Origin of the sequence: uncultured Porticoccus sp., assembly GCF_963975625.1 — a bacterium.
In the GTDB taxonomy this organism is placed as follows: Bacteria; Pseudomonadota; Gammaproteobacteria; order Pseudomonadales; family Porticoccaceae; genus Porticoccus.
On record NZ_CAXBHS010000007.1, the window covers coordinates 115,344 to 170,288 of the forward strand.

The window sequence follows — 54,945 nt, forward strand, 5'->3', positions numbered from 1 at the left end:
GGTGATCGGGGAAGGCTGGCATGAGCGGGCCGGTGAGTCCCATGCGGAAATTCATGCTCTGAGTCAGGCGGGTGCCGCAGCCAAAGGTGCCACGGCGTATGTCACACTTGAGCCGTGCAGCCATCACGGCCGCACCCCGCCCTGTGTGGACGCGCTGATTTTGGCGGGTATATCTCGGGTAGTGTATGCGATGGTGGATCCCAATCCCGAGGTTGCCGGTGCCGGGCTGGAAAAGCTTCGGCGTGCTGGTATAACCGTAGAAGGACCGGTGCTCGGGGACGAAGCGCTGGAACTTAACCGAGGCTTTATCAAACGACACCAGCACGGCATGCCGTGGGTTACGATTAAGCTGGCGATGAGTCTGGATGCGCGCACTGCAATGGACAGTGGTGAGAGCCAGTGGATTACCGGCGCTGCAGCGCGCAGTGATGTCCAGCGCTTAAGGGCACAAAGCTGCGTCATTATTACCGGTAGCGGTACGCTGTTGCATGATAATCCATCCCTCACCGTCCGGGCCGCCGAGCTTGGCCTTGATAATGCAGCCGAGATTGCCATGAGGCAACCGCTCAGGGTCGTGGTGTGTGGAAAAAGCTCCTTGCCCCCTGAGGCAACCCTGCTAACCGACGGTGGCAGGACGCTGTTGGTGATGGCGGTAGAGAAAAAAATTCCCGGTGTGGCATCTCTCGTCCTCGACAGGGGTGATGGCAGTGTGGATCTGGCAGCCCTGCTGCGACATCTCGCAGGACTGGAGTGCAATCGTGTGCTGGTGGAAGCCGGAGCGACACTCGCCGGTGCATTTGTCAGTCAGGGGCTGGTGGATGAGCTGATCGTTTACATGGCGCCGACATTACTCGGCAGTCTGGCGAGACCTATGCTGGTGTTGCCTTTTGATAATATGGATCAGCAGCTGCCGTTGAAGATCCAGGATGTTCGCATGGTGGGTGACGATTTGCGGATCACGTCGGAACCTCCGGCAACGTCCCGGCAAAAGACGAAAGATTGAGCTCAATCGACTGGTAATCGCGTGCTGGTGGGCGCAGGTATTATGTTTACAGGCATTATTGAAGCAGTTGGCGAGATCGTGGCCTGTGAGCCCCGCGGTGGAGATCTGCGGTTGCGGGTTAAAACCTTTGGTCTGGATCTGGCCGGTATTAGTCTGGGTGACAGTATCGCCACCAACGGCGTTTGTCTGACCGTAATAGAATTGCCCGGTGACGGTTATGTCGCCGATGTGTCTTCGGAGACTCTGGCGAACACCACTATTGGTGACTGGCAAACGGGTACACCGGTCAATCTTGAGCGTGCGTTGACGCCTTCGAGCCGCCTGGGCGGGCATCTGGTTTCCGGTCATGTGGACGCGGTGGGTGACGTGTTGAGCCGCCACCCCGATGCGCGGTCCGAACGTTTTCGTCTGCGGGCCCCCGATTCGCTGGCAAAATACATTGCCCACAAGGGCTCCATCACCGTGGATGGCACCAGCCTAACGGTAAATCGTGTGGAAGGCGCAGAGTTCGAGCTGAATATTGTTCCCCATACACTGGAGAATACAGTGATGGGTACCTACGTACCCGGCAGCCGGATCAACCTCGAAGTTGATTTGGTGGCTCGCTACCTGGAGCGGCTATTGTTGGGTGACAAGGCGGCAGAGGCCTAACCGAAGTACGACTGCGACAAACGGATAGTTAGAGAAGATCGAATTATGGCATTGAATACTATCGAAGAACTGGTTACCGATATCCGCCAGGGGAAAATGGTCATTCTCATGGACGACGAGGATCGTGAAAATGAAGGCGATCTGGTTATGGCTGCGACCATGGTTCGCCCGGAAGATATTAATTTTATGGCCACCCACGGCCGCGGGCTGATCTGCCTGACCCTCTCCGAGGATCGCTGCCGACAGTTGAACTTGCCCTTGATGGTGGATGCCAACAAGGCGAGCCATGGCACCAATTTTACCGTATCCATTGAAGCGGCCGAGGGTGTTACCACCGGGATCTCTGCGGCTGACCGCGCCCGGACGGTACAGGTGGCGGTGTCCAGTAATGCCAGGCCCCAGGATATTGTGCAACCGGGGCATATCTTTCCCCTCAAGGCCCAGCCGGGTGGCGTATTGAGTCGTGCGGGACATACGGAGGCCGGTTGCGACCTGGCCCGCATGAGCGGCTTTGAACCGGCGGCCGTGATTGTCGAAATCATGAATGACGATGGCACCATGGCCCGGAGAGCTGATCTGGAAGCCTTTGCGGTCAAGCACCAGTTGAAAATCGGCACTATCGCCGATCTGATCCATTATCGGCTGGTGACCGAGAAAACCGTCAGCTGCATCAATGATCGCCCTATTGATACCCAGTACGGTCGGTTTGATCTGAAAACCTATCTCGACGTGGCTCGCAATGAAAAACATTTTGCATTGGTGATGGGTGATGTGACGTCGGGTGAGCCGCCGCTGGTGCGGGTGCATATCAATAAATCATCCCGCGACCTGTTTGCCATGGAGCCCGGTGATGGTTACCGGAGCTGGAGTCTGTCGCGTGCCATGGAGAAAGTCGCCGAGGAGGGTCGTGGCGTTGTCGTGTTCCTCTATTATCCGGAGACGGCGGATGATATTGATGCCAATGTTGATGAAATGCTCAGCCGTGAACCCTCCAGGCCCCAGCAGGCCAGTGAGGTGGTGTATCAGCAGGTTGGCACCGGCTCACAGATACTGATGGATCTCGGCATTCATAAAATGCGCCTGATGAGCGCGCCCTTCCGTTTCACCGGCATTTCCGGATTTGATCTGGAAGTCGTCGAATATATCAATTGTGATTGATTCCCGCGGATCATTCAGCGGGGGCCTGGAGGCTGTTTTAACAGGCTGTAAACCTACTGGAAAAAGAACATGAGTGAATATCGCCCCGATGAGGGTAGTTTTAACGTGGAGGGTGCACGCATCGCTATTGTGGTGGCGCGCTGGAACAGCCAGATTACCGACAGCTTGTTGGCGGGCGCGCAGCGAGCCTTGTTGCGTCATGGTATTGATGAGCAGGCTATTGATCTGTTCCGGGTCCCCGGCGCCTTTGAGTTGCCGCTGACCTGCAGTCAAGTGGCAAAGACCCGCCGTTATGATGCCGTGGTTGCCCTGGGGTCTGTGATCCGTGGGGGTACACCCCATTTTGACTATGTGTGCAGCGAAACGACTCGTGGCATCGGGGAGGTCGCTCTGCAGGAGGGACTGCCCGTCGCTTTCGGTGTTTTGACAACCGATGATCTGGCGCAGGCGCAACAGCGCGCTGGTGATAATCAGGAAAATAAGGGAGAAGAAGCGGCACTGACCGCACTGGAAATGATCTCCCTTTTTCGTCAGCTTTAGGAGATTGTCTTGTCATTGCCCTCAACACGAAGAAAGGCCCGCCAGTTATTGGTTCAGGCACTGTATCAGTGGCAGCTCTCGGGTTCGGATTTACACAGTATCGAAGCGGAGTTTTTTGTCGATAATGATATGCGCAAGGTGGATACCGAGTTTTTTCGGGAACTGCTGCACGGTATTCCGCGTCATCTGGACGAACTGGATGCTGTTTACGGCAGTCACCTCGATCGCAAGAATACCGATCTGGATCCGGTATCCAGGGCGCTGCTGCGCATGGGTAGTTACGAACTGTGTTATCGCATCGATGTTCCCTACAAGGTGGCCATCAATGAGGCGGTCAATCTGGCCAAGACCTTTGGTCCAACCGATGCGTACAAATATATCAACGGCATCCTTGATAAAGTAGCTTTTGAACGCAGGGCGGTGGAAGTAAAAGCAGCCAGGGCGCGCTGATTCTCTTTCCATCATTCGGGGCAAGGTGAACATGCCACTCAATGAATTTTCGCTGATCGAGTACTACTTTTCCGCCATCGGTCAGGCTGATGGGGTGATGCTAGGGGTCGGAGACGACGGCGCGCTACTGGATATTCCAGCAGGTCAGCACCTGGTTGTTTCGGTGGATACATTGGTCGCCGGCGTGCATTTCCCCCCGGATGCCGCCCCCGATGATATTGCCCGTCGCGCCTTGCGGGTTAACCTCAGCGATCTGGCGGCAATGGGGGCAACCCCCCGCTGGTTTACATTGGCACTGACACTGCCCGGCGCTGATATGGATTGGCTGAAGGCATTTTCCCGGGCATTGGCGGTGGATGCAGAGCAGTTTGGCTGTGCTCTGGTCGGTGGTGATACCACTGCCGGGCCGCTGACTATTTCAATCCAGGTCATGGGTTTGGTGCCAAGGGGGCGGGCGCTGACCCGCGTTGGGGCCCGGGCAGGCGATTATGTTTTTGTCACGGGGACACTGGGTGAGGGAGCGGCAGCACTGCAACTGTTTGACCCCTCGGTTGAACTCGCTGGATCAGTCAGAGAGCGACTGAAAGAACGCTTTTATCAACCCATGCCCCGACTGCGGGAGGGGCTGGCATTGCGCGGCCTTGCATCGGCGGCACTGGATGTATCAGATGGTTTGTTGGCAGATCTCGGGCATATCGCTGAACAAAGCGCTCTCGGTGCCGATTTGGAATTATCTGCGTTGCCGGTGGCACCCTGGTTGAAGAAGCTCGCCGATGCCGGGACAGTGCAGGACTGGGTGCTGTCCGGTGGTGACGACTATGAGCTCTGTTTTACGGTGCCGGCAGAAAATCTGGCCGCGATTGACGGTATGATAGTCGGGGGTGAATTGATCGCGACCTGTATTGGCCGGATGACCCCCAACACGGGAATCCGCTGTATCAATGGCAACGGCATGTCGGTGCAGGTTGAGCAGACGGGGTACCGGCACTTTTAGTCTTTTTTGGCCGCTCGTTTGATTGATGTTGGCCACTGGTTTTCAGGTGTAGTGAATGGATCGTCGACTGAACCCCTCTTTTGCACAGTTACTGAAAAACCCTGTGCATTTTCTGGCATTTGGCTTCGGCAGTGGGCTGGCTCCCAAGGGTCCGGGTACTGCCGGCACGCTGGTGGCCGTGCTAATCTGGCCGGCCCTGGCCACTCTGCCATTAACGCTCTATTTGTTGATCGTGGCACTGGCCGCGCTGCTGGGTTTTTATCTTTGTGGCAGGACGGCGCACGATCTTGGTGTCAAGGATCATCAGGGGATTGTCTGGGATGAGATGGTGGGTTACTGGCTGACCATGGCAGCACTCCCGGTGACCTGGACCTGGGCGCTGGCCGGGTTCGTCCTGTTTCGTCTTTTTGATATCTGGAAGCCCTGGCCTATCTGTTGGCTTGATCGCCATATTGATGGGGGTGCCGGTATCATGCTGGATGATTTGCTGGCCGGTGTGTTTGCCTGGCTCATTCTGTTTGCTGTAGGGCAAATCTGGTTTTAGGTATCGAGCGGGTGTGTTATAGCCGATACTGTTCATGATTTTCGGATAAGCGTGGGCAGGGATGAAACAAAAGTTCGCTGTAATCTTGCTGGTCGTGATGGGGGTGACAGGTTCGCTCCCGGGCTGGTCGATGCCGGAGATCCAGGTGAATGGGTTGTTCGGTGGCAGTGCGGTGCTGGTTATCAATGGCAAACAGCATCTGCTTAAGCAGGGCCAGACCAGTCCGGAGGGCGTTACATTGCTGGAAAGCAATAGTCAGCAGGCGGTATTGCTGGTAGATGGCAAGCGGTTGTCCCTCGGACTTTCAGATCGTATCTCTGCCAGTTTTCACGCGGCGGAAAAGGCTGAGGTCAGAATCCCCCGGGCTGAAAATGGCCACTATTATGTCAGCGGCTATATCAATGGCCGCCCGGTCGATTTTATGGTGGACACCGGGGCCAGTGCGGTAGCCATGAATATGCACGATGCCCAGCGGCTGGGAGTGAACTTTCGTCGCGGTATTAAAGGTAATGCCAGCACGGCAGGTGGTATTGTGAATACCTATCACGTCGACCTCGATAAACTGACTATCGGCAATATCACGGTCCATCAAGTGCGATCTACTGTTGTGATCGGTAACTTCCCGGCACAGGTGTTGCTGGGTAACAGTTTTTTGAGTCAGATTGAAATGAGTGAAGAAGCCGGCGTTCTGGTGATGAGAAAAAAATATTAACTTTTCACGCTTCACTAAAAAGCTGGCCGGTGAGCTTTACTCGGCGTCTATCCCGGCTAAAATACCCACCCGCCAAATTTCAGGAGTCATTGGTGACCCTACGTTTTGTTGAAAGCTCCAAATTGCCTACTCGCTGGGGGGTGTTTGATATTCACGGCTTCGAAGACGTGAAAAGCGATAAAGAGCATGTGGCCATCACCATGGGTGATGTCGCTGGTGACCAGCCTGTTATGTTGCGCATTCACTCAGAATGTCTTACGGGTGATGCACTTTTCAGTATCCGCTGTGACTGTGGCGCGCAGCTGGAAGAGGCGATGCGGCGTATTGCCGCTGAAGGTCGCGGGGCCATTCTTTATCTTCGTCAGGAAGGACGGGGTATCGGGCTGCTCAACAAAATCAGGGCATACCACCTTCAGGATGCCGGAGCTGACACCGTGGAAGCCAATGAGCAGCTCGGTTTTGGCGCTGATCTGCGCGATTACAGTATCTGTCAATCGATGCTCAGGCACTTGCATATACCCCGGGTTAAACTGCTGACCAATAATCCCCGTAAGGTGGAAGCACTTGAGAGTCTCGGGATAGAAGTGGTGGAGCGGATTGCGTTGCAGTCGGGCCGCAATCCCCACAATTTTCGTTATCTCGCGACAAAAGCCGGCAAGATGGGGCACCTGTTCGATGAACAGAATGAAAATGAGGATGATCATTGATGCTGGCCAAGCGAATTATTCCCTGTCTCGACGTGGATAAGGGGCGAGTAGTTAAAGGCGTCAAATTTCTCGATATACGCGATGCGGGAGACCCGGTTGAAGTGGCTAAACGCTACAACGAGGAAGGTGCCGACGAAATCACTTTTCTGGATATCACTGCGAGTCATGAAGAGCGGGACACGATGATTCAGACGGTGGAGCGGATGGCCAGTGAAGTGTTTATCCCCCTGACAGTTGGTGGCGGTGTTCGCAGCCTTGAGGATATCCGTTCACTGCTGAATGCCGGGGCGGATAAAGTCAGCATCAATTCCACTGCCGTCAAAACGCCCGAATTCGTCCGGCAGGCGGCGGAGCGTTTTGGATCGCAGTGCATTGTGGTCGCCATTGATGCTAAACAGGTGAGCGCCGACAATGAGCCGCTGCGCTGGGAGGTGTTTACCCATGGCGGCCGTATTGCTACCGGTATTGATGCGGTTGCTTGGGCAGAGCAGATGGCTTCCTTTGGTGCGGGAGAGATTCTTCTTACCAGCATGGATAGGGATGGCACTAAAAGCGGGTTTAATCTTCCCCTCACCAGGGCCATCAGTGATGCTGTCGATGTTCCAGTCATCGCCTCGGGTGGTGTAGGCAATTTGCAGGATCTGGTCGATGGTGTCATTGAAGGAAAAGCCGACGCTGTATTGGCGGCAAGCATATTTCACTTTGGGGAGTACACCGTCAGGGAGGCCAAGGTGTATATGGCAGAACGGGGTATCGAAGTGCGTCTTTGACCTTTGGAGTCTCGGGGGTAGGCGTTCTAGATGGCGTAACGCGTCCCGATTTTAAAAAACTGTAGTGTTTCCTCGTCCGCTTTCTTGGCAAACTCAATGTAGTCTGCCACGGCCTGAACAGCACCTTCCTTGGAGTCAAACGGGCCAACTGCGGCACCTTCGCGAGTGGCAAAAAACCAGAAGTTGTGAAGTTTAAAAAAACGGTCACTTCTTATCAGCGGTTTTTGACTGCCATCTTCTGCTTTTCTTGGCATTACCATGTGGTCTCCCGTGTACTGCAACTACTGGTTTTGTTTTTAGTCAAGGTCTCCACACAATCCGATTAACTTCCTATTGTTTCGAAAGGGTAAACACCCCCAATTCAGCACAATTTTTCTTAAAAAGTCAATCTGTTGATCTGCTTTATTGACCTGTATCACCCAGGGTGGTGTTACGTGAGAAAATGTTTAGTCCCCGCAGTAGATTGATGGCCTCATATAACTGGTTGTCTGCCTGTAGTAGATCTTCCTTGTCAGCTATTTGTGGGTCACTATCACTGCTTAAATGGCCGGCAAGATTGGCTTCCTTGATTTGTTTCTGCGTTTCAAGAAAGTGGATCTCAGCCGGTCTGACGGTAATGTCAGGCCGAATGCCCTCTGCTTGTATAGAACGTTTGTTGGGGGTGTAGTAGCGGGCAGTGGTTAACTTGATAGCCCGCTTTGTCCCAAGAGGTATCACTGTCTGGACTGAACCCTTTCCAAAACTGCCAGTGCCCAACAGTACCGCCCGGCGATGATCCTGCAGCGCTCCGGCAACGATTTCCGCCGCTGAAGCGGAGCCTTCATTAATCAGCACAACCACTGGAATCCCGTTGAGTGCATCGCCAGCCGCGGCATAAAACTGCTCTTTTGAACTGGGGATTCGGCCCTCCGTATAAACCACCAGCCCACCGTCGAGCAATGCATCGGCGACATCTATTGATGAATTGAGTAACCCGCCCGGATTGTTGCGTAAATCCAGCACCAGCCCTTTCAGGTCGTCTTTCTGTTTCTGGAGGTCAGACAGAGCCTCCCGGAAGTCGGCACCGGTATTTTCCTGGAACTGTGCAATTCTGACATAACCAAAGCCGGGTTCCAGGGTTCTGTGCCGGACACTCATCACCTGAATAATGTCGCGGGTAATTTCCACCTCGAAAGGGCCGTCGGTATTTTGTCTAACAATCGTCAAGGTGACTTTAGAGCCTTTCGGTCCGCGCATCAGTTCAATCGCTTCTGTCAGAGGCATGCCCTGTACCAGCTGGTCGTCAAGTTTGATAATGAGGTCTCCGGCCTGAATGCCGGCGCGGTATGCCGGGGTGTCGTCGATTGGACTGATAACCTTGATAAAACTGCCCTCCATTCCAACCTCTATGCCGAGTCCGCCAAATTCTCCGCTGGTACTCTCCTGTAGCTCGGCAAAGGCAGTTTCGTCCATATAGAGTGAGTGGGGATCGAGCCCGTTCAGTAAACCGCTAATGGCCATTTCCAGTAGTGCCTGATCGTCAATTTCTTCGACATAGGCCTGGCGTATCTGGTCAAAAACCTGCGTGAAATAGCGTAACTCTTCCAGTGGCAAGCGGGCATTTTCAGAATCTTCATTTGCATACGAAATCACTGGCCATACCAGTAAAAGTAGCGTCGTCAGCAGCGATTTGGTCAGCAGTTTCATGAAATGTCCTGATTGGTTAACGGCCGTTTGGCCCTTGTCATTGGAAAATTCTTAACCCCCGGCTTTACTGGCCAGCCATGCCTTCGGATTGGCGGGTTTGCCATTATGTCGAATTTCAAAGTAAAGTGCATGATCTGCCTGGCCTCCAGTGTTGCCCACTCTGGCAATGCGCTCGCCGGGCTTCACCCAGTCACCGGTTTCCCTGAGCAAGACCTGATTGTGGGCGTAGAGGCTCATGTAGCCTTCGCCGTGATCAATGATCACTAGCAGTCCATAACCCCGCAGGTAGTCAGAAAAGATGACTCGGCCATGATGAATACTGTGTACGTCCAGCCCCTCCGCGGCTTGCATTAACCAGCCGCTCCAGGTGATATCTGTATTGCGTACTGCCCCAAAGTGTTGGGTTAATTTGCCGGATACCGGCCAGGGCAGTTTGCCTTTCTGTTTGCTGAAGGGCTGTTTGGATGCCGGGGCTGCCAGCTGCATGGTGCGCTGTTCCAGTGCTTTCAGTACAGTTTCCAGACGTTGCCGTTCATTTCTGAGCTGATTCAGTGTTTGCTGAGAGCTCTGTATCTGTTCGCCCAGCGAAGTGAGTAACTGTTCTCTCTGTTGGCGATTCTCTCTCAGGGTTTGCTGCTCGATGGCCAGTTGCTGGCGCGATTCTGCCAGGGATTGCTCGCGGGAGGCGATATCGCTTTTGGTCGTCTCAAGCTGTTGATGCGTCTGTCGGTAAGCAGCGAGTTTTTCAGCACGTGCGGCGAGAAAATAATCGTAGTACTTGAGGGCTCGGCTGAACTTTTCCGGATCTTCCTGGTTGAGAAGAAGCTTGATAGGTTCTTCGCTACCGAGCCGGTAAGCAGCGACGATCTCCTGGCTGATCAACTGTTGTTGGCTGTGTTTTAACGACTCGAGTTCTTCCTGTTGTTTCTCAAGTTGAATGAGTTCTCGGTTCAACGCTGCCCGCTGTTTTTCAATGGTGGAAATTTTATTGTTCAGGTCAGCGGATGCCAGCTCAATTTTTTTCAGCTCACCAGCCAGCTTGTCCTGTTGTCGGCTCTGACCTTTGATGGACTGCTCAAGCTTGCTGATATCCTTGCCGATTTTTTCCAGTTTGGCGCGGTCTTCCTTTTCCCCGGCACTGGCTGTGCTCAACAGGAGGAAGGCTATTGCTGTGAGCAGCGCCTTTTGTATCCCGACCATGATCATCAGCCATGTTGTTTCCGTCAATGGGCAAAACTGACCAGCGAATGTCCGGTCATCTCTGGTGGTGGGGGTAAATCCAGCAAGTCGAGCAGGGTCGCCGCCACATCTGCAAGTGAGCCGTTCTCCCCCAGTATCAACGGTCTTTGGCCCACGTAGATCAGTAGTACCGGCAAGGTTGTGTGCTGGGTGTGCACCTGGCCGGATTCTTTGTCAAACATTTGTTCAACATTGCCGTGATCCGCCGTGATCAAACATTCACCTCCGGTTTGCCGGAGTGCCTCCAGCACCCGATCCAGGCAGGTATCCACGACTTCCACCGCTTTTACCGCGGCGTCAAAGACACCGCTGTGGCCTACCTGATCGCAGTTCGCATAGTTACAGATGATGACATCGTATTGGCAGCCGGTGATGGCTTTAACCAGTTCATCCGTTAGCTCATAGGCGCTCATTTCGGGCTTCAGATCGTAGGTGGCGACCTTCGGGGAGGGAATCAGGATGCGATCTTCCCCCCGGAACAGGGTTTCCTGACCGCCGTTGAAAAAGAAGGTCACATGGGCATATTTTTCTGTTTCGGCAATGCGCAGTTGTGTCATGCCCCGATTGCTTAGGTATTCGCCCAATGTGTTATGCAGATCTTCGGGTGGGAATGCGCAGTCAGCCTGGATGTCCGCGGCATATTCTGTCGTCATCACGAAGGCGCCCAGCGCTGGATGGGCCGTGCGGGAGAAACCCGAAAAATCCTTGTCCACAAGAGCGCGGGTCATTTCCCTGGCACGATCCGGTCGGAAATTCATGAATAATACGGTATCGCCATCCCGGATGGTGACAGCCGGGTGTAAATCGTCGGCGATGAGGGTCGGTAGTACGAATTCGTCATTCTCGCCGCGTTGGTAAGCAGCGTGGAGTCCCTCGACCGGATCGGCTGCGCTGTGTTCGGCCTTGCCCAGCGTGAGCAGGTCATAGGCGGCCTGAACGCGATCCCAGCGGTTGTCTCGGTCCATCGCGTAAAAGCGGCCACATATAGAGGCGATTCTACCCACGCCGCGTTCGGCCAGCTTGGCGGCGGTGTGCTGCAGCGATTGTTCTGCGCTGCGCGGCGGTGTGTCACGGCCATCGAGGAAGGCGTGTACGTAAACTTCTTTTGCCCCCCGTTGTGCGGCCATGTCCACCATGGCATTGATGTGATCTTCGTGGCTGTGGACACCGCCCTGTGACAGGAGCCCGAGAATATGAACCCTGTTCTTGCCGCTGATCGCGTTGTCGATGGCGCGACTGTAGGCGGGGTTGGCAAAAAAGTCGCCGTCGGCAATGGCCTTGTTGATGCGGGTAAAACTTTGATAAATCACTCTGCCGGCGCCGAGGGTCATATGGCCCACTTCGCTGTTTCCCATCTGCCCTTCTGGCAGGCCCACAGCCAGTCCGGATGTGGCAATAAGTGTTGTGGGGCAATGGCTCCGGAGGTGGTCCATAATCGGAGTTTTGGCAGCCTGTATAGCATTGGATTCGTTGCTGTCGCTGTGGCCATAGCCGTCAAGCACCAGCAAAACCAGCGGTTTTTTTTGCTCGCTCATGATTTCAGTCAGGGGTTTTCCAGCAAGTTTGAATGGTAGGTGAATCTTACCTGTAAAGGTGTTTCAGTGCTAATGGTGGTTCCTAGAGAAGGGCGTGGTGTGTATACTTTCGCAGCTTCCCGGGGTCGGTTTGGTCCGGCCCGTAACTGTAGGTATCTTAATCGTGGAATTCTTTGTTTTTATCAGCGAGCAGTGGGTGCTGGTGAGTGTATTACTGATATTGATTTATCTGTTTGCAATCAATGAGCGCATCAAAAGCGGCAGACCCCTGTCAGTGCATGCTGTTACTCGCATGATTAATGCAGATGAAGCGTTGTTGCTCGATATTCGGGACAGCAAAGAGTTCAAAGCGGGACATATTGCCGGAGCGGTGAATATTCCCCAGGCAAAACTGTCAGACAAGCTCGGTGAGCTGGATGAGCACCGTGAAAAATTTATTATTATCGCTGACAAGGTAGGGCAGAATGCTGGAGCTGCAGGACGCCGGTTGCGGCAAAACGGCTTTAAGGTATTCCGGCTTACCGGCGGTATGATGGAGTGGCAGAGTCAGCAGCTGCCGGTTGTCAAAAGCTGACATGGTTGCGGTAAAAATCTATACCACTCGCAGTTGTGGTTACTGTGTCGCAGCAAAAAATCTTCTTGCGGCAAAAGAGTTGTCTTACCAGGAAATTTCTGTGGATAACGATCCGGCCATGAGGCGGGAGTTGGTGGTGTTGAGCGGTTACCACACCGTCCCCCAGATCTGGATTGGTGAGACCCATATTGGCGGTTATGATGAGTTGCGCCGCATGGAACAACAGGGCGAACTGGACACTATTATTGCTGGCCATAACAGCTGATATCCGCTGCCTGGAACCCTGATCCTGCCATGATTGGCTAGTCACAAATATTGAACGAATGAAGGCATGATTATGACGGAAGAAAACGTTACTGATGACACGGCGGAAGCTGGTGCTGAATCCCCACAGTTTGCCCTGCAGCGGGTTTACCTGAAAGACCTCTCGTTCGAAACTCCCATGGGTCCTGAGGCTTTTCATCGCGAGCTGAAACCGCAAATTGCCCAGGAACTGGCGACTAAAACCAACCGGCTGGATGAGACGCACTTTGAAGTGATTATCACCGTGACGATTACGGTTAAAGACGGCAACGACACGGTTTACCTTATTGAAGTACATCAGGCCGGTGTGTTTCTCGTCAAGGGGCTGGATAAGTCCCAAATGACACATGTTATCAATGTGCTTTGCCCAGCAACCCTGTTTCCCTATGCTAGGGAGGTGGTAGACAATATTGTGATCAAGGGTACTTTCCCGGCCTTGATGTTGCCACCAGTCAATTTTGAAGCGCTATTTGCCCAGGCTGTTACCGAGGCGAAAGAGAAGAAAGAGCAGGAAGCTGAGTCGGACAAAAACGATGTAACGCACTAAGTGCTGCTCAGGCCGGTTGGGTCTGCAATTGTTGCAGGTTCGACTGGCCTATGGGTTGCCTGGATTAATGATCTTCTTCATCATTCATGCCCAGCTCTTTCAGTTTTCGGGTGAGCGTATTTCTTCCCCATCCCAATAATTCTGCCGCATCTCGTTTCCGTCCACGGGTATGACTTAATGCCGTTTCGATCAGGGTGCGTTCAAAAATTGGCACAGCTGACGCCAGTATATCCTGCCGACCGGCATGCAACTCGGCGTCAGCCCAACTCCGCAATTGTTGTTGCCAGCTTCCCGATGTGACATTTTTTTCCACCGGGCTGTCGCGCAACTCCGGTGGCAGGTCTTCCATATGTACCTCCCGGCCGGATGCCATTACGGTCAGCCAGCGACAGGTATTTTCCAGCTGACGAACGTTGCCCGCCCAGGGGAGGAGGCTAAGGAACTGCTCAACCTCGCTGGACAGGGTCTTGGCCTCTGTCTCAAGCTCCTTGGCGGCCCTCTGTAGAAAATATTGCATCAACATGGGAATATCTTCCCGCCGATCTGCCAGTTTTGGTAGGTGAATGCGGATGACATTCAGGCGGTGAAACAGGTCTTCACGAAAACGATTTTCCACCACCAGTTGTTCAAGGTTCTGGTGAGTGGCGGCAATGATACGCACATCGACTTTTACCGGTGTGTGCCCGCCGACCAGATAAAATTCACCGTTAGCCAGTACCCGTAGCAGTCGTGTTTGTGCTTCGGGCGGCATATCTCCGATTTCATCGAGAAAAAGTGTCCCGCCATCGGCCTGTTGAAACCTGCCTTCGCGTCGCTGTGTGGCACCGGTAAACGCCCCTTTTTCATGACCAAACAGTTCAGATTCGATCAAATCGTGGGGGATCGCTGCCATGTTGAGAGCGACAAAACGTTTGTTATGGCGTGGGCTGTGATCATGTAATGCCTTTGCTACCAGCTCTTTGCCGGTGCCGGACTCACCATTGATCAGCACAGTAATGTTGGAGTGGGACAGTCGCCCTATGGCGCGGAACACCTCCTGCATGGCCGGTGCTTCGCCGATGATTTCACCGCTGATGTCAATGTCGCTCTCAACCGGCTTGCGATTCTGTTCTGTGACAAAATTAATGGCTCTATTGGTCACCGCAACGAGTTCATCGAGGTCGAAAGGTTTGGGCAGATATTCAAAGGCACCGCCCTGATAAGCCGCTACAGCACTGTCCAGGTCAGAGTGAGCCGTTGTGATAATTACCGGCAGTGCCGGGTTGCTGGTGTGAATCCGTTGCAGTAGTTGAAGACCGTCAATACCTGGCATGCGAATGTCACTGATGATGGTGTCGGGCTGCTGCTTGTCGAGTTTGGCGATCAGTTCGCTGGCATTTTCAAAGCTGGTGACATCGAGATTTGCACGACTCAGCGCCTTCTCCATTACCCAGCGGATTGAACGGTCGTCATCCACTATCCATACAGTTCGTTTGTCCATTTGTTATGCATCCAAAGGTAGGTAGATCGTGAAACGCGTTTCACCACGTTCGTTATCACACTCGATCAGGCCGTGATGAAGGTGGATAGCTGATTGGGCAATGGGTAGGCCCAGGCCGCTGCCCTCGGCGCGGCCGCTGATCATTGGAAAGAAAATACGGTCCATGAGTTTTTCGGGTATCCCCGGGCCGTTGTCCGTAATATCAATCCGACACACGACCTTGTGATGTGTTTTGCCGATGGTGAACTGACGTTGTATTCGCGTCCTGAGCTTGATAACAGGCCGCTTTTGGGGGCTATTGCGCAAGGCCTGCACGGCATTGCGGACGATATTGAGCATTGCCTGAATCAGCTGTCCCCGATCACCACTGATTTCGGGAATACTCGGATCATAATTGCGCTTGATCAGGATGCTGCCCCGGGTCTCCGCCTCAGCGAGCGCGGCGACATGTTCCAGGACTTCGTGAATGTTTACCGGTAGAAACTTTGGCATGGTGTTGGGGCCGAGCAATCGGTCAACGAGGTTGCAGAGCCGGTCTGTTTCAGCGGAGATAATATCTGTGTATTCCCTTAGCTCCGGTTGATCATGTAAATCTTCCGAGAGTAATTGTGCGGCGCCACGGATGCCGCCCAGCGGATTTTTTATTTCGTGGGCGAGCCCCCGCACCAGGTTCCGGGTCGTGTCGTGGGTGGTGATGAGTGCCTCTTCACGATTGATTTTCATCAGCCGATCCATGGGCTGCATTTCCAGCAGCAACATTTCAGCCGAGGTTGTTTGTATGGGTGTGGCGGTAAAATCCACTGTGATATGCGATTGATCAGGAAGCGTTAGCGGTGCCTGTCGCTGGGTAAAGGGGTGGTTGGTCGCCAGGGCCTCTTTTAACGAATCGTAAGTACCGTCCCCAGTATCAAAAAGAGCATTGACGGAGTTTCCGCAGAAGCGCATGGCGCTCACTGCCAAGAGGCTTTCTGCAGCAGGGTTCAAGTAGCATATATCCAGCTCGTCATTCAGCAACAGCACAGCCGTGCTGAGATTATCCAGTAGCAAGTGGTGGAGCTGGTGGTCAGTCATCTCTCTGCTTCATTGCGGCTTGTAGGCTGGGCAGTATTGCCTCTTTATGGTTCAGTACCAGTAAATATATAGCAATTACTGGGCCAGTTTTATTGTGGCTGTAAGATGCCTGAACCTCGGTGCATGTGGCTTGAGTGTAGTTGAAGAATGGTTATTTTGCACCAATATGGTGCGATGCTAGGGGCTGTGCAATATGGAGTGGCGTTTGACATGAATGGTAATGATGTCTGACTGGCCGAGCTGGTTGTCGGAGCCGTCAACCACCTGTGCCTGTAGAGTATGTTTGCCGCGTATCAGTGAATCTATCACGAATGATGTGGCCGGAACTGCTGGGCCGTGGGGCTGGCCATTGTGTAGTAATTGTACCCGGTGCCCTGATCTAAGTGCGGGTTCTAGGTATACCTGCACCACCACATCAAGCTGCCCGGGCGGGATAGTGGAGTCCTGAGCGGGTGATAGAATGGCGACTTCCTTATAACTGACTTCCTCTTTTTGGCTATTTCTGGCAGGTTTTTTCGGTGCCACGGCGGGCTGTGTGTTGATTGAGGGCAAAGTGAGCTCTTCAGCAGATGTGTCATTGGCAGGAGGCTGATCGGTGTATTTAACATTGCCCTTTTCATCCACAGTGCGATAGACCTGAGCAGCAACGGTCAGTGAAAGCATCAGTGCCAACAATGCGATAGCGGTTTTACTTTTCTGCAGTGACATGGCCTTCTCCCTACGAATAGTTTTCAAGACTAACTCTGCTTTGACAAAAGAAAAAGCCCGCCATTCGAAAATGACGGGCTTTTTTATTTACTCAGCTACAGCAGCTGAGAGCAGATCTTCTGCTTAAACCGAGTAATACATGTCGAATTCTATCGGGTGAGTGGTGTGCTCAACCCGGTAAACTTCCTGCATTTTCAGCTCAATGTAGGCATCAATCATGTCATCGGTAAAGACACCACCAGCGGTGAGGAAAGCCCGGTCTTCATCGAGGTTGCTCAGTGCTTCACGCAAGCTGCCACAAACTTGCGGGATCGCGGCGGCTTCTTCCGGGGGCAGGTCATAGAGATCCTTGTCTGCAGGGTCGCCGGGGTGAATCTTGTTCTGTACACCGTCGAGACCGGCCATCAACATGGCAGCAAAAGCCAGGTAGGGATTGGCAATCGGGTCGGGGAAGCGGGCCTCAACGCGTTTTCCTTTGGGCGATGCAACGTAGGGAATGCGGATTGAAGCAGAACGGTTCCGGGCCGAATAGGCGAGCATCACTGGTGCCTCAAAGCCCGGAATCAGACGTTTGTAGGAGTTGGTGCCGGGGTTGGTGAAGGCGTTAAGAGCTTTGGCGTGTTTGATGATACCGCCGATGTAATACAGGGCCGTTTCGGACAGGCCTGCGTAACCGTCACCGGCAAACTGGTTGACACCGTCTTTCCAGAAAGACTGGTGACAATGCATGCCGGAGCCATTATCGCCAACAATGGGTTTGGGCATGAATGTGGCTGTCTTGCCATAGGCATGGGCCACGTTGTGAACGCAGTATTTCAGTATTTGGGTTTCATCCGCTTTCTTGACCAGCGTGCTGAATTTCACCCCGATCTCACATTGACCAGCGGTGGCCACTTCGTGGTGGTGTACTTCCACATCCAGGCCCATTTGTTCCATAGCTGTACACATGGCAGCCCGGAGGTCGTGCAGAGAGTCAATCGGGGGTACCGGAAAATATCCGCCTTTCACCCGTGGGCGGTGACCCATATTGCCTTCAGCGTATTCATTCCCTGTGGACCAAGCGGCTTCCTCTGAACTGATTTTGACAAAGCACCCACTCATGTCGATGCCCCACTTGATGTCATCAAAAACAAAGAACTCGGGCTCGGGGCCAAAAAAAGCGGTGTCCCCAAGGCCGGTGGCGGCAAGGTATTGCTCGGCGCGCTTGGCTACAGAGCGAGGATCGCGCTCATAACCGGTCATGGTATTGGGTTCCAGGATGTCACAGCGAAGAATGACCGTGCTGTCGTCCGAGAATGGGTCGAGAATGGCTGTGCTGTCGTCGGGCATCAGGACCATGTCTGATTCGTTGATGCCTTTCCAGCCAGCAATGGATGAGCCATCAAACATTTGTCCGGTTTCAAAAAACTCCTCATCGACAGACTTTGAGGGAATGGTGACGTGTTGTTCTTTACCTTTGGTGTCGGTGAAACGCAGGTCTACCCAGCGAGATTCACTCTCTTTGATCAGGTTAAGAGTTTTATTGGACATTGGCTCCTCCAAGTATGGATATCCGGTTTTGTAGGGTTGCCGAAAGCGGCAACTCTGGGTTGAGTATATCGTTAGTTCAATGGTTTTGTTTTAATGGTTCGCAAGCAATGTGCCAATATGAAGCAAAAGCCATGCCATTGGTATCAGCCAAGTAAAACAACAGGTTATCAGTTTGGCAAGACGGTCTTTTGCACCATATTGGAATCTGTTTTATAAATTTTGCACTAAAATAGTGCGAATTGCTTGGGTCCGGTTGCAGTGTTTCATGATAAGCGGATTTGGCCACATTTGTAATATAATCTTGGGCCATTAAACACGAGCTACCGTCATTATCCCCATGCATTTTATCGTCAAGCTTTTCCCTGAGATTACCATCAAGAGTCCCCCAGTCCGCAAGCGTATGACCCGCCAGCTGAGGGAGAATCTTCGCAAATTACTATTGAACATCAATCCTGCCATCCATCTTCAACAGGACTGGGAGAAAATTCAGGTCGTCGGCCCTGTCGACGAGGAGCTGGCCCGCCAGGTTGTAGATCTGTTGGGCAGAACCCCAGGAATCGCCAAATTTGCCCGAATACAGCGCTATCCGCTGGGAGACTTTGATGATGTGGTTGAAAAAACACTGATTTTTTGGCGAAACCGCTTGGATAACAAAAGTTTTGCTGTTCGCGTGAAACGGGTTGGCGAACATGGGTTCAAGTCCAGTGATCTCGAGCGCTATGTCGGTGCTGCCCTGCTGAATCACTGTGGCTCAGCCCGCGTTAATCTTAAGCGGCCGGATGTCACCGTCCGTCTGGAAGTGCGTCACAACGAGCTTTATGTGATTGAAGCGGTTTATCCCGGGTTGGGTGGCTTCCCTCTCGGTACCCAGGATGCAGTGATTTCACTACTGTCGGGTGGGTTTGATTCCTCTGTGGCCAGTTACCTCACTATCAAGCGGGGTCTGCGTACACATTATCTGTTTTTTAATCTGGGTGGACGAAATCATGAGGTGGGGGTCAAACAGGTGGCCTCTTATCTGTGGCAGAAATATGCCAGTTCCCACCCAGTGCACTTTATAACCATCCCGTTTGCCGGTGTGGTAGAGGAAATCCTGACCAGGGTTGGCAATGCGGAAATGGGGGTTGTGCTGAAGCGTATGATGCTGCGCGTCGCCAGTGACGTCGCCAGGGAGCTTAAAATTGATGCACTGGTGACGGGTGAGAGCGTTGCCCAGGTATCAAGTCAGACACTGGCCAATCTCGCTGTGATTGATGCGGTGACTGACGCACTGGTCCTCAGGCCACTGATCACCGCTGACAAAGGTGACATTATCGATATTGCCCGGGCCATAGAGGTAGAAGGTTTTGCAGCCAATATGCCGGAATACTGTGGTGTTATTTCTGTCAGGCCCACCACCCGTGCGACGGGCCAGAAGGTCGCTCACGAAGAAGAGAAGTTTGATTTCAGCGTATTAGAGCACGCGCTCGCCCATGCTCGTGTCCAGACCATCGATGAGGTGCTGAACGATAATGGCATCATTCCTGTGGATGTCTTTGAAAATCCACCACCGGACTCAGTGATCCTGGACATTCGCCATCCTGAGGAGGTTTGTTCCCGGCCACTGAATGTGCCTGAAGCAGAGGTAGAGCTGATCCCTTTTTATACATTGCAGGGCCGGTTCCGCGAGCTGAAACAGGCCTCCCGGTATGTGCTGTATTGTGACAGGGGGGTGATGAGCCGACTGCATGCGGAGCACCTGATAGAGCAGGGTTTCTGTAATGTAGGCGTTTATCGCCCTGCCCGAAAATAAAGGGTGCAAAGGCTTCGAAAAACTCTATATATCTTAAATGTACCCGCAGATAATTTTTTATTCTTTGTGAATATTAATAATGCCTCTACCCTTGCTGCTCTCTGAGCAGGCGAAGTGAAATTTATGGACTGGCAAGGCATTTTATCATTGGCGTTGACACTGGGTGCTTTGCTGATATTGGCAACCACCCGGATTGGACCCCATCTGGTGATGATGGTGGTGCTGAGCATACTGAGCGTCACTGGCATCCTGACTGCCACTGAAGCGTTGTCAGGGTTCAGCAATAGCGGTGTTATCACTGTCGCGGCGATGTTTGTGGTGGCAGCGGGGCTGCATGGGTCCGGTGGGATTGATCTGCTGGTGAACCGCTTCCTGGGGCGGCCTAAAACCGTCCGGTCTGCCTTGACCAGGATGTTTGCACCTGTGGCGTTGCTGAGCGGCTTTTTAAACAACACGCCTGTTGTCGCCACGATGATTCCGGCCATTCATGCCTGGTCGCGACAAATCAATATTGCGCCATCCAAATTGATGATCCCGCTTAGCTATACGGCAATTCTGGGCGGTACCCTGACCCTTATCGGCACCAGCACCAATCTGGTGGTCAATGGTCAATATCAGGTGTTGACGGGTGAAGCGGGATTTTCGTTGTTTTCTATCACTGCTGTGGGGTTTCCGGTCGCTGTGATTGGGCTGTTTTTTATCTGGCTATTTTTCCCCAAGTGGCTGCCGGATCGCGGTGACCAGCAGGCTTTTGGCAACCTGCGTGAATTCACGCTGGAAGTTTCCGTTGCGAAAGATGGCCCATTGGTCGGCAAAACGGTGGCGAGTGCAGGGCTGCGTCATCTGAGGCGCGTTTATCTTGTGGAAATTGAACGGGGAGGCACGGTGGTGACCGCCGTTCCCTCTGAGGAAAAACTGCAGGGTGGTGACCGCCTGGTGTTCGCCGGTGATACGGAGGCGATCTCAGACCTGCTCCGCATCAATGGCCTGGTGCCATCGACCGAGAATGAGGAGGGGTTGTCCCTGGATACTGACCGAGCTGAGCGGCGTCTGGTGGAGGTGGTCGTATCGCCCCACTGTGATGCGGTGGGGCATGCCATTCGGGATTCCGGGTTTCGGAGTCGCTATGGTGCAGTGGTCCTTGCCGTTGCGCGGCATGGTGAGCGGGTTCAGGGGAATCTGGGCACCATTGAGCTGGCAGTGGGCGATACTCTGTTACTCGAAGCCCGGCCCGCATTTGTCAGCCGTCAGCGCTATAACAAGGATTTCCTGTTAGTCAACGAGCGGAATACCGATCCTCCGAGGCACGAGCGCGCTTACCTGTCCTGGGCTATTCTGGGTGGTATCGTCGCTCTGGCGGGACTGGGCCTGACCAGTATGCTTAACGCCGCGCTGCTCGGTAGTTTGCTGATGATCCTCAGCGGTTGCTGCTCGGTCAACCAGGCGGAAAAAAATATCGACATGATGGTGATAGTGACAATCGCAGCGGCGTTTGCACTGGGCATGGCGCTGGAGAAAACCGGCGTGGCGGCATTTCTTGCCGACAATATGATTCAGCTGGGTTCCGGTAAGCCCTGGTTGCTGCTGATACTGTGCTATCTGCTGGTGTCAATTCTGACCGAGTTGATTACCAACAACGCCTCGGCCGTACTGGTGTTGCCGATTGTATTGAAAATGACTGAGCAGGCCGGTTTAAACAATGAGCCTTTTATTTTCGCCATTATCATGGCGGCCTCGGCAAGCTTTGCGACGCCTTTGGGCTATCAGACGAATCTGATGGTTTATGGACCGGGTGGCTACCGCTTTTCGGACTTCCTTCGGGTAGGGGTGCCGATGAACCTGCTTATCGGCGTAGTGACTATAACGGTTTTATTGATCGGTTGGCCGCTCAGCTGATTGTCGAGCGGAAACATGTCACTACAAACAATATGGGCCGGCTCCTCCCCCCAATTGAAAAAGCGTGTCCCTGTGTCCGCTTTGTCTTGACCATTGTATTCAGCGGACTTCATGCACAATTTGCTGATGGAGCAGGTGGTTTTTATTCAGTGCCGCAGCTAACAGGTATCGCTGGCAACTGTCTGATCTCGCCCCCTGCCCTTGGCCTCATAAAGGGCTTTGTCGGCCAGAGAGGTCAGCCGTGAGGAGCGTTCTTCCGTAGTGGGGACCAGGCTGGCGACACCGGCGCTGATAGTTATCGACGACGATATGGGGTTGTCGGCGTGTGGGATTTGCAGTCTCTTGATGTTCGCCTGGACCTGGGCCGCTACTTTCAGGGCTCCGGTCAGTGAAGTGTTGGGCAGCAGGATGCAAAACTCCTCACCGCCATAACGGGTAGCCATGTCGGTGGCGCGTAGCAGGCTGTGCTGTATGGTGGTGGCAATGGATTTCAGGCAGTCATCGCCAACCATGTGTCCGTAGTGGTCGTTGTATTGCTTGAAGTAATCGATATCCAGGAAAATCAGTGCGAGCGGTTCCCGGCTGCGCATACCCCGTCGCCATTCCATGTCGAGATGGTCGGTAAAATAGCGCCGGTTATAGAGACCGGTAAGCTCGTCGGTGATGGCCATTTTCTCGAGTTTTGACTGGGCATTTTTATAGTCGGTATTGTCCCTGATCGTTTGAACAACGGCGATCAAACTGCCGTGGGCGTCGTAGATAGGGCCCGCATCCACCGTGAGATAGAGCCGTGAACCGATGCGGGGCATAACGCACCAGTTTTCGGCTTTATAGCCTTCCCCATAGATTGAGAGTTGTGCGTGAACCGCGTAGAGCTGATCGAGCTCAGCTGTTCGTTCCTGCACCAGTACATCAGCGAGACAGAGCCGTTGCTTTGCATAGAAAGCCTTCCAGTGGTCCCGTGTGCCAAGCACTTCCTCGGCCCTGACACCAGTGAGTCGCTCACAGGATTTGTTCCAGATGACGACGTAACCGTCCCGGTCGAGGACAAAAGTTGCTGTGACCAGATGCTCCATGAGACTGACAGCAAATTTTTGCTGTTGAACCACCAAAATAAGATCCTTTATATGGTGTGCGTAAATTGCTGAGCAGTATAGGGCTCTCGGATTGGGATGTCGATTTGCCGTCACTGGCCGGCGTCGGCTGGGTCCCGTCGCCCTGTTTGTTTGTCGGGTTTCATCAAAGTTGTTCGGGGCATCCCGGTTGGTGTTCCTGACTAAAACGGCTTTCCATGATGGCCCTTGCCATTTGTGGGTAGATCTGAGTACGGTGTTGAAGAAATCCCTGCGTTCTGGCGCTATAACCGCTATAATCCGCGCCTATTTTTTACCGACCGAGAAATCCTGTGATCGAAAATCTCCGCAACATCGCCATTATTGCCCACGTTGACCACGGTAAAACCACCTTGGTGGACCGTCTGTTGCAACAATCCGGTACGCTGGACCGCAAAGCCATGGGTGCCGAACGGGTCATGGATTCCAATGATCAGGAGCGTGAGCGTGGTATTACCATTCTGGCCAAAAACACGGCCATCGAATGGAATGGTTACCGGATCAATATCGTCGATACTCCGGGCCACGCTGACTTTGGCGGTGAGGTTGAGCGGGTTCTGTCGATGGTGGACTCCGTATTGTTGCTGGTGGACGCGGTTGACGGCCCTATGCCGCAGACCCGGTTTGTTACCCAAAAGGCCTTCGAGCAAGGGCTCCATCCGATTCTTGTGGTCAACAAGGTGGATCGCCCCGGCGCCCGTCCCCATTGGGTCGTCGATCAGGTATTTGATCTCTTCGATCGTCTCGGTGCCACCGACGAACAACTGGACTTCCCCATTATGTATGCCTCGGCGCTGAACGGCGTTGCCGGTAATGAGCCGGATAATCTGGCGGAAGACATGACGCCGCTGTTCCAGATGGTCGTGGATAAGGTCAAAGCACCGGCAGTGAACCGCGATGGTCCACTGCAAATGCAGATCAGTGCCCTGGATTACAGCAGTTACGTGGGCGTTATCGGTATCGGTCGAATTACCCGCGGCAAACTCAAAACCAACGAGCAGGTGGTGGTGGTTGATCGCGACGGCAAAACCCGTCGCGGTCGCGTATTACAGGTGATGGGTTATCGCGGTCTGGAGCGATTTGAGGTGGAGCAAGCCGAAGCGGGCGATATCGTCTGCATCACCGGTATCGACAAATTGAACATTTCCGACACCATCTGCAGCCCGGACAAGCCGGAAGCGATGGTGCCACTGAGTGTTGACGAACCCACCGTCAGCATGACTTTCCAGGTGAACGATTCCCCGTTCGCCGGTCAGGATGGCAAATACATTACGTCGAGAAATATCAGGGAGCGACTGGATCAGGAGCTGATTCACAATGTGGCGCTGCGGGTTGTACAGGGTGAGACACCCGACAAATTTGTGGTGTCCGGTCGCGGTGAATTACACCTTTCGGTATTGATTGAAAACATGCGCCGAGAGGGTTTCGAGCTGGGTGTGTCGCGTCCCGAAGTCATTCAGAAAGACGTGGACGGCGAGATTCACGAACCTTTTGAGCAGGTCGTGATTGATATTGAAGACCGGCATCAGGGTGCGGTAATGGAGGAGTTGGGGTTTCGCAAGGCGGATATGACCAACATGGAACCCGACGGTAAAGGCCGGGTGAGACTCGAGTTTATGGTGCCCTCCCGAGGCCTGATTGGTTTTCGCTCACACTTTCTGACGCTGACCAGTGGCTCCGGCATCATGACCAGCATTTTTGATCACTACGGTCCAGTGAAACAGGGTGACATGGCCGGTCGCCAGAACGGCGTGCTGGTGTCCATGACCAAGGGCAAGACACTGGCTTATGCCCTGTTCACCCTGCAGGATCGTGGCCGTTTGTTCCTCGGGCACGGTGCCGAGGTCTATGAAGGGCAGATTATTGGTCTGCATTCCCGCAACAATGATTTGCCAGTAAACCCCACCAAGGCCAAGCAGCTGACCAACATCCGGGCGGCCGGTACCGATGAGAACCTGGTGCTCAGCCCGCCGGTTCGACATACCCTCGAGCAGGCGCTGGAGTTTATTGCCGAAGATGAGCTGGTAGAGGTAACCCCCCACCACATTCGTTTGCGCAAAAAGCTCCTGAGCGAGAACGAACGCAAGCGAGCTGGCAAAAACTGACAGTGCTGTCAGGGTGCCACGATTAAAGATCGTGGCATTGCCGGTGGCGAAAGCAGCCTGTCAGGTGGTCGTTGACCAACCCGGTAGCCTGCAGGTAGGCATAACAGATGGTGCTGCCAAAAAAGCGGAAGCCACGTTTTTTCATGTCCTTGCTGATGGTGTCCGATAGCGGGGTAGTCGATGGGACAGCGTCGGAATCCTGCCAATGGTTCTGAATGGGGCGATTGTCGACGAAGCCCCACAGATAATCAGCAAAACTGCCGAATTTTGACTGGATGTCCAGAAACAGACGGGCGTTACTGACAGCGCTTTCAATTTTCAGTCGATTTCTCACAATACCCCTATTCTGCAGCAGCTGCACAATATCTTGCCGGTTGAAGCTGGCTACCTGCTCCGGTCGAAATTCAGCAAAGGCTCGTCGGTAGTGTTCGCGCTTTCTGAGAATGGTGATCCATGCGAGACCGGCCTGGGCGCTCTCAAGCACCAGAAATTCAAACAGCTTTTGGTCATCGCGACAGGGAACGCCCCATTCCTGATCATGATAGTCCTGATAGAGTGGATCATTGCCAGCCCAGGGGCAGCGGGGGTTGTCGTCGGATGCCCGCTTCCGGGAAAAGACCGTAGAGCACTTCTCCGGGTCGCTGGGCGAACTCACTGACAGTTATCCCGAAGGTACTGAAACAATTTGCGACTGGCTGCCGGTGGTTTTTGTTGTGATGCGTCGCGTTGGGCCTGTCTGATTAACTGGCGCAAGTGCTGTCGGTCAAGTCCCGGTATATCACCAATCAGCTCTTCTAGTGCCGAGTCGCCCTCACTGATCAGTCTGTCGCGCCAGTTCTCCAGGCGTTGAAACTGCTGGCGAAAAACCTGACTGTCATGGTGAAAACTCTCCAGTTCCCGGCGTATGCCCTCGCTGTCGATAACACGCATGATTTTGCCAATATATTGCAGCTGGCGTCGTCGACCCTCGCGATTTTTTAGCCGTCTTGCCAACGCGACGGCTTCGGCAAGCTCTTCTGGTATGGTGACCTTGGCCAGTTTGGCCGGGGCTAGGTCCACGAGCTCTTCGCCGAGCTTTTGCAGTGCGATCATCTCGCGTTTGACGGCCGACTTGCTTTTGGGTGGTTCTTCGTCTGGCAGATGGTCTGGAAAAGAATCTTCAATCATGATACTTAGCTATAAAACAGGGTGGCGAGACCCAGAAACGAAAGAAAACCCACCACATCTGTAACCGTGGTGAGCGCGACGCTCCCCGCCAGAGCGGGGTCGATACGGCATTTTTTTAGAAACACCGGCAGCAACGTGCCTGCAACAGCAGCGGAGATGAGGTTGATGGCCATGGCGGCAGCAATGATGAAAGCTATGATCGGGTCGTTAAACCAGAGAGCAGCAACGCCGCCCATCACCAGTGCCCATAGCATGCCATTCAAAGCGCCGACGGCAAATTCCTTGCTCAGTAACCAGCGCATATTGTTTTTGCTGATTTGTCCCAGTGCCATGCCCCGAATAACCACGGTGAGCGTCTGACTGCCAGCAACGCCACCCATGCTGGCGACAATGGGCATCAGGATAGCCAGTGCGACGACCTTTTCAATCGTGGCTTCGAAAATGTTGATCACCGATGAGGCGAGGATAGCGGTTATCAGATTCATCCCGAGCCAAACGGCCCGACGGGGCGCCGTGCGCTTGACCGAGGCAAAAGTCTCTTCTTCGTCGCTGAGACCGGCCAACCCCAACAGTGAGTGGGCGGCATCCTCGATAATCACGTCTACCACGTCATCGATGGTGATTCGGCCAAGCAGTTTGTGGTCCGGGCCTACGACTGGGGCTGAAACCCAGTCATTCTTTTCAAACAGTAGTGCAACCTGCGAATCCGGCATATCGGCTGTGATGGCCTGTGCATCAGTTACCATCATTTCGCGCACAGTGATATTGGGGCTCGCGGTCAACAGTTTGGTGAGCGGTAATGTGCCGAGAAAGGTGTCTTCCCGATTCACCACAAAAATATTATCGGTGATATCCGGAATTTCTTCGTGGCGACGCAGGTAACGCAATACCACATCAATTGTCAGGTCGGGTCGGACAGTGATGGTGTCCGTGTTCATCAACCCGCCGGCGGTATCTTCGTTGTAAGTAAGTACTCGCTCTACCCGCAGCCGATCCTGGCTGCTCATCGCCTGAAGTACTTCTGGTATTACCTGGTCGGGAAGTTGCTGCAGAATGTCTGCAATGTCATCGGGGTCAAGGCCTTCAGTAAGTGAGGCGACCTCGTGACTTTCCATTTCACTAAGGATTTCACCGCGGAGTTCCTCGCTGAGCTCACCGATTACCTCGCCTTCCAGCTCCCGGTCCACCAGGTCCCATAATACCCGCCGGGCTTTAGGTGGTGCAGACTCTATCTGGTCGGCGATATCGCCGGGAGAAAGGTTATTGAGCATGTGTCGAAGCAGGCGCACATCGCTCGAATTCATCATTTCGTTGATGCTGGCGAGCCTGGACAAATGGCTGAATTTTTCGTTAGGCCCCTGCATCTGAGAAGTTTTCCCTGACCGTCAGTTTGAAGGCGGATAGTGTATAGGTGGGCGTGACAAAATTATACAGTGGTCTGGTTGGTAGACGGCGCGGTTAGTGCTCTTCCTCGAATCGGTTGCCGATTAACTGTTCGATATCGCGATGGGCACGCTCTGCATCACTGCCTTCGAAAATGAAATGGAGAGAGGTGCCTTGGGTCGCGGCAAGCAACATCAGTGACATCACACTTTTGGCGTCCACCAGTTTGTCGGGACTGCGCCCGGTTTTGATGGCGCAGCCATATTTTCCGGCAGTCGAAGCCAGTTTTGCGGCTGCTCGAGCATGCAGCCCGAGACGGTTGACAATGGTGATTTCTGTACAGATGATTTTTGACATAACAGCCCTCCCGTGATGGCGCCCGTCAGGACAGTTCTCTGTGCCGGACCTGTACATTCGGCATGGTGTTGCTGAAATGTCTGGCTAGAACGCTGGATATGTAGACTGAGCGGTGCTGCCCCCCGGTGCAGCCCACTGCAATGGTTAGATAACTGCGATTATTGGCAAGAAATGACGGTGTCCAGCGGGACAGGAACTGCTTGATGTCATTCGTCATGTCGATGACTTCCGGTTGCGATTCGAGAAATTCGATCACTGGTTGGTCGTTGCCGGTAAAGGGCCTTAACTCCTGTTTCCAGTGGGGGTTTGGCAAGCAGCGAACGTCAAAGACAAAATCCGCGTTGACTGGTACTCCGCGTTTAAAGGCAAAGGACTCAAACATGATAGCCATGTCGTCCCTGGTGTGGGGAGCAATTTGCTGCTTGATGACATCGCGTAGCTGGTGCAGGGTCATGGTGCTGGTATCAATTCTGCGATCTGCAATTGAGGCGATTGGGTCCAGCAGGGTGGTCTCAAGTTCTATGGCTTCGTTAATATCTACCCGGTCGTTGGTTAGTGGGTGCTTGCGGCGTGTTTCACTGAAACGCTGGATGATGACGGAATTTCTGGCATCGAGGAAAAGCACTTCATAGTTGATGCCCGAATGCTTCAGCTCCGCAAGAATTTTTGGAAGCTGGTCAAGGTCTTCGCCCAGGTTGCGGACATCAATTCCCACCGCAATTTTTTCCAGCCAATGCTGGTTCTTGGCGTTGATGGCTTTCTGAAAAAGGCCGGGAAGCAAACTGGCGGGAAGATTGTCAATGCAGGTAAAACCGACATCTTCGAGGACGTTCAGTGCGGTACTCTTGCCGGATCCAGAACGCCCACTTACCACCACCAGTCGCATTAGCCTTTCGCCTCAGTCGCCATCATTGCCGGTTGCTATCCGAAAGAGGTCTTGATCACTGCCGGCCTGTCGCAATGCATTGCGAACCGTTTCGTCCTGAAGTAATTCGGCGATGGAAGAGAGGACCTGCAGGTGTTCGTCGTTTTGCTCCTCGGGAACGATCAGTGCAAAGATCAGGTCTACCGGCTCTCCATCGATAGCATCGAAATCGACGGCATCAGCCAGTTTGACAAGTGCTCCGGTAATCTTTTCACAGCCTGCCAGTCGACAGTGGGGGATGGCAACACCTTCTCCTATCCCGGTGCTGCCCAGTCGCTCTCTTGCCAGCAGACTCTGGTAGAGATCGTCTGCGTTGACCCCCTCCATGCGTTCTTTCAGGAAGACGGAAAGGTTTTCCAGTACCCTTTTTTTGCTACCGCCCTCGGCGCTGGCAACGGTGTTTTCAGGGGTGAGTACATCAATCAGTTTCATGAGTGTTATCTACCGCGGTTCTTTTCCTTGTGCTTGATTAGCTGTCGATCCAGTTTGTCGGTCAGCATGTCGATAGCCGCATAAAGATCCTCATGCTCGGAATCGGCAAAGAATTCACCGCCGCTAACATGGACTGTTGCTTCAGCTTTCTGGATCAATTTTTCAACTGAGAGAATCACGTTCGTGCTGGTGATACCGTCGTGATGACGCTCCAGTTTGGATAATTTGGTAGTGACATAGTCTTTGATCGGATCAGTGATATCGAGATGATGTCCGCTGATGTTCAATTGCATGCGGTTCTCCTTAATAGGTGTTAGGTGTTGGGGTTGTAGCGTTTTCTTTCGCTGGAAGAGGGGATGCCCATCCCCTCGCGATATTTGGCAACAGTGCGTCGGGCAACCTGAATACCCATCTCCTGAAGCAGTGCTGTCAGTTTGTTATCGCTGAGGGGCTTGCCCGGATTTTCAGCGCTTACCATTTTTTTCAGCATAGCGCGAATGGCTGTTGATGAACACTCCCCGCCAGCGTCGGTCGAGACGTGGCTGGAGAAGAAATACTTTAGTTCAAAAACACCCTGCGGTGTGTCGATGTACTTTTGGGTGGTCACCCTCGAAATAGTGGATTCGTGCAGGTCCAGTCGTTCGGCAATGTCTGCCAGCACCATGGGCTTCATCGCCACGGGTCCCTGTTCCAGAAAGCCCTGTTGTAATTCAATGATGCAACTGGTGACGCGCATCAGGGTGTCATTGCGGCTTTCCATGCTGCGCAGAAACCATTTGGCTTCCTGGAGGTGATTCTTGAGGAAGGTGTTGTCTTGGCTGGAGTCGGCTCTGCGAATCAGCTGCGCGTACTGTTGATTGATACTCAGGCGAGGAGTGATGTCCTCATTGAGGGAAACTTTCCAGTGATTATCGACTTTGGTGACTCGAACATCGGGTACCACGTACTCGATATCATCGTTTCGAATGGCGTCACCGGGGTTGGGAGCCAATGTCTGGATAAGTAGGATGGCACCCTCGAGTATCTCGTGGGACAGACCGGTGATTTTTTCCATTTGTCGAAAATTGCGCTGTCCAACCAGTTCCAGGTGGTCAGTGACGAGCTGGATGGCCTCGTTAATCAGCGGCGTATCAGGAGAGAACTGGTTCAGCTGAATCAGAAGGCATTCGGCGAGGCCGGTGGCTGCAACACCAGGTGGGTCAAACTGCTGAATGCGGTGCACTACAGCGAGTACTTCATCCAGCTCAATTTCGTCGTCCAGCGCAGCCCAGATTTCTTCAACCGGTGCCGTCAGCATGCCCCGGCTATCAATTGAATCGATAATGATTTCACCGATCAGGTAATCCTTGGGAGACATCGGCGTCAGATTAAGTTGCCAGATCAGGTGGTCCTGAAGCGACTCTGTGACGTTGTGAACGCTGTCAAAATCGCGTGTATCCGCGCCGGTGTTTCTGATGGTGGTGCTGGGTTGGTAGATGTCGTCCCAGTTGGCATCGACTGGCAGGTCAGTGGGTATTTTGCTGTCCCATTCACTGCTGTTAAGATCACGCGTTGCACTGTCGATATCTTCAACTTTCCCAGTGGCGGTTTCTGCGGCCAGATTCTCGGATTCTTCAGCAAGCTCAAGCAGCGGGTTATCGTAGAGGTTCTGCTGGATTTCCTGGTGCAAGTCGAGAGAGGATAATTGCAACAGACGGATGGCCTGCTGTAGCTGAGGGGTCATCGTCAGCTGCTGGCCGATTTTCAGTTGCAAGCTGGCTTTCATGTTATGACTGCGTATAGAGAGTTGTTACGAAGATGTTCACACGGAAAGTGTAGTCTGCCTCCGGGGGGGGAGACAAGCAAAATGTGTGCCGCTTTGCACAATCGCTGTGCGGTGATACGTCCCATCAAAGCATAAAGTCTTCGCCGAGATAGATATCCCGTACCTGCTGGTTGGCGACAATATCGGTGGCCTGCCCCTCGGCAATAACCTGTCCTTCGCCAACGATATAAGCATGCTCGCAGATATCGAGTGTCTCGCGTACGTTGTGGTCTGTGATCAGGACACCAATACCTATATCGCGTAAGTGACGGATGATCTGCTTGATATCGTTGACTGAAATCGGGTCGACCCCGGCAAAGGGTTCATCCAGAAGAATGAAGGCTGGCTCAATGGCCAGTGCTCGAGCAATTTCCACCCTGCGACGTTCCCCTCCCGAGAGGCTCATGCCAAGGGTGTTGCGGATATGGCTGATATGAAACTCCTGGAGTAGCTGTTCCAGTTTTTTTGCACGCTGTTGTTTGTCGAGATCTTTTCTGGTTTCCAGGATCGCCAGAATATTATTCTCCACGGTCATCTTGCGAAAAATGGAAGCCTCTTGCGGGAGATAGCCAAGTCCCTTGCGCGCCCTGCCGTGCATGGACAGAGAAGTGATGTCTTCATCATCGATATAAACAGAGCCGCCATCCTGATGAACCAGCCCGACAATCATGTAAAAACAGGTGGTTTTGCCAGCGCCGTTAGGCCCGAGCAATCCGACAATCGCACCGCTTTCGACGGTGAGGGATACATCGCGAATCACCGGCCTTCTTTTATAGCTTTTGACCAGGTTTGACGCTTTAAGGATAGCCATTTAGTTTGCATCCTTTTGCTTGTTGGGTGGAATGACCATCTGGATTCGCTGGCGGGGATTGTCGCCACTGCTCGCCTTGACCACCTCTGCCTTCAGGTCATAGTTGATTTTTTCACCGGTGATAACGGTGCCATTTTGCTCAACGCTGGCATTTTTCAGTAGGTCGATACGGTCACTGGCCAGATGGTATTCAATAGTGTCGCCCTTGGCGTACATCATGTTGTCGTTGGGGTTCGGTTGTTGTTGGTAGCGGGCAGGTTCTCCCACACAGACAATTCGGACGACCTGGTTATTTGCCGTGTAGACGGTGACTTTGTCCGCGTGAATTTTGATGGTTCCCTGGGTAATAACGACAGCGCCTTCGTAGATCGTTGTACCGGTTTTTTCATATCGTTCGGCTCTGTCCGACTCAATATTGATAGGCTGTTGTGCGTCGCTGGGTAGCGCCAGACTGGAGGAATGACATGCTGCCAGTAGCAGCAGAATGAATAAATTATGGCGCACGGTGAATCCCCTTTACTTTTGATAGCAGTTTGAATATCTCATCATTAAGATCTGCCCACATGCCTGTGCCAGTGGTCTCCCCCTGAGGCGTTTTAATGGTCACAGGCAGGCCGGTTTCGGCAATATTGGTCTCAGGGAATATGGTTAATTTGCTGGTGAGAAATTCATTTTTGCCGCCTTTTTTAACAGATTGCCTGGCATAGACGTCACCGGACAGGACAGCCCGTTCACCCCCGTTGTAGATAGTCCCTTTCTGGGAGGTTACATGCCATGGGGGTGCCTGCTCCGAACCCTCGTTCGGCTCACTGTAAGACACCATGCCGGGGTTCTCCAGTTCCAGTCGGTTGCCGCGATTAAAGTGGCGTGCCTCCGTGGCTGTGAGGGTGTAAGCCCGGTTGCCATCCCTGTCAAAATTTACCGTATCAATATTGTTCATATAACTGTCTGCTTTGGGTAATTCTTCTACATCGGCGCTTGGCTTGTTCAGAAATACCTCTGGTGGTGACAGCCAGAACAACAGGAAAATCCCTGTTGAGGCGAGCAGCATGGCAGTCATCAAAATGTTACGCATAAGCCTAGAGGTAGTCCGTAAAGGTGGATTCCAGTTTATCCTGAGCCTGCAAAAGCAGCTCGGCCAGTTCCCGGACAGCACCGGCTCCACCGCAGGCGGTAGTCTGCCAGAGTGCGTGTTCAGCAATAATTGGCCGGGCATTCGCTACGGCGACCCCCAGGCCCACCCGCCTGATGACAGCCAGGTCGGGAAGATCGTCGCCGAGAAAGGCAATTTCGTTCATCTGGTAAGGGTGTGTAACCAGCAAGTCTTCCAGAGCGGTCAGTTTGTCCTCTCTTCCCTGTACGACAAGATCGATACCCAGTTCTTCGGCCCGTCTTGCCACCAGTGCTGAAGATCGGCCGGTGATAATGCCGACTTTGATGCCGTTGCGCTGTAATAGTTTGATCCCGAGACCATCCTGTATGTTGAACGATTTCAGTTCCTCTCCATTGTTGCCGTAGTAGAGGCAGCCATCGGTCAGGACACCATCTACATCCAGTAGCAATAACCGGATTTGACGAGCTCTGCTGGTGACTTTCAGGTTCGGGGCTGACATGGTTACATGACTCCCGCGCGCAGGATGTCGTGCATATGGAGAACCCCAATCGGATGGTGGTTGGCGTCTTCAATAACAAGTGCCGTAATTTTATTGTCTTCCATGATTTTTAATGCCTCGGCCGCGAGCAGTTCCCGATGAACGGCCTTGCAGCTGCCCTTGATTAATTGACGGACGGTACTGTGATTGATGTCGATATCGTTATCGACAGCCCGGCGCAGATCGCCGTCGGTAAATACCCCGACCAATTCTCCTTGGCGGTTAACCACCGTAGTCATGCCAAACCCTTTGGCGGTCATTTCCACCAGGGCTTTTTTCAGTAACGCGTCCTCGAACACCCGGGGCAACTCGTCGCCACTGTGCATGATGGTTTCCACCTTCAGTAGCAGTTTTCGACCGAGTGCCCCGCCCGGGTGGGAAAAGGCGAAGTCCTCGGCGGTAAAACCCCGAGCCTCCAGCAGAGCAATTGCCAGGGCGTCGCCCATGACCAGCGTCGCCGTGGTGCTGGTGGTAGGTGCCAACCCTAGAGGGCAGGCCTCACTGGGAACCCGGACATCCAGGTGGGCCTCGGATGCCTGGGCCAGAATCGAGTCCGGGTTGCCGGTCATACTGATCAGCGGAAGACCCATACGCTTAATGAGTGGTAGCAGGGTAATGATTTCGGCGGTGGTTCCGGAATTGGATAATGCCAGAACCAGATCAACCCGTGTGATCATGCCAAGGTCGCCATGGCTGGCTTCCCCGGGATGAACGAAAAAAGCGGGGGTTCCCGTGCTCGCCAGACTGGCGGCAATCTTTCTGCCGATATGTCCTGACTTTCCCATGCCGGTAACAATGACGCGACCAGTGCACTGTATGATCAGCTCGCAGGCACGGTCAAAAGCTGCATCAATCCGCTCTTCGAGCAGGGTGACGGCTTCGGCTTCAAGACGGATGGTGCGGCGTGCGGCTTCGGCAAAATTACTGGTGGTCATTGGCTACCCAAAATATTTTGCCAAGTATACCGGCAACCAGGTAATGCTGTAAGTGCTGACGATGATCAGCATGCGGGCGTTCGTGTCGCTATGTGAGGTATACATTATTATTGGCAGCGCACCCCCAGTCCTGGCAGTTCAGTCAGGACGTTGGCAGAGGCCATTAACAGGTTCTCCATAAAATTGCCTGGCTCTCAAGGATTTCGGAAATAGCGGGGCAATGGTATAGTGCACGCCTTTTCAAGTCAGCTAGTCAGGCACTTGGCTGGGTTGTTGCTGTCAAATGACTGTGGCCGAACAAAGGTCAGCTGTTCAGCCAGCAGGTCCGAATAATTAGAGGAAAATTGCCATGTACAAAAGGTTGATACAAACATTGCTTCCCGCACTCGTTGTTCTGTTGTCGGGTCATGCAATTGCTACCCAGGCTGCGGATGATGCCGTTACCTCATCAGAACAAAGTCCCCATGAATTAATTGAGACCGTGACTGACGATCTGTTGCAGATGATTGATGAACACCGTGAGACTTTTGACGATGAGCCCCAGGCTTTCTTCGATTCTCTGGATTGCCTGCTGACTCGGGTGATTGATTTCAAGTGGATTGCCAGCAATGTTATGGGTACTTACCGTGCCGAGGCTACCGATGAGCAGCGTGAGCAGTTCGTCGAAACCTTTCATCGCGATCTGATTGAAACCTATGGTCGCGGTCTGATTTCCTATGGCGATGAAACCATTGTGGTGTTGCCGCCCAAGGAAGATCTTGAAGGTAAGCGCCGGGTTACCGTGGTTCAGGAAATTCGTGGCAAGGATGGGGTCTTTCCGCTCTATTACTCTATGGCGCTCAATCGAGAAGGTGTGTGGAAAATCACCAATGTTGTGATCAACGGGATCAACCTGGGTAAAACGTTCCGCAACCAGTTTGCCCAGAGAGCCGAAAAATATGACGGCAATATCGATCAGGTCATAGCCAACTGGTCTGCCCCGTCTGATGTTATGAAAAGTGAGGGGTAATCCATGACTCCCGATGATGTGCAGGTACTCCTGCAGGATGCTCTGGCCGATTGTGATGTCACCGTCGGTGGCGATGGTAGCCACTTTGAAATACAGGTCGTCGGCGACTTATTTTCCGGACTCCGCCCGGTACAGCGGCAACAAAAAATCTATGCCGTGCTTCAGCAACACATAGCCGAAGGCGCTATTCACGCGGTAAATATCAAAACCTATACGCCGGATGAATTTCGCAAATAAGCCCGCGCCGGTTTCCCTCACCAATCTCAGCTCACATTGGCCACTGCCTTGCTGAATCACAAGGGTTTTGAATGGACAAGTTGTTGATTTCCGGAGGCGGCCCATTGTTCGGGGAAATCCGTATCTCCGGTGCCAAAAATTCTGCACTGCCGATCATGGCGGCCACGCTCCTGGCCGATGGCCCGGTGATGATTTCCAATGTGCCTCACCTGCATGACATAACCACCATGTTCGAGCTGCTCGGATGCCTGGGTGTCAGTGTGGTGCTGAATGAAAAGATGCAGGTGGAAGTCGATGCCACGACCTTGCACAGTCACGTGGCGCCCTACGACCTGGTCAAGACCATGCGTGCCTCCATTCTCGTGCTGGGGCCAATGCTCACGAAGTTTGGTGTTGCCAATGTCTCCTTTCCCGGAGGCTGTGCAATCGGCAGTCGACCGGTAGATCTGCACCTGCGCGGGCTGGAAATGATGGGTGCGGAGATAGATATTGACGGTGGCTACATCAATGCCCGCTGTAATGGACGTCTCAAGGGTGCCCATATTTTGATGGACACGGTTTCCGTGGGTGCAACGGAAAATCTGATGATGGCCGCCGCGCTTGCCGATGGCCAGACTATTATTGAAAATGCCGCTCGTGAACCCGAAGTGGTCGATCTGGCCAACTGTATTAACGCGTTGGGTGGCCAGGTGACGGGTATGGGTACCACAACCCTGACCATCGATGGGGTCGACACCCTGCATAGAGGCAGTTACCGGATTATGCCCGATCGCATTGAGACGGGCACTTATCTGGCGGCGGCGGCAGCGACCCGCGGACGGGTCAAGTTGAAGGATACCGATCCGCATATTCTCGAGGCTGTGTTGATCAAGCTGGAGGAAGCCGGTGCAAAAATCAGTGTCGGCAAGGACTGGATAGCACTCGATATGGAAGGGCGCAGACCGAAATCGGTCAACTTCAAGACAGCCCCCTATCCGGCCTTTCCTACAGACATGCAGGCACAGTTGACAACCGTCAATGCGGTTGCCGATGGGGTGGGCACGATTACCGAGACGATCTTTGAGAATCGCCTGGTCCAGACCCATGAGCTTAATCGAATGGGGGCCAAAATTACCCTGGAAGGAAATACTGCCATCGTTACCGGGGTTGAGCGGCTCAAAGCGGCGCCGGTCATGGCTTCAGATCTGAGGGCCTCGGCCAGTCTGGTGATTGCCGGACTGGTGGCTGATGGTGAAACCATTGTCGATCGTATTTACCATATAGATCGAGGGTATGAATGTATTGAGGAAAAGCTGCAGCAGCTCGGTGCCAATATCCGCAGGATTCCAGGCCGTTAGTCCCGGTCGGGTGTTTTCCTCAAGTAACCAGTTGCATAAACAATGTGAGTGCCATGCAAATTACCATTGCCCTGACCAAGGGGCGTATTCTGGAAGAAACCCTGCCTTTGCTGGCGGAAGTCGATATTGCGCCTCTGGAAGACATCAGCGCCAGTCGCAAGCTTCTGTTTGATACCAGTAGATCCGATGTGCGATTGCTGGTATTGCGTGGTTCAGATGTTCCTACTTATGTGCAGTTTGGGGCAGCGGATTTGGGTGTGTCGGGAAAAGACACCCTCCTGGAGCATGGCGGTGACGGGCTCTATGAGCCGCTGGACCTGGGTATCGCCCGCTGTCGTATGATGACTGCGGCAGTGGCTGGGGCAGCGCCTGGCACAGGGCGTATTCGGGTAGCTACCAAATACGTTAACGTGGCCCGCCGTTTTTATGCTGAACAGGGTCGTCAGGCGGATATCATAAAACTCTACGGTGCCATGGAGCTGGCTCCGATCATGGCCCTGGCGGATGAGATTGTGGATATTGTGGATACCGGCAATACGCTTCGGGCCAATGGCCTGGAGGCCCGGGAGTTTATTGCTGACATCAGTTCCCGGCTAATTGTGAACAAAGCCGCCATGAAGATGAAGCACCGATTGCTGCAAGATATCGTAGACCGTCTGACGGAAGCGGTGAAGAAGGTCCGATGACGATGCAAAGTGAACCCATCAGTATCCTGCAGTTGTCTACCGCAGATAGCTGTTTCGACGACCGGCTGACTGAATTGCTGGCGTGGGAGAATGTATCAGATCAAAATGTTGAGCAGATCGTTGCTGATATTCTGGCGGCTGTGCGCCAGCGCGGTGATCAGGCTTTGATTGAATTTACCAATCGCTTTGACGCCCGGGATGTCGATGATGTCCGGGAGCTCGAAATTCCTCCCGACGTCGTTTTCGGAGCATTGGCCGGTCTCCCCGCAGCTGAGCGCGATGCACTGGAATTGGCGGCGGAACGAATTCGCCGTTATCACCAGCACCAGAAGCAGGCCTCCTGGCACTACCGGGAAGAGGACGGCACCCTGTTGGGGCAGCAGATCACCGCACTGGACCGGGTGGGCATTTATGTGCCCGGGGGCAAAGCCAGCTATCCGTCGTCGGTTCTGATGAATGCTCTGCCCGCCCGGGTGGCCGGCGTTGACGAGATTATCATGGTGGTGCCCGCGCCGGGTGGCGAACTGAATCCGCTGGTCCTCGCTGCGGCAGCGATTGCCGGAGTTGATCGCCTGTTTACACTGGGCGGCGCTCAGGCCATTGGTGCATTGGCCTATGGTACGGAAACCGTGCCTCGGGTGGACAAGATTGTCGGGCCGGGCAATATCTTTGTGGCCACGGCCAAGCGGGCTGTGTTCGGAGCCGTGGGTCTGGACATGGTGGCGGGGCCCTCGGAAATTCTGGTGGTTTGCGATGGTCAGACAAACCCGGACTGGATCGCTATGGATCTGTTTTCACAGGCTGAGCACGACGAAGAAGCTCAGGCCATTCTGATCAGTCCGGATATGGATTTCCTCGAACAGGTGAAAACCAGTATTGACAAGTTGTTGCCCACCATGGAGCGGGCATCGATTATTCGTGCGTCACTTGAGAGGCGCGGTGCCCTGATCGCGGTAGCGGACATGACGGATGCACTGGCGTTGATTAACCGCATTGCTCCCGAGCATCTGGAGCTATCTGTGGCGAGCCCCGAAGACTGGTTGCCGGGTATTCGGCATGCCGGGGCAATCTTTATGGGTCGTTATACCGCCGAGGCGGTGGGCGATTACTGTGCCGGTCCCAACCATGTCCTGCCGACCTCCATGACAGCCCGTTTTTCCTCGCCGCTGGGTGTTTATGATTTTCAAAAGCGCAGTTCACTGATTATGTGTTCCGCCGAAGGTGCTTCGACATTGGGGAAAACTGCGTCGGTGCTGGCCCGAGGGGAAAGCCTGACAGCCCACGCCCGCTCTGCCGAATATCGTATCAAGTCATGATGGTAACCCCGTGAGCAGCCCTTTCTGGAGTGATGTCGTTGCAAGGCTGGATCCCTATGTGCCCGGAGAGCAGCCCAAGCTGACCAACTTGACTAAGTTGAACACCAATGAAAACCCCTATGGGCCCTCACCCCGGGTTCTGGAAGCCATCGCCGGAGAATTGGGGGATAGCCTGCGCCTCTACCCCGACCCCAGCGGTACATTACTCAGGCAGGCGGTGGCAGATTACTATGCTGTTGCTCCGGCTCAGGTGTTCCTGGGCAACGGTTCAGATGAAGTGCTGGCCCATATTTTTCAGGCGCTGCTCAAGCACGATGAGCCGGTCCTCTTCCCGGATATCACCTACAGTTTTTACCCCGTTTACTGCGGTCTGTATCAGGTGGATTATCAACGCATACCGCTGGGCAGCGATTACCGCATTCAGGTGGCGGACTACCTGTGCAGTAATGGCGGCATTATCTTTCCCAATCCGAACGCCCCCACCGGGATACTGCTGTCGTTGCCGGAAATTGAATGGTTGCTGAAAAAAAATCAGCGGTCGGTTCTGGTAGTGGATGAAGCCTACATCGATTTTGGCGGAGAGACAGCGGTTTCCCTGGTCGGGCGTTATCCCAATCTGCTTGTGACTCAGACGTTGTCAAAATCCCGGTCGCTGGCGGGCCTGCGGATCGGTTTTGCTATCGGCGATGTTGCTCTGATCGAGGCGTTGGAGCGTGTGAAGAACAGTTTTAACTCTTATCCGCTCAGTCGTTTTGCCATTGTTGGAGGCGCTGCGGCCTTCGCCGATGAGGACTATTTCCGCGAGGTCTGCGAGCAGGTTGTTCGTAGTCGTGAAACGTTGGCTTCTGGCCTGAAATCACTGGGTTTTGAGGTGCTGCCATCCTCCGCGAACTTTCTTCTGGCGACCTGCCCGTCCCGGGATCGGGATGCAGTGGAGCTTGCGGCGAGATTACGTGAAAAGGGTATTATTGTCCGTCACTTCAGGCAGCCGAGAATAGAACAGTTTTTGCGGATTACTGTCGGCACAACCGAGCAAAACCGTTGGCTGTTGGATGTTTTGGCCGAATTGCTCAAACAGTAATTCCGAGCACTATTCGGGCGGTGGTCGGGTGCCTGTCACCGCCATGATTGTGCTTTTTTGACCCTCCCTTATGACCTCAAGCTTGACGGAGTCGCCGGGCGAGAGATCGGCGATCAGATTCATGCTCTTTTCATTGTCTACCACCCAGTAATCATTGATACGGGTGATAATGTCCCCTGGTTGCAGGCCTGCAAGATGAGCGGGACTGTTGATGTAAATGCTGGTGATCACCAGTCCTGATGGCGGGTCCATGCCCAGTTTTGTCGCAGCGAGCCTGGTCAGCGGGCGGGCTTCGACGCCGAGCCAGCCGCGGATTACATAGCCGTGTTCGACGATATCCTGTAGAACTTTTACTGCCGTAATGGCGGGAATGGCAAAGCCGATGCCCACTGAATAGCCAGTCTTGTCGAGAATGGCAGCATTGATGCCGAGCAAGTTGCCAAAGGCGTCCACCAGTGCCCCGCCAGAATTACCCGGATTGATGGCTGCATCAGTCTGGATGAAGTTTTCAAACGTGTTGAGTCCCAGGCCATTGCGACCGGTAGCGCTGATAATGCCCTGGGTGACCGACTGTCCGACCCCGAACGGGTTGCCTATGGCCAGCGTGACGTCCCCCACCCTGGGCATGGAGGCCGCATCAATATTGATAGGTACCAGGTTATCGAGATCTATCTTCAACACAGCCAGATCTGTATCCGGGTCCTTGCCGATGACCTTGACCATTGCCTCTCGACCATCCTGGAGCTGGACGACGATCTCATCCGCTTCGGCCACCACATGGTTGTTGGTCAAAATATAGCCGTCTTCAGTCAGGATGACCCCAGAACCCAGAGACGACTGCATGCGCTGTTGCTGTGGCAGATTGCTGTTGCTGAAGAAGCGGCGAAAGAAAGGATCATCCAGTAACGGGTGGCGGGGGCGCTCGAGCGTTTTACGCGTATAAATGTTGACGACCGATGCCGATGCCCGTTGTACAGCTGAGGCATACGAGGCCGGCCCCTGCCACTCTCCGGAAACGCCAGGTGACAACCCCCTGGTCTCCATTTTGACTGCGTTGTTGAGTGTTTCCGGCAGTAATAACATGAACAGTGCGGCCGCAAGCAGGCCGGCAACTACAGGCCAGCTGATATAGCGCAACACTCGAAAAATAAAAGACACCACAGGGCTCCGCGAGCTCACAAAGAGCGCATTATGTCACAAACCGCACAGCGGGAGGCTTTGGTGGATCGCTTTGTTCCCGTTCCCCGTCAGCTTACTTTAAGCGTCGGGTCATCATTGTCATTGGTCTCTTCTGCGGCATCATTTGCCACTTTTGCGCGGAGATTGTCGCGGGATGCACTGTCATCTCTGAGCCCGTATTCTTCACTGAGGATGCCGCCGGGGACCTTGGGGGCGTAATCTTTCGGCGGTTCTGGTATTTCTGTGGGCAACATTGTGCCGCGCTCCTCAAGGCGTCCAAACCCGGCATCGACCATTTTCTTGCTGGTGTCGGCGCCGGTCAACCGCATGGCGCTGGCAGAGAGGTACTCGTGAACATCGCGGTAGCTGTGTGACAGGTTGTTGAACAGCTCGGAGGTTTTGATGAAATGCTCGGTTACCTCGTGTTCGTAATCCTGGAGCCGTTCCTGTGCTTCCTTGAGTTTGTGCTCGGTGGCTTTGCGTTCTTGCTCCCCGGGGTGAAGGCTTCGCCCGGTCAGTAGGCCAACAACCAAGCCGCCTAACGCACACAGCAAGCCAATCAATAATACAGTCGGGGTATCCAAGCGACCACCTCCAGAGATATGCAGCGGATTTTGATGTGTAGTCTGAAAGAAGCTGTATCTGGAGGCAACTGTTTTTTGAAGAGGCCTTCCTGTGTTCCCTGACGCTGTCGTATGACAATGATGTCATGCACCCCGTGTGAGTAACGGGTTGCGATTATCCTTTTGCACGGCTAAAGTTCCCGGCCTTGTTTTCTGCATTCTTCTATTGAACCAGTCAATTATGATTCGGGCGTCTGTTCCCACACATACACCTTTGCAGCGATATCAGCAGGATTTGCTGCAGGCCTCTTTCAGCTACGATCCTGCCCAGGAGCAGGCAGTGGCTCTGCTACAGGCGCTCTATGAAAAGTTATTGGAACAAAATGTCTGGATAGCAAATCACTCGATTTTCCAACGACTCAGAGCGTACTTTCGATCTACCCGGCCCTTTGTGCCGGTCAAGGGGTTGTATTTCTGGGGTGGCGTGGGTCGCGGCAAAACCTACCTGATGGATAATTTTTTTGAATCCCTACCTTTCGAAGAGAAAATGCGTGCGCATTTCCACCGCTTCATGCGTCGGGTTCATCGGGAGCTGCGCCTGTTGGATGGAGTTAAGAACCCGCTGGAAAAAGTCGCTGACAATATCGCCGCTGAAGCCAGGGTAATTTGCTTTGATGAGTTTTTTGTCGCTGATATCGCTGATGCAATGTTGTTGGGGGGGCTGCTGAAATTGCTGTTCGAGCGCGGGGTGACATTGGTGGCAACATCCAATATCGTCCCCGATCAGCTCTATGAAAATGGTTTGCAGCGGCAACGCTTTCTGCCTGCCATTGCCCTGCTCAATGAGCATACCCGGGTTGTTAATGTCGATGGTGGTGTCGATTATCGATTACGTACCCTTGAGCAGGCCCAGTTGTACCACGCGCCTCTGGATGATAGCGCACAGGAAGCCATAGAAGCGGCGTTTAACAGCCTTGTGCCAGCCAGTGGTGAAGTGCGGGTATCTGTGGATATCACCATTGAAGGACGAGACATTCCCTGTCGCGCGGTTGCTGAAGATGTCGTCTGGTTTGACTTTGATGTGATATGCAATACCCCGCGTAGCCAGAATGACTATATCGAGCTGGCCCGTGAATTCCATGCGGTACTGGTCACCAATGTTCGGCAGATGGGGCGCAGCAATGAGGATCAGGCGCGGCGTTTTATCAACCTGGTAGATGAATTTTATGACCGGAATGTTAAGCTGGTGTTGTCCGCCGAGGTGCCATTGCCCGCACTGTATACCGAAGGTCGACTGGGTTTTGAGTTTGAGCGAACCCGTAGTCGCTTGCTCGAAATGCAATCACACGAGTATCTGGCACGACCACATCGCCCCTGACCGGTTCGGTCTCCGGGGGCCTGCAGGCAGGGACTGTTCCGTTTAATTCGCCAATATTTTTTTAGGCAAAATTATCCTTGAAAAGGGTAGGGGTGGTCTGTAAAATGCGGCCTCCTTTTAGGAAGGCCAGAAACTTTCAGGCAGGAAAAAATGAAAACATTTAGTGCAAAGGCCGAAACCGTCCAGCGCGACTGGTTTATCGTAGATGCGGCTGACAAAACATTAGGTCGTTTGGCCGTCGAGATTGCCTCTCGACTTCGTGGCAAACACAAGCCGGAGTTCACTCCGCATGTGGATACCGGCGACTATATTGTCGTGGTGAATGCCGAGCGGGTGCGTGTGACAGGCAACAAGGCCAGAGACAAAATTTATCACCACCACACCGGTTATATCGGTGGGTTGAAATCCATCAGTTTTGAAAAGCTGATCGCCAAGGCTCCTGAGCGGACTATCCAGACGGCTGTGAAAGGCATGTTGCCTAAAGGTCCTCTGGGTCGCGCTATGTTTAAGAAGCTCAAAGTATACGCAGGCACCGAGCACCCCCACACCGCTCAGCAGCCGCAAGAACTGAACATTTAACGGATTGTTAATTATGGCAGACACCCAATATTACGGTACCGGCCGTCGTAAAACCTCCTCCGCCAGAGTCTTTCTGAAATCCGGAGCGGGTAACATCGTGGTCAACGACCGCACCCTTGATCAGTATTTTGGCCGTGAGGTGGCGCGTATGATTGTGCGTCAGCCGCTAGAGCTGGTGGATCGTGCTACCACCTTCGACCTCAATATTACCGTCGCTGGTGGCGGCAGTTTTGGTCAAGCTGGCGCTATTCGCCATGGTATTGCACGTGCGCTACTGCAATATGACGAAGGTCTTCGGGGCCAACTTCGGACAGCCGGCTTCCTGACCAGGGATGCCCGTGAAGTGGAGCGTAAAAAAGTGGGTCTGCGCAAAGCCCGCAAACGTCCCCAGTTCTCCAAGCGTTGATCGATCGTTTTGTTCACGGAAAACCCGGCTGTATACAGCCGGGTTTTTTTATGTTTTAAAACAAACTATTACCTACTTTATATAGGGTTTTGTCTTGTAATAAAAAGTGGTTTTCTTTACTATTGCTCGCCATTTTGCACAGATAAAATTTGCCAACCTTTGCTGCTAACGGGAGTGCGTCATGAGCAATGACGGTATTAATCAGGGGCGTCGACGTTTCCTGACGGGGGCCACTTGTGTGGTGGGTGCCGCTGGGGTCGTAGGGGCTGTTATTCCCTTTGTGGGGTCCTGGAACCCTAGTGCCAAGGCAAAAGCCGCTGGTGCTCCGGTAAAAGCCAATATTTCAAAAATCGAACCCGGTCAGATGGTGACCGTCGAATGGCGTGGTAAACCGGTATACATTGTTCGCCGCACCCAGCAGGCGCTCGATAATCTCAAGGGGCGCGAAGAGCTGAGGGACCCATCGTCCGAGGCCTCCGATCAGCCTGCCTACGTGGACGCTGAGCACCGTGCCATTAAGGAGGAGTACCTGGTTCTGGTGGGCCTGTGTACACACCTGGGCTGTGCTCCGATGTTTCGTCCCGATGTGGGTGCTCAGGATCTGGGCGGTGCCGAGTGGCTGGGGGGCTTTTTCTGTCCCTGCCATGGCTCTAAATTTGACCTCGCCGGCCGGGTTTACAAAGGGGTCCCCGCACCGACGAATCTGGTAGTCCCTCCGTATTCCTACGAGAGTGATGGTGTGGTTATCATTGGTGTAGATCAGGAGGCAGGCTAATGAAAGCGTTGGTGTCTTTACGTGACTGGGTCGATGCGCGCCTGCCAATCGTGCGTGCGTGGAATACCCACATGGGTGAGTATTACGCTCCGAAAAACTTTAACTTCTGGTACTACTTTGGTGTTCTCTCCCTGGTGGTATTGGTGATTCAGCTGATTTCCGGTATCTGGTTGCTGATGAGCTATCAGGGTTCCGCTGAAACAGCATTTGCTTCAGTAGAGTACATCATGCGTGATGTGGACTACGGCTGGATTATCCGCTATATGCACTCCACCGGGGCATCAGCATTTTTCGTTGTTGTCTATCTGCACATGTTCCGCGGCTTGCTCTACGGTTCTTACAAGCCACCTCGGGAACTGGTCTGGATTTTTGGTATGACGATTTATGTGGCCCTGATGGCAGAAGCCTTTCTCGGTTATGTGTTGCCCTGGGGGCAGATGTCCTACTGGGGAGCCCAGGTGATTATTTCGCTGTTTGGTGCGATACCCGTGGTTGGTGAGGACATTGTGCAGTGGGTCCGTGGTGATTACCTGATTTCCGGTATTACGCTGAATCGTTTCATGTCACTGCACGTGGTTGCGCTGCCAATTATTCTGCTGGCGTTAGTGGTGTTGCACATTCTGGCGCTACACGAAGTCGGGTCAAACAATCCCGATGGCGTTGAAATCAAGAAAAACAAGAATGCCAACGGTGTGCCTGTGGACGGTATTCCTTTTCACCCATTCTATACCGTGCACGATTTGGTGCCGATTGTCGTATTCCTCTTTGTATTCTGCTTTATCCTGTTTTTTGTGCCGGAAATGGGTGGATACTTTCTTGAACATGCCAATTTTGAGATTGCAGATCCGTTGAAGACGCCCGCACATATTGCGCCGGTCTGGTATTTCACGCCGTTTTATTCCATGTTGCGAGCGGTGCCCGACAAATTTGCCGGCTTCATGGTTATGGCGGCAGCAATCGCGATTATGTTTGTACTGCCCTGGCTTGACCGCAGTCCGGTAAAGTCGATCCGGTACAAAGGTCTGTTCAGCCGGTATGCTGTTCTGGTGTTCGCCGCATCTTTCATCATTCTGGGTGTACTGGGTGTCAAGGCCCCGACACCGGCTCGCACCTTTCTGGCGCAGGTTTGTACCGTCCTGTATTTCCTGTTCTTCCTGGCGATGCCGATCTGGACCCGAATGGAGAAAACCCAGCCAGAGCCGAAGCGGGTGACTGCCGATGGTGGCTTTGGTTTCTGGAAGTCCATGGGTGGATTGTTGCTAGTCATTCTGCTGGCCTGGCTGCCACTGAAAGCGGTCGGTGCTGAGTCGGAATATCATTGCGGCACCATCCCCTGTGATGAATTCGAGGCCGAGCCATCAGACAAAATATCCTTGCAGCGAGGCGCCAAACTGTTTGTCAACTATTGTATGGGTTGCCACTCAGCTGAGTATTCACGTTGGGGCAGGGTCGCTTCAGACCTGAAAATGCCAGCAGGTCTGGTGATGGACAATCTGGTGTTTGCCGATCAGAAGATCGGGGACCTGATGAAAATTGCCATGACCAAGAAAAAAGGTAAACAGTGGTTTGGTGCTCCGCCGCCAGACCTCACCATGATTACCCGCGCCCGCACGTCCGAATGGGTGTATACTTACCTGCGACATTTCTACGCCGATCCGAACCGTCCAATGGGCGTTAATAACAAGGTGTTCAAGGATGTGGGTATGCCACATGCCTTGCTTGACCTTCAGGGGCTTCAGGAGTGTGCGCCGGGACCCGTGGTCGCTGCCAATGGTGGTGTGAAACGGGATCCCTTGACCCGCGAGGAAATCCTCGAAGACAATTGCGGGCGTTATACGCTCGTTCAGGAAGGGATTCTGTCCCCGGAGGAGTACGACCAAGCGGCATATGACTTGGTAAACTTTCTTGCCTACACTGCAGAACCAATGGTCGAGGATCGCAAGAGAATCGGCACCTACGTTTTGCTCTTTCTTGCCTTCCTCTTCATCTGGGTTTGGTTGCTGAACAGGGAATACTGGAAAGAGATTCACTGATTTCAATGGGGATGGCTGCCGTATGGCTGCCATCCAACTGCCAATAACAACACAACTGAGGTTTTATTATGGGGGTTGTTGCAAAACGATCTTCGATGACGTTTTTTTCTGACCCTACATGCCACTACAGCCATCGTGTACGTATTGTTTTGGCAGAAAAAGGGGTCACGGTAGACATCGAAAATGTCGACGGCAAAAATTTGCCCGAAGATGTACTTGAACTGAATCCCTACGCATCCCTTCCTACTCTGGTAGATCGGGATCTGGCGCTCTATGAAACCAAAGTGATGATGGAGTATCTCGACGAGCGATTCCCTCACCCGCCATTACTGCCTGTGTATCCCGTCGCCAGAGCGCTGAGCCGCCAGTTCATGCACCGTATTGAACGGGATTGCTGTAGCCAACTGGATTTTATTATTGGCAGCAGTGACAACAAGGCAGTTGAAATAGCCCGCAAGGAGCTTTGTGACAGCCTGACAAGCATTGCGCCGATCTTTGCCGATCTGCCATTTTTTATGAGCGAAGAATTCACGCTGGTCGACTGTTGCCTGGCGCCTATTTTGTGGCGATTAAAGCACCTTGAGATTAAACTGCCCTCAAATCGTCAGACAAAGCCTTTACAGGACTATATGAAACGGTTGTTTGACCGGCCGTCCTTTGCAGAAAGTCTGTCAGAGTTTGAAAGGGATATGTGAAAACCCTGTGTGGCCGGAAAGGATCTTGAAAAGGGGGCATGATATGTCCCTTTTTTCGTAAACTGCAGCACAGAGATATTGGGCCGAAATAACTGTATGAGCATGACGTCAAATAAAGCTTATCTGGTTCGGGCATTTTATGACTGGATTGTGGATAACGACTGCACTCCTTACATTGTTGCCGATGCCTTTTATCCGGGGGTTTCTGTTCCCCAGCAACATGTTAGCGACGGGCAGATTGTGTTGAATCTGGCACCGCGAGCAATAACCTCGTTGGTGATGGACAACCGGATCATTTCCTTCACTACCCGGTTTGGGGGAGTGCCGAGCACGATAGAATTACCTGTGCAGTCTATACTGGGTATTTATGCCCGTGAAAACGGTCAGGGTATGATGTTCGAGCCGGAGACTGACCGCGATCCGCAACCACCTGCCGGTCCGGGTCCTGTGAAATCTGTACCATCGAAAGAGAAACCTTCTGGAGGGACCGCAGTAGACAGTGGCAAAAAACCTTCTCTCAGAATTGTAAAATAGAGGTCTCAATTATGTCAGATCCAATAGTCATTGCCGGTATGGCAAGAACACCTATCGGTAGCATGCAAGGGCAGTTTACCGGTGTTCCTACAACAGAACTCGGTGCCGTGGCCATCAAAGCTGCTATTGAGCGGGCAGGGGTTGCCGGAGAGCTGATTGGCTCCGTTGATATGGGTTGTTGTCTTACTGCTGGTCTCCGGCAGGCGCCGGCTCGCCAGGCTGCCATTGGTGCGGGATTGCCGCCGAGTGTGGGGGCTACCACCCTCAACAAGGTATGTGGGTCCGGGATGAAAGCGGTAATGAATGCCTGTGACAGCCTGACACTGGGCAATGTGGATGTGGCTGTAGCCGGTGGAATGGAGAGCATGACTAACGCCCCATATTTGATGACCCAAGGTCGCAGTGGCTACCGGTTTGGTCATGCACAGATTTTTGACCACATGACAATGGACGGGCTTGAGGACGCCTACAATGGCGAAGCGATGGGTATTTTCGCCGAAAAATGTGTCAGCAAATTCGATTTTACCAGAGAGGAGCAGGATGCATTTGCCGTAACCTCACTGGAGCGGGCTCAACAGGCGATTAAAGAAGGTAGTTTTGAGCGTGAAATAGCGCCTGTAACCGTCAAAACCCGCAAAGGCGAGGTGGTCTGTTCAATCGATGAACAGCCTGGCAGGTCGGTTGCCGATAAAATCTCGCAAATGCGCCCTGCGTTCATCAAAGACGGCACTGTGACAGCCGCCAATGCCAGTTCTATCAGCGATGGCGCTGCTGCCCTGGTGTTGACCCGTCTTTCTGTTGCAGAAAAACTGGGCATGAAACCCTTGGCAACTATTCACGCCCACAGTACCCATTCTCAGGAACCCGAGTGGTTTACAACCGCTCCGGTAGGTGCGATTAATAAACTGCTCGCGAAAGTCGCCTGGAGCAAGGACGATGTGGACCTGTTTGAAATTAACGAAGCCTTTGCCTGTGTCACTATGGCGGCCATGAAAGAATTGGATTTGCCCCATGAAAAAGTCAATATTCACGGTGGAGCCTGTGCCCTGGGTCACCCCATTGGTGCCTCGGGTGCCCGGATTATTGTAACTCTGCTGGGTGCTTTGCAAACCTACGGGAAGCGCAAGGGTGTGGCAGCTATCTGTATCGGTGGTGGAGAAGCCACTGCGATTGCTGTTGAACTGATTTAGCCATTCCCGAATAATAAAAAACCGGCCCGGCTGATCACCGGGCCGGTTTTTTATAGATAACAATTGTTAATCGATATATTCAAAAACTTTCACTACCCGCTGAGCGCCGCGGGTTTTGCTGGCAATGAGGGCCGCTTGGTCGGCGGTACTATGCGTCACCAGTCCCATCAGATAGATCACGCTGTTTTCGGTGATCACTTTTATGGTCGACGATTTCAGGTTTTTTTCAGCAATCAACTTGGCCTTTACCTTGGTGGTTAGCCAAGTGTCATTGCTTCTCGATATCAGGGATGTTGGAGTGCGTATCTGCAGTTCATTATGTACTTGACGGACGCCGCGAAATTTTCTTGCCGTATCACCCGCCAGTGTACGAAGCTCGCCGGTAGCCACTTCACCGGTCAGCAGAATCACGCCATTGTAAGCTGTAATGTTGACGTGAGCGCTTTCAAGGTCTGCGTGGGCTTTCTTGATATTGACACCGATCAGCGTCTCCATCTGCCAGTCATCAATATCGGTGCCCAGCGAGGTGGACGTGGGATCGGGCTTGATTGGCTCGTCGGTGGTTGCATGGATAATACTGGTGCAGCCCGAGAGAACGAGCAAGGCCGCGAGTAACAGAAGTGCCAGACGTGGCAACATCAAGAATTTCCTCCAAACAATTGTTGATCAATAAGCTCACAAAGGCAGAACAGGCTCAATAAATGAATTTCGCTGATGCGATGTCGGTCATGGTGATCAACACGGATCTCAATATCGTCGCCACTCAGCAATGCCGACAGGTCGACATCGCCTGCGCCAGTGAAACCAATGACAGAAATGCCGCGGTCATGGGCCGTGTGAATTGCCTGGACCAGATTGCTTGGATTGGTCCCCAGGCTGAAGATGACCAGTACATCCTCTGCCTGGCCCAGAGTTTTCAGTTGTCTGCTGAAAATTTCACTGACACTGTGATAATGGCCGATAGCAGTAATTGTAGAGCTATTGCTGTTCAGGCAAATTACCGGTAGGCCCGGCCTTTCCAGTTTATATTGCAGTAACAGTGATTGGGAAAAAATATTTGATAGTGAGGCGGAGAGGCCATTGCCACAACAGAGTATCTTCTGCCCCTGAAGTAACCGTTGAACCGCCACTGTACTGGCTTCGGCAATTAATGGTGCCAGTATTTCGCCGCAAGCCATTTTCGCTTCAATGCTCTCGTGAAATAGCTCAATAACACTGGATTCCATAGGTTTTCTTTGGTTTTCTGGGGGTTAGTGGTCAAAAGCGTTTGGCAGCCATTCTACCTGATAAGATGGGTCATTAGTGATGTCTTTGCTGAGGCATACTGCATCAAAACGGCAGGCTACCTTGTCCCATGTCTGGGTGGCTTGTAAAAAATGCCGGGCCGCAGCAATGATTCGCCGTTGTTTTCTGTGATCAATACTATAGATCGCGCCACCGAAGGCGGCATGATTGCGCAGTCGAACTTCGACAAAGACCACGGTCTGACCCTCCTGCATTATCAGGTCGATTTCTCCCTGTGGGGTCCGGTAATTCTGATGTAGGGTCGCCAGACCCTGCCCTTCCAAAAATGTTCTGGCCCACTGTTCTGCAATAGCACCGCTCTGGCTCGAGCGGGCCGGTGGCTTCCCTTTTGTCATTTGAAAATTCCTTTTTTCTGGTGCTTCCCCTTGTATGTATTTCCCTATAACCGTAACAGTTATTACACGGACCGCGCTGCTATTAAGGAGTTTGATCTGAGGAAGCCGTCTGCTGCTCAGCCTCCAGAGTCTTTTTCTGCAATTGTATAGCGGGAACCACTCTGCCATTTTTAAAAACGCCCCAGGGCTGTTCACGATCAATGGTATCCGGTGGCGTCAGATATAACATACCGGTGTTCCCGGGCAGTCGGATATTGGGAAACAGCAACATCTGCCCCAGCCATTGGTGCAGGTGGTAGGTATCAATGCCCAGCGCAAACATGTGTCGATAAATAGGTTCAAGATCTTCTGCCGGTCGCATTGAGTCGGCGTTGTAGCCGGGGAGTGTCCAGGGCATGGCACTGAAACGAACCCCGTCCAGATCGCGATTGTGTCTCGGGTCCTGTATCCCGCTAAAAAGCTGGGAAGTGCCATAGACCTGGAGATCACTGGCGAAAAGAAAATCCAGTGTGGGTTTGATCTGTCGTGCCTGATTGGGTGGGGCGATCAAAAAAACCATGTCCAAGTCCTGGCGCCGCCTGGGCGTATGGGCCAGTTGTTTTCCGAGTAAACGCTGTAAGCGACCATTCCGCTCAATACTCTGTTCAATCTGAAGTGTCGGTTTTAGCAGCGCGATAAAGTCGCTCTGGGATACCCCATAGGCGGGCACTTCGACCAGCGTGCCGCCCCGCTCCTGCCAGCGCTCTCTAAATGCTGCCAATGCACGTATTCCCGAGCTGGAGTCTGGCGTGATGGCTAGTGCGAACCGGCGTCCTTCGAGCCATGCCCGGTCCGCGACCTGACGCGCTTCGGCGGTGGAGGAAAGACCAAACTGAAAAAAATTCTGGCGGACTTCGGTACTGGGTGTGTCCAGATAATTGAGCGCCACCGTCGGTACCGGCAACTCCGGAAGGTCGAGTAACTGGCTAACTTTTTCCCGTTGTACCGGGCCAATGATCAGCTCGGCTCCTTCGTTGATAGCCTGCTGGTAAAGCGGGCCGATGTCGTCGCTGGAGGACGTGTCGTAGAAACGGATAAATGGTGTGTTGCCGCGAGCCCCCCTGACGTCATACCAGGCGGACAGTATACCGCCGCGAATGGCCTTGCCCGCTTCTGCTAGGGAGCCTTGCAGTGGCAGCAGCACTGCAATCTGTTCAGGGAGATTATTCGCGACTTCCTGCAATGCCGTGAGTGATGGTGGTGGATTCAGGGCGGCGGGATGGTCTGGCCACTTAATTTGCCAATCTGTTATCTCGCGGAGCTGTTTGTCCATATCGCCCTGGTTTTCTCGAACCCTGCTGGCAAGTGTGTACCAGCCCTGTAGCACTGGATCGGACTCGGTTGCCTGCAATGCTGCCAGATGTTTCTGTGAAATGTGGGTCAACAATCGCCATATCGCTTCGGAAATGTCTGTCTGTTCTCCGGTTGATGTCACCAGGCTGGAAAGTTCTGCATAAGCGCGAATACTTTGCTCATCTTCCCCCAATAGTGAAAACAGTTCCCCGCGCAGTTTTTGCCACTTAACCTGAAGGCTAGTCGGCAATTGACCAGCATTAGCCGTGAACCCCGGGTCTGTGAGCAAGTCTCTGGCGAGAAAAAACCGTTCCTGACCCATGGCCACTTCGGCGAACAGCAGACGGTAGTCCACCAGGCGCTGACCGGAGAGCGCATTCTGATCAAGTGATGACAATACCTTTAGGGCCTGCTGGTTGTCCCCCGCGAGTACCAGAAACTCGGCAGCATCCAGTTGGTGGAGTTGTCGGTGCGGTGCTATGCTGTTTGCGGCCAGTGAGAGCGCCTGCTCGGCGCGCTCTGCGGGGCCCAGGGGTGTCGCCGGACCGGTTTTCGGTGTGTCGTGGCCCGTCTGAGTGCAGCCACTGAGCACTAAAACCAGTCCCAGCAGCACCATCGCTGTTATTCTGAATTTGAACATAGGTGTCATTTCTTATGCCGGGTCAATTGTATGTGGTGGCCACGCCCATTGGTAATCTGGGTGATATGGTACCCCGAGCCGTTGAGGTTCTCCATGCGGTTGATCTCATTGCTGCAGAAGATACCCGTCATAGTGGTCGATTGCTGAAACATCTCGGCATCGATACGCCGCTGGTTGCCTATCATGATCACAGCGATGAGCGACAGATGGGCCGGGTTATCGATATGCTGGCGCAGGGCCAGACGGTGGCGCTCATCTCGGATGCGGGAACGCCCCTGATCTCCGATCCCGGCTACCGTCTGGTCAGAGAGGCCCGGTTGCGGGACATCAGGGTGACGCCGATTCCCGGTGCCTGCGCTGCTATTGCAGCCCTGAGCGCTTCCGGGTTGCCCAGTGACCGGTTCAGCTTTGAGGGGTTCCCGCCGCCAAAGACTGCCGCCAGACTGAAAAGATTTGAAACCCTTGCCGGCTCAGCCCAGACAATGATTTTTTATGAGTCCCCTCACCGGATACTCGACACACTAAAGGATATGATTACCACCTTCGGCTCTGACCGTGAAGCAGTGCTGGCCAGAGAAATTACCAAGACTTTTGAGACATTTCTGAACGGTACACTGACGACAATATTGCAGCAGGTCTGCGCGGACAGCAACCAGCAAAAAGGCGAAATGGTGGTGATGGTGAAGGGTAACGCCGACGCTGTCAGTGCGTCCGAGGCAGAGCAATTGAGAATCCTGAAAACACTGTTGGATGATCTGCCCCTCAAACAGGCTGCTGCACTGGCGGCCAGAATTACCGGTGGTCAAAAAAATGCGCTGTACCAGCTTGCGCTGTCATTGCGCCCGGACTGAAACCGATCCGGGTATGGTGGGGTCAGGCAATACAGGCCAGCGCAATGGTTTCCGGGCTGATTTGCCTGAATTGCCGGGCAGACTTGTCTGAGGTTTTGTCAGCACACCATTCGGCAATGCGCGCGATATCTTTTTGATCACCTTTGTAATGAGCTCCGCGCATTTCGATCATGCCGAGGCCCTGGCTGGCGGCGTTGAGGTAATTGCACGAATTGCGCAAGCTGCCGATGACCGGAAGTTGAAACTGTTTGGCCAACGCCTCTGTCTGTCTGGCGGTGGTGACAGTTCGAGGCACACGATTCAAGACCATGGCGATAGTCTGTTTGGAAGGCAGCATCCGCCGCAGTTGCTGGACGGTAGTGGCAATGGCGTGCAAATCAAATTCGGCCGTTAACACCGGCAAAAGTATGGCGGTCGCCTCACGCAGCAATGGGCTGAGATTGTTCAGGTCCGGTCTGGCGGGCGTGTCGAGGACCAGCACTTGCGTATTGCGGGGCGGCTGAATTGCCCAGCTACGAGTGACATTTTGTGGTGCATGATGCGCATCCACCAGTTGAATATAGGGGGCTGTGTCGGGCCGTTTGTGAGCCCAGAACACGCTCGACCCCTGGGGGTCCAGGTCCATTAATGTGGTTACTTTGCCCCAATGACTGAAATAACTGGCCAAGTTGGTGGACAGTGTCGTTTTGCCGCAGCCTCCTTTGGGGTTTATTACCACGATTCTTTGCATCTCTCTGGTCCCGTATGATTCGCAAGATCACCTAGGCTACCCAACAACGCTTCGCAGAAACCACGATCAGATCAAAAAATGACCAATATGCCTGCTGTGCACTGGGCTTTTTGCCGCTTTTGCCAAAGTATTTTCCAATCCCTAAATGAGTCTGAAGGCCGGGATTGAGTCAACCTGTGTT

The 54,945-nt window shown here is 53.3% G+C and carries 60 protein-coding genes (1 of these 60 cut by a window edge); 31 read left to right on the forward strand and 29 right to left on the reverse strand.

Annotated elements, in window-relative coordinates:
* From ribD to hisF, 10 genes are all read left to right on the forward strand, one after another.
* Positions 1-1,003, forward strand: the 3' portion of a protein-coding gene (gene ribD / locus AACZ64_RS08145; protein WP_339639869.1) for a bifunctional diaminohydroxyphosphoribosylaminopyrimidine deaminase/5-amino-6-(5-phosphoribosylamino)uracil reductase RibD. It extends 116 nt beyond the left edge of the window; only the last 1,003 of its 1,119 coding nucleotides appear in the window; its start codon lies off the left edge, out of view; it ends in the stop codon at positions 1,001-1,003.
* Positions 1,004-1,045: 42 nt separating this feature from the next.
* Positions 1,046-1,654 carry a riboflavin synthase gene (locus AACZ64_RS08150; RefSeq protein WP_339639870.1) on the forward strand — a complete coding sequence of 203 codons (609 nt, stop codon included), beginning with the start codon at positions 1,046-1,048 and terminating at the stop codon, positions 1,652-1,654.
* Positions 1,655-1,699: 45 nt separating this feature from the next.
* On the forward strand, positions 1,700-2,812 hold the full coding sequence (gene ribBA / locus AACZ64_RS08155; protein ID WP_036859194.1) for a bifunctional 3,4-dihydroxy-2-butanone-4-phosphate synthase/GTP cyclohydrolase II: 1,113 nt from the start codon (positions 1,700-1,702) through the stop codon (positions 2,810-2,812).
* 69 nt (positions 2,813-2,881) lie between these two features.
* A complete protein-coding gene (ribH, locus tag AACZ64_RS08160; RefSeq protein ID WP_293615114.1) occupies positions 2,882-3,352 on the forward strand; it encodes a 6,7-dimethyl-8-ribityllumazine synthase in 471 nt (156 codons plus the stop codon).
* A 9-nt stretch (positions 3,353-3,361) separates the two neighbouring features.
* Positions 3,362-3,802, forward strand: coding sequence for a transcription antitermination factor NusB (nusB, locus tag AACZ64_RS08165; RefSeq protein WP_036859199.1), 441 nt, complete (start codon positions 3,362-3,364; stop codon positions 3,800-3,802).
* 31 nt (positions 3,803-3,833) lie between these two features.
* Positions 3,834-4,796, forward strand: a complete 963-nt coding sequence (thiL, locus tag AACZ64_RS08170; protein ID WP_339639871.1) for a thiamine-phosphate kinase — start codon at positions 3,834-3,836, stop codon at positions 4,794-4,796.
* A 55-nt stretch (positions 4,797-4,851) separates the two neighbouring features.
* Complete coding sequence (locus AACZ64_RS08175) at positions 4,852-5,340, forward strand: phosphatidylglycerophosphatase A (RefSeq protein WP_293615117.1); 489 nt, start codon at positions 4,852-4,854, stop codon at positions 5,338-5,340.
* A gap of 61 nt (positions 5,341-5,401) precedes the next feature.
* Positions 5,402-6,052, forward strand: coding sequence for a TIGR02281 family clan AA aspartic protease (locus tag AACZ64_RS08180; protein ID WP_339639872.1), 651 nt, complete (start codon positions 5,402-5,404; stop codon positions 6,050-6,052).
* A gap of 92 nt (positions 6,053-6,144) precedes the next feature.
* Positions 6,145-6,759: a GTP cyclohydrolase II gene (gene ribA, locus AACZ64_RS08185; protein WP_293615119.1), complete on the forward strand. Its 615-nt coding sequence runs from the start codon at positions 6,145-6,147 to the stop codon at positions 6,757-6,759.
* The gene (gene hisF, locus AACZ64_RS08190) at positions 6,756-7,529 is read left to right on the forward strand and encodes an imidazole glycerol phosphate synthase subunit HisF (RefSeq protein WP_293615120.1); all 774 of its coding nucleotides are present in this window, start codon (positions 6,756-6,758) and stop codon (positions 7,527-7,529) included. The genes ribA and hisF overlap by 4 nt, the downstream gene beginning before the upstream one ends.
* Before the next feature lie 26 nt (positions 7,530-7,555).
* Here hisF and AACZ64_RS08195 read toward each other — a convergent pair whose 3' ends face one another.
* The 4 genes from AACZ64_RS08195 to gpmI all read right to left on the reverse strand — a co-directional run bounded on the left by AACZ64_RS08195 (position 7,556) and on the right by gpmI (position 11,989).
* On the reverse strand, positions 7,556-7,783 hold the full coding sequence (locus AACZ64_RS08195; RefSeq protein ID WP_293615121.1) for a DUF6316 family protein: 228 nt from the start codon (positions 7,781-7,783) through the stop codon (positions 7,556-7,558).
* Between the two features lie 148 nt (positions 7,784-7,931).
* Positions 7,932-9,215 (reverse strand): S41 family peptidase, encoded by a 1,284-nt coding sequence (locus tag AACZ64_RS08200; protein ID WP_293615122.1) that lies wholly within the window; start codon positions 9,213-9,215, stop codon positions 7,932-7,934.
* 51 nt (positions 9,216-9,266) lie between these two features.
* Positions 9,267-10,442, reverse strand: a complete 1,176-nt coding sequence (locus AACZ64_RS08205; RefSeq protein WP_339639873.1) for a peptidoglycan DD-metalloendopeptidase family protein — start codon at positions 10,440-10,442, stop codon at positions 9,267-9,269.
* Positions 10,439-11,989: a 2,3-bisphosphoglycerate-independent phosphoglycerate mutase gene (gpmI, locus tag AACZ64_RS08210; protein WP_339639874.1), complete on the reverse strand. Its 1,551-nt coding sequence runs from the start codon at positions 11,987-11,989 to the stop codon at positions 10,439-10,441. Before gpmI ends, AACZ64_RS08205 begins: the two co-directional genes overlap by 4 nt.
* Before the next feature lie 163 nt (positions 11,990-12,152).
* On the opposite strand from gpmI, the gene AACZ64_RS08215 reads away from it, so the two are divergent.
* The 3 genes from AACZ64_RS08215 (at position 12,153) to secB (ending at position 13,413) form a co-directional block, all read left to right on the forward strand.
* A complete protein-coding gene (locus AACZ64_RS08215; RefSeq protein WP_293615125.1) occupies positions 12,153-12,563 on the forward strand; it encodes a rhodanese-like domain-containing protein in 411 nt (136 codons plus the stop codon).
* On the forward strand, positions 12,550-12,828 hold the full coding sequence (grxC, locus tag AACZ64_RS08220) for a glutaredoxin 3 (protein WP_293615127.1): 279 nt from the start codon (positions 12,550-12,552) through the stop codon (positions 12,826-12,828). The genes AACZ64_RS08215 and grxC overlap by 14 nt, the downstream gene beginning before the upstream one ends.
* Before the next feature lie 72 nt (positions 12,829-12,900).
* Complete coding sequence (secB, locus tag AACZ64_RS08225) at positions 12,901-13,413, forward strand: protein-export chaperone SecB (RefSeq protein ID WP_293615129.1); 513 nt, start codon at positions 12,901-12,903, stop codon at positions 13,411-13,413.
* A gap of 64 nt (positions 13,414-13,477) precedes the next feature.
* Here secB and glnG read toward each other — a convergent pair whose 3' ends face one another.
* From glnG to glnA, 4 genes are all read right to left on the reverse strand, one after another.
* Positions 13,478-14,893 (reverse strand): nitrogen regulation protein NR(I), encoded by a 1,416-nt coding sequence (gene glnG, locus AACZ64_RS08230; protein WP_293615131.1) that lies wholly within the window; start codon positions 14,891-14,893, stop codon positions 13,478-13,480.
* A gap of 3 nt (positions 14,894-14,896) precedes the next feature.
* Complete coding sequence (gene glnL, locus AACZ64_RS08235; RefSeq protein WP_339639875.1) at positions 14,897-15,964, reverse strand: nitrogen regulation protein NR(II); 1,068 nt, start codon at positions 15,962-15,964, stop codon at positions 14,897-14,899.
* 177 nt (positions 15,965-16,141) lie between these two features.
* A complete protein-coding gene (locus AACZ64_RS08240) occupies positions 16,142-16,672 on the reverse strand; it encodes a DUF4124 domain-containing protein (protein WP_339639876.1) in 531 nt (176 codons plus the stop codon).
* 123 nt (positions 16,673-16,795) lie between these two features.
* Positions 16,796-18,202, reverse strand: a complete 1,407-nt coding sequence (gene glnA, locus AACZ64_RS08245) for a glutamate--ammonia ligase (RefSeq protein ID WP_036859227.1) — start codon at positions 18,200-18,202, stop codon at positions 16,796-16,798.
* A gap of 337 nt (positions 18,203-18,539) precedes the next feature.
* Here glnA and thiI point away from each other — a divergent pair, with 337 nt between their 5' ends.
* Together thiI and AACZ64_RS08255 are read left to right on the forward strand one after the other, a co-directional pair.
* On the forward strand, positions 18,540-19,994 hold the full coding sequence (gene thiI, locus AACZ64_RS08250) for a tRNA uracil 4-sulfurtransferase ThiI (RefSeq protein WP_339639877.1): 1,455 nt from the start codon (positions 18,540-18,542) through the stop codon (positions 19,992-19,994).
* Positions 19,995-20,117: 123 nt separating this feature from the next.
* The gene (locus tag AACZ64_RS08255; protein ID WP_293615135.1) at positions 20,118-21,890 is read left to right on the forward strand and encodes an SLC13 family permease; all 1,773 of its coding nucleotides are present in this window, start codon (positions 20,118-20,120) and stop codon (positions 21,888-21,890) included.
* A 158-nt stretch (positions 21,891-22,048) separates the two neighbouring features.
* On the opposite strand, the gene AACZ64_RS08260 is transcribed toward AACZ64_RS08255, so the two are convergent.
* Entirely contained in the window at positions 22,049-22,999 is a 951-nt protein-coding gene (locus AACZ64_RS08260; RefSeq protein ID WP_293615137.1) for a sensor domain-containing diguanylate cyclase, read from the reverse strand.
* 296 nt (positions 23,000-23,295) lie between these two features.
* On the opposite strand from AACZ64_RS08260, the gene typA reads away from it, so the two are divergent.
* Complete coding sequence (gene typA, locus AACZ64_RS08265; protein WP_293615139.1) at positions 23,296-25,107, forward strand: translational GTPase TypA; 1,812 nt, start codon at positions 23,296-23,298, stop codon at positions 25,105-25,107.
* A 22-nt stretch (positions 25,108-25,129) separates the two neighbouring features.
* On the opposite strand, the gene AACZ64_RS08270 is transcribed toward typA, so the two are convergent.
* The 13 genes from AACZ64_RS08270 to AACZ64_RS08330 all read right to left on the reverse strand — a co-directional run bounded on the left by AACZ64_RS08270 (position 25,130) and on the right by AACZ64_RS08330 (position 34,573).
* Entirely contained in the window at positions 25,130-25,762 is a 633-nt protein-coding gene (locus AACZ64_RS08270; RefSeq protein ID WP_293615141.1) for a DNA-3-methyladenine glycosylase I, read from the reverse strand.
* Positions 25,759-26,274, reverse strand: a complete 516-nt coding sequence (gene yjgA / locus AACZ64_RS08275) for a ribosome biogenesis factor YjgA (RefSeq protein ID WP_293615142.1) — start codon at positions 26,272-26,274, stop codon at positions 25,759-25,761. Before yjgA ends, AACZ64_RS08270 begins: the two co-directional genes overlap by 4 nt.
* Positions 26,275-26,279: 5 nt before the next feature.
* Complete coding sequence (mgtE, locus tag AACZ64_RS08280; protein WP_339639886.1) at positions 26,280-27,581, reverse strand: magnesium transporter; 1,302 nt, start codon at positions 27,579-27,581, stop codon at positions 26,280-26,282.
* Between the two features lie 151 nt (positions 27,582-27,732).
* Positions 27,733-28,014: an HPr family phosphocarrier protein gene (locus tag AACZ64_RS08285; RefSeq protein WP_036859234.1), complete on the reverse strand. Its 282-nt coding sequence runs from the start codon at positions 28,012-28,014 to the stop codon at positions 27,733-27,735.
* 25 nt (positions 28,015-28,039) lie between these two features.
* On the reverse strand, positions 28,040-28,900 hold the full coding sequence (rapZ, locus tag AACZ64_RS08290; RefSeq protein WP_339639878.1) for an RNase adapter RapZ: 861 nt from the start codon (positions 28,898-28,900) through the stop codon (positions 28,040-28,042).
* Between the two features lie 12 nt (positions 28,901-28,912).
* Entirely contained in the window at positions 28,913-29,371 is a 459-nt protein-coding gene (ptsN, locus tag AACZ64_RS08295; protein ID WP_293615146.1) for a PTS IIA-like nitrogen regulatory protein PtsN, read from the reverse strand.
* Positions 29,372-29,376: 5 nt separating this feature from the next.
* Positions 29,377-29,664, reverse strand: coding sequence for a ribosome-associated translation inhibitor RaiA (raiA, locus tag AACZ64_RS08300; RefSeq protein ID WP_293615147.1), 288 nt, complete (start codon positions 29,662-29,664; stop codon positions 29,377-29,379).
* A gap of 20 nt (positions 29,665-29,684) precedes the next feature.
* On the reverse strand, positions 29,685-31,136 hold the full coding sequence (locus AACZ64_RS08305) for an RNA polymerase factor sigma-54 (protein ID WP_293615148.1): 1,452 nt from the start codon (positions 31,134-31,136) through the stop codon (positions 29,685-29,687).
* 124 nt (positions 31,137-31,260) lie between these two features.
* Complete coding sequence (gene lptB / locus AACZ64_RS08310) at positions 31,261-31,986, reverse strand: LPS export ABC transporter ATP-binding protein (protein ID WP_339639879.1); 726 nt, start codon at positions 31,984-31,986, stop codon at positions 31,261-31,263.
* Positions 31,987-32,490, reverse strand: coding sequence for a lipopolysaccharide transport periplasmic protein LptA (gene lptA / locus AACZ64_RS08315; RefSeq protein ID WP_339639880.1), 504 nt, complete (start codon positions 32,488-32,490; stop codon positions 31,987-31,989).
* A complete protein-coding gene (lptC, locus tag AACZ64_RS08320; protein WP_339639881.1) occupies positions 32,480-33,061 on the reverse strand; it encodes an LPS export ABC transporter periplasmic protein LptC in 582 nt (193 codons plus the stop codon). Before lptC ends, lptA begins: the two co-directional genes overlap by 11 nt.
* Before the next feature lie 4 nt (positions 33,062-33,065).
* The gene (locus AACZ64_RS08325; protein ID WP_339639882.1) at positions 33,066-33,599 is read right to left on the reverse strand and encodes an HAD-IIIA family hydrolase; all 534 of its coding nucleotides are present in this window, start codon (positions 33,597-33,599) and stop codon (positions 33,066-33,068) included.
* Between the two features lie 2 nt (positions 33,600-33,601).
* On the reverse strand, positions 33,602-34,573 hold the full coding sequence (locus AACZ64_RS08330) for a KpsF/GutQ family sugar-phosphate isomerase (protein WP_339639883.1): 972 nt from the start codon (positions 34,571-34,573) through the stop codon (positions 33,602-33,604).
* A 349-nt stretch (positions 34,574-34,922) separates the two neighbouring features.
* On the opposite strand from AACZ64_RS08330, the gene AACZ64_RS08335 reads away from it, so the two are divergent.
* The 6 genes from AACZ64_RS08335 (at position 34,923) to hisC (ending at position 40,239) form a co-directional block, all read left to right on the forward strand.
* Positions 34,923-35,582, forward strand: coding sequence for an ABC transporter substrate-binding protein (locus AACZ64_RS08335; RefSeq protein WP_293615152.1), 660 nt, complete (start codon positions 34,923-34,925; stop codon positions 35,580-35,582).
* Between the two features lie 3 nt (positions 35,583-35,585).
* Positions 35,586-35,819, forward strand: coding sequence for a BolA/IbaG family iron-sulfur metabolism protein (locus AACZ64_RS08340; protein WP_293615154.1), 234 nt, complete (start codon positions 35,586-35,588; stop codon positions 35,817-35,819).
* A 71-nt stretch (positions 35,820-35,890) separates the two neighbouring features.
* Positions 35,891-37,156, forward strand: coding sequence for a UDP-N-acetylglucosamine 1-carboxyvinyltransferase (murA, locus tag AACZ64_RS08345; protein WP_339639884.1), 1,266 nt, complete (start codon positions 35,891-35,893; stop codon positions 37,154-37,156).
* Between the two features lie 53 nt (positions 37,157-37,209).
* Positions 37,210-37,842, forward strand: coding sequence for an ATP phosphoribosyltransferase (gene hisG, locus AACZ64_RS08350; RefSeq protein ID WP_293613598.1), 633 nt, complete (start codon positions 37,210-37,212; stop codon positions 37,840-37,842).
* A 2-nt stretch (positions 37,843-37,844) separates the two neighbouring features.
* Positions 37,845-39,158, forward strand: coding sequence for a histidinol dehydrogenase (hisD, locus tag AACZ64_RS08355; protein WP_293613605.1), 1,314 nt, complete (start codon positions 37,845-37,847; stop codon positions 39,156-39,158).
* Between the two features lie 10 nt (positions 39,159-39,168).
* The gene (gene hisC / locus AACZ64_RS08360) at positions 39,169-40,239 is read left to right on the forward strand and encodes a histidinol-phosphate transaminase (RefSeq protein ID WP_293613597.1); all 1,071 of its coding nucleotides are present in this window, start codon (positions 39,169-39,171) and stop codon (positions 40,237-40,239) included.
* 9 nt (positions 40,240-40,248) lie between these two features.
* Here the strand turns inward: hisC and AACZ64_RS08365 are convergent, their stop codons facing one another.
* Together AACZ64_RS08365 and AACZ64_RS08370 are read right to left on the reverse strand one after the other, a co-directional pair.
* Entirely contained in the window at positions 40,249-41,397 is a 1,149-nt protein-coding gene (locus AACZ64_RS08365) for a trypsin-like peptidase domain-containing protein (RefSeq protein ID WP_293613596.1), read from the reverse strand.
* Between the two features lie 89 nt (positions 41,398-41,486).
* Positions 41,487-42,002, reverse strand: a complete 516-nt coding sequence (locus tag AACZ64_RS08370) for a DUF1043 family protein (protein ID WP_293613595.1) — start codon at positions 42,000-42,002, stop codon at positions 41,487-41,489.
* Between the two features lie 220 nt (positions 42,003-42,222).
* On the opposite strand from AACZ64_RS08370, the gene zapE reads away from it, so the two are divergent.
* The 8 genes from zapE (at position 42,223) to AACZ64_RS08410 (ending at position 49,571) form a co-directional block, all read left to right on the forward strand.
* The gene (gene zapE, locus AACZ64_RS08375; protein WP_293613594.1) at positions 42,223-43,359 is read left to right on the forward strand and encodes a cell division protein ZapE; all 1,137 of its coding nucleotides are present in this window, start codon (positions 42,223-42,225) and stop codon (positions 43,357-43,359) included.
* A 150-nt stretch (positions 43,360-43,509) separates the two neighbouring features.
* Positions 43,510-43,938 (forward strand): 50S ribosomal protein L13, encoded by a 429-nt coding sequence (gene rplM, locus AACZ64_RS08380; protein WP_293613593.1) that lies wholly within the window; start codon positions 43,510-43,512, stop codon positions 43,936-43,938.
* Between the two features lie 13 nt (positions 43,939-43,951).
* A complete protein-coding gene (gene rpsI / locus AACZ64_RS08385; RefSeq protein WP_036859255.1) occupies positions 43,952-44,344 on the forward strand; it encodes a 30S ribosomal protein S9 in 393 nt (130 codons plus the stop codon).
* A 181-nt stretch (positions 44,345-44,525) separates the two neighbouring features.
* Complete coding sequence (gene petA / locus AACZ64_RS08390) at positions 44,526-45,119, forward strand: ubiquinol-cytochrome c reductase iron-sulfur subunit (RefSeq protein WP_293613592.1); 594 nt, start codon at positions 44,526-44,528, stop codon at positions 45,117-45,119.
* The gene (locus tag AACZ64_RS08395) at positions 45,119-47,152 is read left to right on the forward strand and encodes a cytochrome b N-terminal domain-containing protein (RefSeq protein WP_293613591.1); all 2,034 of its coding nucleotides are present in this window, start codon (positions 45,119-45,121) and stop codon (positions 47,150-47,152) included. The genes petA and AACZ64_RS08395 overlap by 1 nt, the downstream gene beginning before the upstream one ends.
* A 68-nt stretch (positions 47,153-47,220) precedes the next feature.
* Entirely contained in the window at positions 47,221-47,847 is a 627-nt protein-coding gene (locus AACZ64_RS08400; RefSeq protein WP_036859258.1) for a glutathione S-transferase N-terminal domain-containing protein, read from the forward strand.
* A 96-nt stretch (positions 47,848-47,943) separates the two neighbouring features.
* The gene (locus tag AACZ64_RS08405; RefSeq protein WP_293613590.1) at positions 47,944-48,381 is read left to right on the forward strand and encodes a ClpXP protease specificity-enhancing factor; all 438 of its coding nucleotides are present in this window, start codon (positions 47,944-47,946) and stop codon (positions 48,379-48,381) included.
* A gap of 11 nt (positions 48,382-48,392) precedes the next feature.
* Positions 48,393-49,571 (forward strand): acetyl-CoA C-acyltransferase, encoded by a 1,179-nt coding sequence (locus tag AACZ64_RS08410; protein ID WP_293613589.1) that lies wholly within the window; start codon positions 48,393-48,395, stop codon positions 49,569-49,571.
* 66 nt (positions 49,572-49,637) lie between these two features.
* Here AACZ64_RS08410 and AACZ64_RS08415 read toward each other — a convergent pair whose 3' ends face one another.
* From AACZ64_RS08415 to AACZ64_RS08430, 4 genes are all read right to left on the reverse strand, one after another.
* The gene (locus AACZ64_RS08415) at positions 49,638-50,210 is read right to left on the reverse strand and encodes a BON domain-containing protein (protein WP_293613588.1); all 573 of its coding nucleotides are present in this window, start codon (positions 50,208-50,210) and stop codon (positions 49,638-49,640) included.
* The gene (locus AACZ64_RS08420; protein ID WP_272980889.1) at positions 50,210-50,797 is read right to left on the reverse strand and encodes an SIS domain-containing protein; all 588 of its coding nucleotides are present in this window, start codon (positions 50,795-50,797) and stop codon (positions 50,210-50,212) included. Before AACZ64_RS08420 ends, AACZ64_RS08415 begins: the two co-directional genes overlap by 1 nt.
* Positions 50,798-50,821: 24 nt before the next feature.
* Positions 50,822-51,211 (reverse strand): YraN family protein, encoded by a 390-nt coding sequence (locus AACZ64_RS08425; protein WP_293613587.1) that lies wholly within the window; start codon positions 51,209-51,211, stop codon positions 50,822-50,824.
* Positions 51,212-51,293: 82 nt separating this feature from the next.
* Positions 51,294-53,183, reverse strand: coding sequence for a penicillin-binding protein activator (locus AACZ64_RS08430; RefSeq protein ID WP_339639885.1), 1,890 nt, complete (start codon positions 53,181-53,183; stop codon positions 51,294-51,296).
* A gap of 14 nt (positions 53,184-53,197) precedes the next feature.
* Here AACZ64_RS08430 and rsmI point away from each other — a divergent pair, with 14 nt between their 5' ends.
* Positions 53,198-54,034, forward strand: coding sequence for a 16S rRNA (cytidine(1402)-2'-O)-methyltransferase (gene rsmI / locus AACZ64_RS08435; RefSeq protein WP_293613585.1), 837 nt, complete (start codon positions 53,198-53,200; stop codon positions 54,032-54,034).
* A gap of 22 nt (positions 54,035-54,056) precedes the next feature.
* On the opposite strand, the gene AACZ64_RS08440 is transcribed toward rsmI, so the two are convergent.
* The gene (locus AACZ64_RS08440) at positions 54,057-54,764 is read right to left on the reverse strand and encodes a ParA family protein (protein ID WP_293613584.1); all 708 of its coding nucleotides are present in this window, start codon (positions 54,762-54,764) and stop codon (positions 54,057-54,059) included.
* Positions 54,765-54,945: the final 181 nt, after the last annotated feature.

What these genes read in the sequence shown, in the direction of transcription:
- secB (WP_293615129.1), top strand. Translation starts at nt 12,901, where the DNA reads ATGACGGAAGAAAACGTTACTGATGACACGGCGGAAGCTGGTGCTGAA.
- glnL (WP_339639875.1), bottom strand. Translation starts at nt 15,964, where the DNA reads ATGACTGACCACCAGCTCCACCACTTGCTACTGGATAATCTCAGCACG.
- ribBA (WP_036859194.1), top strand. Translation starts at nt 1,700, where the DNA reads ATGGCATTGAATACTATCGAAGAACTGGTTACCGATATCCGCCAGGGG.
- mgtE (WP_339639886.1), bottom strand. Translation starts at nt 27,581, where the DNA reads ATGATGAATTCGAGCGATGTGCGCCTGCTTCGACACATGCTCAATAAC.
- glnG (WP_293615131.1), bottom strand. Translation starts at nt 14,893, where the DNA reads ATGGACAAACGAACTGTATGGATAGTGGATGACGACCGTTCAATCCGC.
- hisG (WP_293613598.1), top strand. Translation starts at nt 37,210, where the DNA reads ATGCAAATTACCATTGCCCTGACCAAGGGGCGTATTCTGGAAGAAACC.
- zapE (WP_293613594.1), top strand. Translation starts at nt 42,223, where the DNA reads ATGATTCGGGCGTCTGTTCCCACACATACACCTTTGCAGCGATATCAG.
- AACZ64_RS08195 (WP_293615121.1), bottom strand. Translation starts at nt 7,783, where the DNA reads ATGCCAAGAAAAGCAGAAGATGGCAGTCAAAAACCGCTGATAAGAAGT.
- AACZ64_RS08415 (WP_293613588.1), bottom strand. Translation starts at nt 50,210, where the DNA reads ATGTTGCCACGTCTGGCACTTCTGTTACTCGCGGCCTTGCTCGTTCTC.
- AACZ64_RS08335 (WP_293615152.1), top strand. Translation starts at nt 34,923, where the DNA reads ATGTACAAAAGGTTGATACAAACATTGCTTCCCGCACTCGTTGTTCTG.
- rapZ (WP_339639878.1), bottom strand. Translation starts at nt 28,900, where the DNA reads ATGCGACTGGTGGTGGTAAGTGGGCGTTCTGGATCCGGCAAGAGTACC.
- AACZ64_RS08180 (WP_339639872.1), top strand. Translation starts at nt 5,402, where the DNA reads ATGAAACAAAAGTTCGCTGTAATCTTGCTGGTCGTGATGGGGGTGACA.
- lptB (WP_339639879.1), bottom strand. Translation starts at nt 31,986, where the DNA reads ATGGCTATCCTTAAAGCGTCAAACCTGGTCAAAAGCTATAAAAGAAGG.
- AACZ64_RS08425 (WP_293613587.1), bottom strand. Translation starts at nt 51,211, where the DNA reads ATGACAAAAGGGAAGCCACCGGCCCGCTCGAGCCAGAGCGGTGCTATT.
- AACZ64_RS08420 (WP_272980889.1), bottom strand. Translation starts at nt 50,797, where the DNA reads ATGGAATCCAGTGTTATTGAGCTATTTCACGAGAGCATTGAAGCGAAA.
- thiL (WP_339639871.1), top strand. Translation starts at nt 3,834, where the DNA reads ATGCCACTCAATGAATTTTCGCTGATCGAGTACTACTTTTCCGCCATC.
- AACZ64_RS08200 (WP_293615122.1), bottom strand. Translation starts at nt 9,215, where the DNA reads ATGAAACTGCTGACCAAATCGCTGCTGACGACGCTACTTTTACTGGTA.
- AACZ64_RS08440 (WP_293613584.1), bottom strand. Translation starts at nt 54,764, where the DNA reads ATGCAAAGAATCGTGGTAATAAACCCCAAAGGAGGCTGCGGCAAAACG.
- raiA (WP_293615147.1), bottom strand. Translation starts at nt 29,664, where the DNA reads ATGCAATTGAACATCAGCGGACATCATCTCGATATCACTGATCCGATC.
- murA (WP_339639884.1), top strand. Translation starts at nt 35,891, where the DNA reads ATGGACAAGTTGTTGATTTCCGGAGGCGGCCCATTGTTCGGGGAAATC.
- AACZ64_RS08330 (WP_339639883.1), bottom strand. Translation starts at nt 34,573, where the DNA reads ATGACCACCAGTAATTTTGCCGAAGCCGCACGCCGCACCATCCGTCTT.
- thiI (WP_339639877.1), top strand. Translation starts at nt 18,540, where the DNA reads ATGCATTTTATCGTCAAGCTTTTCCCTGAGATTACCATCAAGAGTCCC.
- AACZ64_RS08405 (WP_293613590.1), top strand. Translation starts at nt 47,944, where the DNA reads ATGAGCATGACGTCAAATAAAGCTTATCTGGTTCGGGCATTTTATGAC.
- AACZ64_RS08175 (WP_293615117.1), top strand. Translation starts at nt 4,852, where the DNA reads ATGGATCGTCGACTGAACCCCTCTTTTGCACAGTTACTGAAAAACCCT.
- lptC (WP_339639881.1), bottom strand. Translation starts at nt 33,061, where the DNA reads ATGCGTAACATTTTGATGACTGCCATGCTGCTCGCCTCAACAGGGATT.
- ribH (WP_293615114.1), top strand. Translation starts at nt 2,882, where the DNA reads ATGAGTGAATATCGCCCCGATGAGGGTAGTTTTAACGTGGAGGGTGCA.
- AACZ64_RS08430 (WP_339639885.1), bottom strand. Translation starts at nt 53,183, where the DNA reads ATGTTCAAATTCAGAATAACAGCGATGGTGCTGCTGGGACTGGTTTTA.
- yjgA (WP_293615142.1), bottom strand. Translation starts at nt 26,274, where the DNA reads ATGATTGAAGATTCTTTTCCAGACCATCTGCCAGACGAAGAACCACCC.
- rsmI (WP_293613585.1), top strand. Translation starts at nt 53,198, where the DNA reads ATGCCGGGTCAATTGTATGTGGTGGCCACGCCCATTGGTAATCTGGGT.
- AACZ64_RS08240 (WP_339639876.1), bottom strand. Translation starts at nt 16,672, where the DNA reads ATGTCACTGCAGAAAAGTAAAACCGCTATCGCATTGTTGGCACTGATG.
- AACZ64_RS08150 (WP_339639870.1), top strand. Translation starts at nt 1,046, where the DNA reads ATGTTTACAGGCATTATTGAAGCAGTTGGCGAGATCGTGGCCTGTGAG.
- AACZ64_RS08340 (WP_293615154.1), top strand. Translation starts at nt 35,586, where the DNA reads ATGACTCCCGATGATGTGCAGGTACTCCTGCAGGATGCTCTGGCCGAT.
- glnA (WP_036859227.1), bottom strand. Translation starts at nt 18,202, where the DNA reads ATGTCCAATAAAACTCTTAACCTGATCAAAGAGAGTGAATCTCGCTGG.
- AACZ64_RS08410 (WP_293613589.1), top strand. Translation starts at nt 48,393, where the DNA reads ATGTCAGATCCAATAGTCATTGCCGGTATGGCAAGAACACCTATCGGT.
- rpsI (WP_036859255.1), top strand. Translation starts at nt 43,952, where the DNA reads ATGGCAGACACCCAATATTACGGTACCGGCCGTCGTAAAACCTCCTCC.
- AACZ64_RS08400 (WP_036859258.1), top strand. Translation starts at nt 47,221, where the DNA reads ATGGGGGTTGTTGCAAAACGATCTTCGATGACGTTTTTTTCTGACCCT.
- rplM (WP_293613593.1), top strand. Translation starts at nt 43,510, where the DNA reads ATGAAAACATTTAGTGCAAAGGCCGAAACCGTCCAGCGCGACTGGTTT.
- AACZ64_RS08395 (WP_293613591.1), top strand. Translation starts at nt 45,119, where the DNA reads ATGAAAGCGTTGGTGTCTTTACGTGACTGGGTCGATGCGCGCCTGCCA.
- petA (WP_293613592.1), top strand. Translation starts at nt 44,526, where the DNA reads ATGAGCAATGACGGTATTAATCAGGGGCGTCGACGTTTCCTGACGGGG.
- AACZ64_RS08325 (WP_339639882.1), bottom strand. Translation starts at nt 33,599, where the DNA reads ATGTCAGCCCCGAACCTGAAAGTCACCAGCAGAGCTCGTCAAATCCGG.
- ptsN (WP_293615146.1), bottom strand. Translation starts at nt 29,371, where the DNA reads ATGAAACTGATTGATGTACTCACCCCTGAAAACACCGTTGCCAGCGCC.
- AACZ64_RS08255 (WP_293615135.1), top strand. Translation starts at nt 20,118, where the DNA reads ATGGACTGGCAAGGCATTTTATCATTGGCGTTGACACTGGGTGCTTTG.
- AACZ64_RS08305 (WP_293615148.1), bottom strand. Translation starts at nt 31,136, where the DNA reads ATGAAAGCCAGCTTGCAACTGAAAATCGGCCAGCAGCTGACGATGACC.
- hisD (WP_293613605.1), top strand. Translation starts at nt 37,845, where the DNA reads ATGCAAAGTGAACCCATCAGTATCCTGCAGTTGTCTACCGCAGATAGC.
- AACZ64_RS08285 (WP_036859234.1), bottom strand. Translation starts at nt 28,014, where the DNA reads ATGTCAAAAATCATCTGTACAGAAATCACCATTGTCAACCGTCTCGGG.
- gpmI (WP_339639874.1), bottom strand. Translation starts at nt 11,989, where the DNA reads ATGAGCGAGCAAAAAAAACCGCTGGTTTTGCTGGTGCTTGACGGCTAT.